The organism is Corynebacterium kozikiae (assembly GCF_024580965.1).
Lineage (GTDB): Bacteria > Actinomycetota > Actinomycetes > Mycobacteriales > Mycobacteriaceae > Corynebacterium > Corynebacterium kozikiae.
The window spans coordinates 1-57671 of sequence record NZ_JANIKJ010000008.1 but is presented as its reverse complement, the minus strand read 5'-3'; the positions used below and the strand labels follow the sequence as shown (position 1 = coordinate 57671).

General features: G+C 59.6%; 49 protein-coding genes, 4 tRNA genes and 1 pseudogene (1 of these 54 running past the window's edge). 17 read left to right on the top strand and 37 right to left on the bottom strand.

Annotated elements, in window-relative coordinates; genetic code table 11:
- Window positions 1–379, top strand: partial view of a class I SAM-dependent methyltransferase gene (locus NQ018_RS06705; RefSeq protein WP_257059811.1) — the end only. Its footprint begins 491 nt before the window's first position; only the last 379 of its 870 coding nucleotides appear in the window; its start codon lies off the left edge, out of view; the stop codon is at window positions 377–379.
- Here the strand turns inward: NQ018_RS06705 and polA are convergent.
- Complete coding sequence (gene polA, locus NQ018_RS06700; protein WP_257059865.1) at window positions 376–3081, bottom strand: DNA polymerase I; 2706 nt, start codon at window positions 3079–3081, stop codon at window positions 376–378. The two genes, NQ018_RS06705 and polA, sit on opposite strands and share 4 nt — an antisense overlap.
- 448 nt (window positions 3082–3529) lie before the next feature.
- Between polA and NQ018_RS06695 the strand changes: the two genes are divergently transcribed.
- The 5 genes from NQ018_RS06695 to NQ018_RS06675 all read left to right on the top strand — a co-directional run bounded on the left by NQ018_RS06695 (window position 3530) and on the right by NQ018_RS06675 (window position 7694).
- Window positions 3530–3603 (top strand) — tRNA-Leu (locus NQ018_RS06695).
- Window positions 3604–3994: 391 nt separating this feature from the next.
- Window positions 3995–4912 carry a DUF368 domain-containing protein gene (locus NQ018_RS06690; RefSeq protein WP_257059863.1) on the top strand — a complete coding sequence of 306 codons (918 nt, stop codon included), beginning with the start codon at window positions 3995–3997 and terminating at the stop codon, window positions 4910–4912.
- 139 nt (window positions 4913–5051) lie between these two features.
- Window positions 5052–5957 carry an ABC transporter substrate-binding protein gene (locus tag NQ018_RS06685; protein WP_257059809.1) on the top strand — a complete coding sequence of 302 codons (906 nt, stop codon included), beginning with the start codon at window positions 5052–5054 and terminating at the stop codon, window positions 5955–5957.
- 36 nt (window positions 5958–5993) lie between these two features.
- Entirely contained in the window at window positions 5994–6920 is a 927-nt protein-coding gene (locus NQ018_RS06680) for an amino acid ABC transporter permease (RefSeq protein WP_257059806.1), read from the top strand.
- A gap of 6 nt (window positions 6921–6926) precedes the next feature.
- Entirely contained in the window at window positions 6927–7694 is a 768-nt protein-coding gene (locus tag NQ018_RS06675) for an amino acid ABC transporter ATP-binding protein (protein ID WP_306428966.1), read from the top strand.
- A gap of 57 nt (window positions 7695–7751) precedes the next feature.
- Here NQ018_RS06675 and NQ018_RS06670 read toward each other — a convergent pair whose 3' ends face one another.
- The 8 genes from NQ018_RS06670 to NQ018_RS06635 all read right to left on the bottom strand — a co-directional run bounded on the left by NQ018_RS06670 (window position 7752) and on the right by NQ018_RS06635 (window position 15854).
- Window positions 7752–8495, bottom strand: coding sequence for a sulfite exporter TauE/SafE family protein (locus tag NQ018_RS06670; protein WP_257059858.1), 744 nt, complete (start codon window positions 8493–8495; stop codon window positions 7752–7754).
- 56 nt (window positions 8496–8551) lie between these two features.
- Window positions 8552–9040 carry a pantetheine-phosphate adenylyltransferase gene (coaD, locus tag NQ018_RS06665; RefSeq protein ID WP_257059804.1) on the bottom strand — a complete coding sequence of 163 codons (489 nt, stop codon included), beginning with the start codon at window positions 9038–9040 and terminating at the stop codon, window positions 8552–8554.
- The gene (gene rsmD, locus NQ018_RS06660; protein WP_257059801.1) at window positions 9037–9672 is read right to left on the bottom strand and encodes a 16S rRNA (guanine(966)-N(2))-methyltransferase RsmD; all 636 of its coding nucleotides are present in this window, start codon (window positions 9670–9672) and stop codon (window positions 9037–9039) included. Before rsmD ends, coaD begins: the two co-directional genes overlap by 4 nt.
- A 3-nt stretch (window positions 9673–9675) precedes the next feature.
- The gene (locus NQ018_RS06655; protein ID WP_257059798.1) at window positions 9676–9888 is read right to left on the bottom strand and encodes an acyl-CoA carboxylase biotin carboxyl carrier protein subunit; all 213 of its coding nucleotides are present in this window, start codon (window positions 9886–9888) and stop codon (window positions 9676–9678) included.
- Window positions 9889–10014: 126 nt separating this feature from the next.
- Complete coding sequence (locus NQ018_RS06650; RefSeq protein WP_257059795.1) at window positions 10015–12321, bottom strand: ATP-dependent DNA helicase RecG; 2307 nt, start codon at window positions 12319–12321, stop codon at window positions 10015–10017.
- Window positions 12322–12329: 8 nt separating this feature from the next.
- Window positions 12330–14102 (bottom strand): DAK2 domain-containing protein, encoded by a 1773-nt coding sequence (locus NQ018_RS06645; protein WP_257059793.1) that lies wholly within the window; start codon window positions 14100–14102, stop codon window positions 12330–12332.
- 10 nt (window positions 14103–14112) lie between these two features.
- On the bottom strand, window positions 14113–14844 hold the full coding sequence (locus tag NQ018_RS06640; protein WP_257059791.1) for a uracil-DNA glycosylase: 732 nt from the start codon (window positions 14842–14844) through the stop codon (window positions 14113–14115).
- 5 nt (window positions 14845–14849) lie between these two features.
- The gene (locus tag NQ018_RS06635; protein WP_257038293.1) at window positions 14850–15854 is read right to left on the bottom strand and encodes a thiamine-phosphate kinase; all 1005 of its coding nucleotides are present in this window, start codon (window positions 15852–15854) and stop codon (window positions 14850–14852) included.
- Window positions 15855–16042: 188 nt separating this feature from the next.
- Here NQ018_RS06635 and NQ018_RS06630 point away from each other — a divergent pair, with 188 nt between their 5' ends.
- Window positions 16043–17089: a DUF3515 domain-containing protein gene (locus tag NQ018_RS06630; protein ID WP_257059789.1), complete on the top strand. Its 1047-nt coding sequence runs from the start codon at window positions 16043–16045 to the stop codon at window positions 17087–17089.
- A 54-nt stretch (window positions 17090–17143) separates the two neighbouring features.
- Here NQ018_RS06630 and NQ018_RS06625 read toward each other — a convergent pair whose 3' ends face one another.
- A complete protein-coding gene (locus tag NQ018_RS06625; protein ID WP_257059856.1) occupies window positions 17144–18241 on the bottom strand; it encodes a D-alanine--D-alanine ligase family protein in 1098 nt (365 codons plus the stop codon).
- A gap of 104 nt (window positions 18242–18345) precedes the next feature.
- Window positions 18346–19341 carry an NAD(P)H-dependent glycerol-3-phosphate dehydrogenase gene (locus tag NQ018_RS06620; protein ID WP_257059786.1) on the bottom strand — a complete coding sequence of 332 codons (996 nt, stop codon included), beginning with the start codon at window positions 19339–19341 and terminating at the stop codon, window positions 18346–18348.
- Between the two features lie 249 nt (window positions 19342–19590).
- Between NQ018_RS06620 and NQ018_RS06615 the strand changes: the two genes are divergently transcribed.
- Window positions 19591–20586, top strand: a complete 996-nt coding sequence (locus NQ018_RS06615) for an NUDIX hydrolase (RefSeq protein WP_257059784.1) — start codon at window positions 19591–19593, stop codon at window positions 20584–20586.
- A 77-nt stretch (window positions 20587–20663) separates the two neighbouring features.
- Here the strand turns inward: NQ018_RS06615 and leuD are convergent, their stop codons facing one another.
- Both leuD and leuC read right to left on the bottom strand, forming a co-directional pair.
- Window positions 20664–21254 (bottom strand): 3-isopropylmalate dehydratase small subunit, encoded by a 591-nt coding sequence (gene leuD, locus NQ018_RS06610; RefSeq protein ID WP_257059782.1) that lies wholly within the window; start codon window positions 21252–21254, stop codon window positions 20664–20666.
- 188 nt (window positions 21255–21442) lie between these two features.
- Entirely contained in the window at window positions 21443–22891 is a 1449-nt protein-coding gene (leuC, locus tag NQ018_RS06605; RefSeq protein ID WP_257059780.1) for a 3-isopropylmalate dehydratase large subunit, read from the bottom strand.
- 140 nt (window positions 22892–23031) lie between these two features.
- On the opposite strand from leuC, the gene NQ018_RS06600 reads away from it, so the two are divergent.
- Entirely contained in the window at window positions 23032–23757 is a 726-nt protein-coding gene (locus tag NQ018_RS06600; protein ID WP_257059778.1) for an IclR family transcriptional regulator, read from the top strand.
- Window positions 23758–23772: 15 nt separating this feature from the next.
- Here the strand turns inward: NQ018_RS06600 and NQ018_RS06595 are convergent, their stop codons facing one another.
- The 9 genes from NQ018_RS06595 to NQ018_RS06555 form a co-directional block, all read right to left on the bottom strand.
- Window positions 23773–24399: a hypothetical protein gene (locus NQ018_RS06595; RefSeq protein ID WP_257059776.1), complete on the bottom strand. Its 627-nt coding sequence runs from the start codon at window positions 24397–24399 to the stop codon at window positions 23773–23775.
- Between the two features lie 15 nt (window positions 24400–24414).
- On the bottom strand, window positions 24415–25299 hold the full coding sequence (locus NQ018_RS06590) for a hypothetical protein (RefSeq protein ID WP_257059774.1): 885 nt from the start codon (window positions 25297–25299) through the stop codon (window positions 24415–24417).
- Complete coding sequence (locus tag NQ018_RS06585) at window positions 25289–25927, bottom strand: HD domain-containing protein (RefSeq protein WP_257059773.1); 639 nt, start codon at window positions 25925–25927, stop codon at window positions 25289–25291. The genes NQ018_RS06590 and NQ018_RS06585 overlap by 11 nt, the downstream gene beginning before the upstream one ends.
- 72 nt (window positions 25928–25999) lie before the next feature.
- Window positions 26000–26632 (bottom strand): NADPH-dependent F420 reductase, encoded by a 633-nt coding sequence (locus NQ018_RS06580; RefSeq protein WP_257059771.1) that lies wholly within the window; start codon window positions 26630–26632, stop codon window positions 26000–26002.
- Window positions 26633–26634: 2 nt separating this feature from the next.
- Complete coding sequence (locus tag NQ018_RS06575) at window positions 26635–27771, bottom strand: LLM class flavin-dependent oxidoreductase (RefSeq protein WP_257059767.1); 1137 nt, start codon at window positions 27769–27771, stop codon at window positions 26635–26637.
- Between the two features lie 293 nt (window positions 27772–28064).
- A complete protein-coding gene (locus NQ018_RS06570) occupies window positions 28065–29735 on the bottom strand; it encodes an ABC-F family ATP-binding cassette domain-containing protein (protein ID WP_257059765.1) in 1671 nt (556 codons plus the stop codon).
- A gap of 284 nt (window positions 29736–30019) precedes the next feature.
- Window positions 30020–30092, bottom strand: a tRNA-Glu gene (locus NQ018_RS06565).
- Between the two features lie 303 nt (window positions 30093–30395).
- Window positions 30396–30560: a hypothetical protein gene (locus tag NQ018_RS06560; protein ID WP_257059764.1), complete on the bottom strand. Its 165-nt coding sequence runs from the start codon at window positions 30558–30560 to the stop codon at window positions 30396–30398.
- Window positions 30561–30950: 390 nt separating this feature from the next.
- Window positions 30951–31892: a sugar-binding transcriptional regulator gene (locus tag NQ018_RS06555; protein WP_257059762.1), complete on the bottom strand. Its 942-nt coding sequence runs from the start codon at window positions 31890–31892 to the stop codon at window positions 30951–30953.
- A gap of 145 nt (window positions 31893–32037) precedes the next feature.
- Between NQ018_RS06555 and NQ018_RS06550 the strand changes: the two genes are divergently transcribed.
- From NQ018_RS06550 to NQ018_RS06520, 7 genes are all read left to right on the top strand, one after another.
- Entirely contained in the window at window positions 32038–33798 is a 1761-nt protein-coding gene (locus tag NQ018_RS06550) for a glycerol-3-phosphate dehydrogenase/oxidase (protein WP_257059760.1), read from the top strand.
- Between the two features lie 433 nt (window positions 33799–34231).
- Complete coding sequence (locus NQ018_RS06545; RefSeq protein WP_257059854.1) at window positions 34232–34951, top strand: MIP/aquaporin family protein; 720 nt, start codon at window positions 34232–34234, stop codon at window positions 34949–34951.
- A 134-nt stretch (window positions 34952–35085) separates the two neighbouring features.
- Window positions 35086–36639, top strand: a complete 1554-nt coding sequence (glpK, locus tag NQ018_RS06540; RefSeq protein ID WP_257059759.1) for a glycerol kinase GlpK — start codon at window positions 35086–35088, stop codon at window positions 36637–36639.
- Between the two features lie 170 nt (window positions 36640–36809).
- Window positions 36810–37670 carry an NAD(P)-dependent oxidoreductase gene (locus NQ018_RS06535; protein ID WP_257059757.1) on the top strand — a complete coding sequence of 287 codons (861 nt, stop codon included), beginning with the start codon at window positions 36810–36812 and terminating at the stop codon, window positions 37668–37670.
- A gap of 274 nt (window positions 37671–37944) precedes the next feature.
- Window positions 37945–38436, top strand: a complete 492-nt coding sequence (locus NQ018_RS06530) for a hypothetical protein (protein ID WP_257038277.1) — start codon at window positions 37945–37947, stop codon at window positions 38434–38436.
- Window positions 38437–38590: 154 nt separating this feature from the next.
- A complete protein-coding gene (locus NQ018_RS06525) occupies window positions 38591–38800 on the top strand; it encodes a hypothetical protein (RefSeq protein ID WP_257059755.1) in 210 nt (69 codons plus the stop codon).
- A 70-nt stretch (window positions 38801–38870) separates the two neighbouring features.
- A complete protein-coding gene (locus NQ018_RS06520; RefSeq protein WP_257038276.1) occupies window positions 38871–39164 on the top strand; it encodes a hypothetical protein in 294 nt (97 codons plus the stop codon).
- Window positions 39165–39699: 535 nt separating this feature from the next.
- On the opposite strand, the gene NQ018_RS06515 is transcribed toward NQ018_RS06520, so the two are convergent.
- The 4 genes from NQ018_RS06515 to gltX form a co-directional block, all read right to left on the bottom strand.
- Window positions 39700–39772 (bottom strand) — tRNA-Glu (locus NQ018_RS06515).
- Window positions 39773–39806: 34 nt separating this feature from the next.
- Window positions 39807–39878, bottom strand: a tRNA-Gln gene (locus NQ018_RS06510).
- A gap of 168 nt (window positions 39879–40046) precedes the next feature.
- Window positions 40047–41081 (bottom strand): CE1 family esterase, encoded by a 1035-nt coding sequence (locus NQ018_RS06505; protein ID WP_257059752.1) that lies wholly within the window; start codon window positions 41079–41081, stop codon window positions 40047–40049.
- Between the two features lie 3 nt (window positions 41082–41084).
- Window positions 41085–42560: a glutamate--tRNA ligase gene (gltX, locus tag NQ018_RS06500; RefSeq protein ID WP_257059749.1), complete on the bottom strand. Its 1476-nt coding sequence runs from the start codon at window positions 42558–42560 to the stop codon at window positions 41085–41087.
- Between the two features lie 38 nt (window positions 42561–42598).
- Here gltX and NQ018_RS06495 point away from each other — a divergent pair, with 38 nt between their 5' ends.
- Window positions 42599–43723, top strand: a complete 1125-nt coding sequence (locus NQ018_RS06495; protein ID WP_257059747.1) for an isochorismate synthase — start codon at window positions 42599–42601, stop codon at window positions 43721–43723.
- Here NQ018_RS06495 and NQ018_RS06490 read toward each other — a convergent pair.
- The 11 genes and pseudogenes from NQ018_RS06490 to NQ018_RS06440 form a co-directional block, all read right to left on the bottom strand.
- Entirely contained in the window at window positions 43720–44430 is a 711-nt protein-coding gene (locus NQ018_RS06490) for a class I SAM-dependent methyltransferase (RefSeq protein ID WP_257059745.1), read from the bottom strand. The genes NQ018_RS06495 and NQ018_RS06490 overlap by 4 nt on opposite strands.
- A gap of 51 nt (window positions 44431–44481) precedes the next feature.
- Window positions 44482–45279 carry a fumarylacetoacetate hydrolase family protein gene (locus NQ018_RS06485; protein WP_257059743.1) on the bottom strand — a complete coding sequence of 266 codons (798 nt, stop codon included), beginning with the start codon at window positions 45277–45279 and terminating at the stop codon, window positions 44482–44484.
- Window positions 45280–45343: 64 nt separating this feature from the next.
- A complete protein-coding gene (locus NQ018_RS06480) occupies window positions 45344–46012 on the bottom strand; it encodes an exonuclease domain-containing protein (protein ID WP_257059741.1) in 669 nt (222 codons plus the stop codon).
- Window positions 46012–47865 (bottom strand): DUF294 nucleotidyltransferase-like domain-containing protein, encoded by a 1854-nt coding sequence (locus NQ018_RS06475; protein WP_257059739.1) that lies wholly within the window; start codon window positions 47863–47865, stop codon window positions 46012–46014. Before NQ018_RS06475 ends, NQ018_RS06480 begins: the two co-directional genes overlap by 1 nt.
- A gap of 123 nt (window positions 47866–47988) precedes the next feature.
- The gene (locus NQ018_RS06470) at window positions 47989–49008 is read right to left on the bottom strand and encodes a 3-isopropylmalate dehydrogenase (protein WP_257059737.1); all 1020 of its coding nucleotides are present in this window, start codon (window positions 49006–49008) and stop codon (window positions 47989–47991) included.
- A gap of 203 nt (window positions 49009–49211) precedes the next feature.
- Window positions 49212–50804 (bottom strand): phosphoglycerate dehydrogenase, encoded by a 1593-nt coding sequence (gene serA, locus NQ018_RS06465; protein ID WP_257059735.1) that lies wholly within the window; start codon window positions 50802–50804, stop codon window positions 49212–49214.
- A 271-nt stretch (window positions 50805–51075) separates the two neighbouring features.
- Window positions 51076–52902 (bottom strand): GmrSD restriction endonuclease domain-containing protein, encoded by a 1827-nt coding sequence (locus NQ018_RS06460; RefSeq protein WP_257059733.1) that lies wholly within the window; start codon window positions 52900–52902, stop codon window positions 51076–51078.
- A gap of 18 nt (window positions 52903–52920) precedes the next feature.
- Entirely contained in the window at window positions 52921–53877 is a 957-nt protein-coding gene (locus tag NQ018_RS06455; RefSeq protein WP_257059731.1) for a cation diffusion facilitator family transporter, read from the bottom strand.
- Window positions 53878–54007: 130 nt separating this feature from the next.
- Window positions 54008–55024, bottom strand: coding sequence for a ketol-acid reductoisomerase (gene ilvC, locus NQ018_RS06450; RefSeq protein WP_257038265.1), 1017 nt, complete (start codon window positions 55022–55024; stop codon window positions 54008–54010).
- A 203-nt stretch (window positions 55025–55227) separates the two neighbouring features.
- Window positions 55228–55761 (bottom strand): acetolactate synthase small subunit, encoded by a 534-nt coding sequence (gene ilvN, locus NQ018_RS06445; RefSeq protein ID WP_257038264.1) that lies wholly within the window; start codon window positions 55759–55761, stop codon window positions 55228–55230.
- An 18-nt stretch (window positions 55762–55779) separates the two neighbouring features.
- A pseudogene (locus NQ018_RS06440) lies at window positions 55780–57657 on the bottom strand (acetolactate synthase large subunit); the annotation flags it as partial.
- Between the last annotated feature and the right edge of the window lie 14 nt (window positions 57658–57671).

The following is a 57671-nucleotide window of genomic DNA, read 5'->3' as shown; positions in this document are numbered from 1 at the left end:
TGGCGCATTGCCTTTTGTCCCGGATGTGCAGGCTGTAATGGCAGATATTCACCGGGTCTTGGTGCCGGGCGGCCGGTGGGTGTTCTCCGTGACACACCCTATGCGCTGGGTGTTTCCCGACGACCCCACCGCTCTCACCGCAAGCTATTCCTACTTTGATACCGAGTACGTGGAAACCAGCGAGTCCGGAGAGATTCTGTATGCCGAGTATCACCGCACGTTCGGAGAGTGGATCAGGACAATCCGCGATTCCGGGTTCGAATTGATGAATGTCCTGGAACCCACTTGGCCGAATGACCTGACAGAGACCTGGGGCCAGTGGTCCCCGCAGCGTGGTGCCCTGTTCCCCGGTACGGCGATTTTTTGCTGCCAGGCCTAGTGAGCCGCTTCGTCCCAGTTCACTCCGGCACCCGCGGACACCTCCAGCGGAACATCAAGGCTGATGGCTTGATCCATTTCGCGTTCCAGGATTTCCTGGGTCCGCTCGAGCTCACCAGGGGCAACTTCAACCACGAGTTCGTCGTGAACTTGCAGCAGCACCCTGGACTGCAGCTTGGCCTCGGTGAATGCTTGGTCCACCCGAATCATGGCCACCTTAATTATGTCTGCAGCGGTCCCCTGAATCGGCGCGTTGAGTGCTGCCCGCTCGGCGTTTTCGCGAGCTACGCGGTTGTCAGAGTTGAGTTCCGGCAGGTACCTGCGGCGCCCGAAGAGGGTTTGGGTGTATCCGTCCTTGCGGGCTTGTTCTACTACTTCATCGAGGTAGCGTTTCACTCCGCCGAATCGCTCAAAGTAGTTTTCCATGATCTGCTTGGCTTCACCTGCTGGGATTCCCAGTTGTTGGGAGAGGCCAAACGCGGAGAGGCCATACACAAGCCCGTAGCTCATGGCCTTTACTCGGCGGCGTAATTCCGGCGTCACTTGGTCCACCGGTACGTCAAAGACTTTGGATCCAACGTAGTTGTGCAGGTCTTCACCTTCCCGATATGCCTCCACCAAGCCTTGATCGGCGGAAAGGTGCGCCATGACGCGCATTTCAATCTGCGAGTAGTCCGCGGTGAGCAGCGTTTCGTAGCCTTGACCCACTTCAAATGCGGAACGAATCTTGCGGCCCGCTTCCGTTCGCACGGGGATGTTTTGCAGGTTCGGGTCAGTGGAGCTCAAGCGCCCGGTAGATGCAACCGTCTGGTTGAAGGTGGTGTGGATTCGGCCGTCGGGACCGATTGCCTTCAAAAGGCCTTCCAGGGTGGTTTTCATCTTTTGGTACTCGCGGTGAGCGAGCAAATGATCCAAGAAAGGATGGGGGTGCTTTTCCGCAAGCACCTCGATTTCCTTGGCGGCGGTGGAATAACCGGTCTTAGTTTTCTTGGTTTTGGGCAGCGCGAGCGTGTCAAAGAGCACGGTCTGGAGCTGCTTGGGGCTAGACAGGTTGAGGCTTTCATCCCCCACCAGTGCCCGCGCTTCAGCTTCCGCCTGTGCGACCTGCGCCTTAAACGTTTCGAGCTGCTCCTCAAGCGTTGCCGCATTCACCTGAATGCCCACGTGTTCCATGCGAGCGAGGATCCCCACGAGCGGCAATTCCAAATCCTGGTACAGCGCAAAGGAGTCAATCGCCTGCAACTGTTCCGTCAGCGCTTCCGCAAGGTCCATGACCGCGGCGGCTTCGTCGATCATTGCCGCGAGCTCATCCGCGCCCAGCCCTGCACCCTCGTGCCCAGCAATGTCGAGCAAACTCAACTGCTCTGCTTTTTCCCCAGAACCGCTGGTATCCCCTGCTTGCGCGGCTCCCTGACCTGGAAGTGGGCGCTGCAGGTGACGCTGGTAGACGTCCTTAAGCTCGTAGGTGCGTTGCCCGGGGCGAAGCAAGTACGCGGCAATCGAGGTATCTTGCGCGAGCCCACCCAACGCAAATCCCCTGCCCAGAAGCATATGGATCGTGGGCTTTGCATGGTGGAAGAACTTTGGAGCGGCACTTGCAAGCCACTGCGCGAGCGCCTGCTCCTCCTCCGGAGTGATCTCCCCCAGATCCACGGCCTTTGCGTGGCGTTCGGAATCCAGCAGCGCCACCGCTTGCGCGTCGCCCTGAGCAGGCGTTCCGACGCCCCGCACAACCACAGCAACCCCGTTCTCACCGCGGCCCGCTAGCCACTTGTCCAAGGGCTCTGAATCCACCGTGATCTGGACTTCAGCCTGGATTTCCACCGGCGTTTCGGCTTGTGCCCCCACGGCCGCGATGACGCGTTCGCGCAGGTTCACACCAAATTCCAGGCGGTCAAATTGCTCTGTCACACCCTGCAGGTCCGCAGGGCGCAGCTCGAGTTGATCAGGGGAATAGGGCAGCTCCAGGTCTTTGATCATCTCTGTGAGCTTGCGGTTCATCCGCACCTGTTCAATGCGCTCACGAAGGGAAATGCCAACCTTGCCCTTGATTTCCTCCGCATGCTCAAGCAGGGCCTCCAAGGTTCCATATTGGACAATCCACTTGGTGGCGGTCTTCTCCCCCACGCCAGGGACGCTTGGGAGGTTATCGGATGGGTCGCCACGCAGCGCTGCAAATTCGGGGTACTGCGCTGGGGTAAGGCCGTATTTTTCTTCCACTGCTTCCGGGGTGAAGCGGTGCAAGACAGATACTCCGCGCATCGGGTAGAGCACGGTGGTGGAATCATTGACCAACTGGAAAGAATCGCGGTCTCCGGTGACGATCAACGTTTCAAAGCCGAGCGGTTTTGCTTGGGTGGCCAGGGTTGCGATGATGTCATCGGCCTCGAAGTTTTCTTTTTCCAAGGTCACAATGCCCAATTGCTCGAGCACTTCCTTGATTAAGCCAACCTGGCCCTTAAACTCGGGCGGAGTTGCCTCACGTTGGGCCTTATAGTCAGGGAACATTTCCGAGCGGAAGGTTTGCCGCCCCACGTCAAACGCCACCGCAACATGGCTTGGCTGCTCATCTACCAGCAACGTTGCGAGCATTGATAGGAATCCATACACCGCATTGGTGGACTGGCCACCCGAGGTAGAAAAGTTTTCTGCCGGCAGAGCGAAGAACGCGCGGAAGGCCATGGAGTGGCCGTCGATGAGCATGAGACGATTGCTATTGGAAGTGCTGTTGGAAGTCACGCGCACCAGTGTAGCTGTCGGCCCGAACGTTGATTGAACGGGTTTGGGAGGACTTTAGGGCCGTCCGGTGTTACGCTGCTGGCGCAATACGCTCCGTGCGCGCTGGCGCGTTGGTCGATAGGACGCGTTGGTCGATAGATAAAAGTCGATAGGACCCGATTTTCCCCAAAACCCGGGGTCCTATGGACCAACGCCACGGGCTATCGACTTTCGGCTATCGACCAACGCCCAAAACAACACCCGAACCTGGCCCCCTCGCATCTAGCGGAGCTAGCCAGCCCGAGTATGCCGCGAGAGATAGTGCGCAACCTCAGCCAAGCGCACCGTTCCCAAGGAGCCAGACACCACTCGCATCGCAGGTGAGCGCAGGATTAGGAAACCAGGAATACCTTGCGCTAGACTTTGCGCCAGCGCCCCTGTAGCCCAATTGGCAGAGGCAACGGATTCAAAACCCGTCCAGTGTGAGTTCGAGTCTCACCAGGGGCACATTTTCAACCCCTTCTACTTGCAAACATGCAGGTGGGAGGGGTTTTGTTTTTCAAGAAACCGTAGCACCGAGACCAGAACAATCAAGCAGGTCGTGCAATTGTCGTGGAATAGCCGCCGCGGAACTTTAACCAGCATGCCCGCCAATAAAGCGTCCAAGACAATAGCTGGCCCAACACCCGCCACCTATCCGGGTTCCCCCAAGCTCATGGAGTACACTGCACCTTTGAGTTTTCTGGCGCCGCACTCGGGCGCCCCGTCGGAATTGGCTGCAATACACGGCGTACACAACGCAGGCGCCAATTCCCTAAGCAGAAGTTTGGACTTTATGACTGCAACCTCCCCAACCTCCCCAACCTCCGCTGCACCAAAGCAGCACAAAAACCCACTGATGAACCTGCTATACGTCGTGTTCGGCGGCCTAATTGGCTTGGCTGAGCTGGTTCCGGGTGTGTCCGGCGGCACCGTCGCTTTGGTGGTAGGTATCTACGAGCGTGCTATCCACAACGGCAACGCACTGCTTCGCACGGTGAAGTTCGCGCTCACCGACCGTTCCAAGGTGAAAAAGGCTGCAGGCCACGTCGAATGGCTCTTCCTCGCCTGCGTGGGCGTTGGCATGGTATTGACCGTGTTCACCTTCTCCTCCGTGATGCACTCATTTGTGGAGAACAGCCCGGAAACTGCCCGCGCGCTCTTCCTCGGCATGGTGGCTATTTCCATCTTGGTACCGCTGCGCATGATTGACCCGGCGGACTTCCAGAAGCACAAGGTTATGGCAATTCTGCTATTCATTGGGTTTGCACTGCTCACCTTCTTTGGCACTGGCTTTACCTCTGCAGAAAAGACGGACCCTTCGCTCGTTGTCATCTACTTCGCCGCTGCCATCGCCGTCTGTGCGCTGGTGCTGCCAGGCGTTTCTGGCTCCTTCCTGCTCCTCGCCCTGGGTCTCTACGCCCCCATCATGCAGGCGGTTTCTGAGCGTAACGTGCCGGTAATTATTGTGTTCGTGCTTGGTGCTGCAACCGGTATCGCACTGTTCATCAAAGTGTTGGATCACATGATGACCAAGCACCGTACCCTTACCCTGGCAACGATGGCGGGCCTCATGCTCGGTTCCCTGCGCGCACTGTGGCCGTGGCAAGACGGGAACGCAAACCTGCTTTCCCCAGGTGACAACCTCGGCTGGATCATCATGATCGTGCTTCTCGGTGCTGCAATCGTCGGTGTCGTGATGCTCGCAGAGGCACTGACCAAGAAGCGCAACCACAGCGAGGCAGCCGCCCCAGCAAACCACACGCTGCAGGATTAAGGCGGCACACAGTCCCCTCACCCACGTCCCCCAAAACACCGGCCTGCTTCTGAAGCAGGCCGGTGCTCTGCATAGGCAGATCCGGCCCCACAGCCTGTCGGTTACTCAATGCTCTTGAGCAGCTTGTATGGTACTTAGCATGAGATTTGCACAAAAGGCGTGCTCTGCGCTGCTCGCGGCCACGCTGGCGGTGGGTTTGTCCGCATGCGTCACCAATGAAGAGCAGGGCCATCCGGATGGTTGGGTGGAAATCTCGCCGGCGGCTGTGCCGGAGATCGCGGCAATGGTCCCTGAGTCGATTGCTCAGCGTGGAGTGATCAGCGGCGGCACCAACCCTCCGTTTGCGCCATTCGAGTTCAAGAGCTCAGACGGCGCGATCATTGGCGCCGAGATGGATCTCGCCCGCGCGTTGGCGTCGGTAATGGGACTGGAGTTTACACCCCTGGAGCAGGACTTTTCCTTGATCCTTCCCGCGCTTTCCGGCGGCACCGTTGATATGGGTGTGTCCGGTTTTACGGACAACGAGGAACGCCGGAAGAACTACGACTTCATCAACACCCTCTACGCGGGCATCCAGTGGGGGCAGCGCGTAGAGGATCCTCCTGTGAGCCGGGAGGATGCGTGTGGCCTTACTGTCGCGGTGCAGCGCACCACGGTGTCTGAAACTGACGACGTCCGCCCACTCAGCCAAGAGTGCATAGATCAGGGCAAGGAACCAATCGAGGTCCTCTCCTACGAAACCTCGGACCAAGCAGCCACGGCCCTCGTGCTCGGCCGCGCCGATGCTTTCTCCGCGGACTCCCCGGTCCTCGGCTATGCCATTGAGCGTGCCGACGGCAAGCTCACCACCACCGGCGAAATTTTTGATGCCGCACCGTATGGGATTGCGGTTCCCAAGGACTCCCCGCTCGGCCCTGCCCTTGCGGCTGCGATGCAGCACCTTATTGAGACCGGTGACTATGCCCGCATCATGGACCAATGGGGCATCACTGAGGGGCTACTGGATCAAGCGCTCATCAATGAAGTCCCCTACAACCAGCGTTAAGCGCAACCGCAAAGACCACACCATAAAGGATTCAACATGACACAACCCAAGCCAATCGAGGCGAAGCCCCTGCGCCACCCAGGCAGGGTGCTTTCCGCGGCGATTATCCTCGCGCTGTCTGCGTGGTTCGTGATTTCTGCTGCAACTAACGAGGCCTATGGCTGGGATACCTACCGCCAATACCTCTTTGACACCCGCATCGCTACCGCCGCCATGCACACTCTGGCCTTGACTGTCCTGGCAATGGTGATTGGTGTGGTGCTTGGGTGCGTCGTTTCTGTGATGCGCATGTCCCCCAACCCCGTGCTGCGCAGTGTTTCCTGGGTCTACCTGTGGGTATTCCGCGGTACCCCGGTGTATGTGCAGTTGGTGTTCTGGGGCCTGCTCGGCTCCATTTATCAGACCATCAACGTGGGCTTCGCGGAGTTTTCTGTTGAGGACCTGCTTTCCAACATGTTCTTCCTGGCCGTGATCGGTTTGGGCCTCAACGAAGCCGCGTACATGGCTGAGATCGTGCGCTCCGGCATCCAGGCGGTGCCAGAGGGACAAACGGAGGCCTCAAAGGCACTGGGCATGAGCTGGTGGATGACCATGCGCCGCACAGTGTTGCCGCAGGCCATGCGTATTATTGTGCCGCCTACCGGTAACGAGTTCATCTCCATGTTGAAGACCACCTCCCTTGTTGTGGCGATTCCCTACACCGCCGAGCTCTATGGCCGTTCTATGGACATTGCCGCCGCGCTCTTTGACCCCGTACCGCTGTTGTTGGTGGCGGCAACGTGGTACTTGGCAATTACTTCCCTGCTTATGGTTGGTCAGCACTACCTGGAAAAATACTTTGAAAAAGGTGCCACTAGGGAGCTCACGGCCCGCCAGCTCGCGGCATTGGCTGACGCTGAGGGAGCTTTGCCGAAAAACGTCCAGGTTGTCCCGGAACCTCCTCGCCCAGGAAAGGATGCGTAACGCACCATGAGCAATCATTTGATGATTGACGCCCAGCAAGTCTGCAAGAGTTTTGGCCAACTTGAGGTTCTCAAAGGCATCGACCTCCAGGTGCCAAAGGGCAGCGTCACCTGCTTGATTGGCCCTTCCGGTTCCGGCAAATCCACCCTGCTGCGCTGCGTCAACCACTTGGAGAAGGTCACTGCTGGTCGCTTGTACGTGGACGGCGAGCTGATCGGCTATCGTGAGCGCGACGGCGTCCTCTATGAAATCTCGGAGAAGGAAGCCTCCCGCCAGCGCTCGGACATTGGCATGGTGTTCCAAAACTTCAACCTCTTCCCACACCGCACTGCCTTGGAAAACATTATTGAGGCGCCGGTGCATGTGAAGAAGGTCCCGGAGGCGCAGGCGCGCGCACGAGCCGAGCAGCTCCTTGCCCAGGTGGGGCTCGCGCACAAGGCGGAGGCGTACCCGGCGCAGCTTTCCGGCGGTCAGCAACAGCGCGTGGCAATCGCGCGTGCGGTTGCTATGGATCCCAAGCTCATGCTTTTCGACGAGCCGACCTCCGCACTTGACCCAGAACTCGTCTCTGAGGTGCTGCGCGTGATGCGTGAACTCGCCCAGGAAGGCATGACCATGCTGGTGGTCACCCACGAAATCGGCTTCGCCCGAGAGGTAGCAGACAAAGTGGTGTTCATGGACGGCGGCGTGGTAGTTGAGGAAGGCACCCCGGCGCAAGTGATTGATAATCCGCGCCACGAGCGCACCAAGGCGTTCCTTTCCAGCTTGCTGTAGCACGTTCGTTCCCGCTGCGAGGGTGGGGCACACACCGCCCCTCCAAGCGCGCAGCAGTTAGAAAATCCCGAGAATCCCGCGCACTGTAACGGTGGCGCCACCAGCAAAGGCACAAGCCAGTGCGGCTTTGCGAGCGGACTCTCGGGATATTTTTGTGGCCAGTTTGCCGCCGAGTGCAATCCCGATCATCATTGCTGCAATCCCTGCGGCCCACACCCAAGCGCTGGTGTTTGCTACCCCGCCAGAGCCGCCGAGCAGCTTAGCGCAGAATGAAACCAGACCGGCAACCACAAAGATGGGCTGTAAGGTGGCCGCGAAGCTGCGCTGTTCCCAACCGCTTGCTTGGGCGTAGACCGTGATCGCTGGCCCCGCCACTCCAGCGAGCGTGTTCATAAACCCGCCCACGGTTCCAGCTGCAAGCATCGGAATGGTTCCACGAATGGCGGGCAGGTGCCGTGCCCCAAACACCACCCCACCGAGGGCGATGAGCAAAAGCGCCCCCACGATTAACTGCAGCCACGCCCCCGGCATGTGATTGATTAGCAGTACCGCCGGGAGAGCGCCGAGCCAGAGCACCGAGGCTATTGCGCCAAATGCCTTCCAATCAACGTAGTGTTTCACCGTGAACGTGGTGAGCACGGCGTTGATGGTGGCCAACAGATTTACCACCATCACACCCTCAACAGGGCCCATGAGCATTGCTAATACGGGTGCGGCGAGCAGACCCAGGCCCATGCCGGATACCCTTTGCATGCAGGATCCAACGGCAACAGCACAGAACACCACGAGGATTTCCAGCATCGTCACGCCTCCTGCCGCTAACTGGTCAACCCAGGCAGCCCAGTCCACCACCCCAACTATCCAGCTTGTTCAGCCTGTTTCTTCGCGAGCATCCGGTTCACTGAATCCGGCACCATCCCGGTCACGTCTCCGCCGTACTTCACCACTTCTTTCCACAGTGTGGAGGAAAGGTAGCCAAAGCGCGGGTCAGTGAGCAAGAAGATGGTGTCAATGCCGGAAAGGCGGTTGTTCATTTGCGCCATTGGCAGCTCGTATTCGTAGTCCAAGGACGAGCGCAGGCCCTTCACAATCGCATCAATGCTATGCGCGGTGGTGTAATCCACCAACAAACCGTGCCAATTGTCCACCTTGACGTTACTTAGGTGAGCGGTCGCCTCGGTGATCATCTGTACTCGCTCGTCCAGGGTAAACATGCCGGTGTGCTTGTTTGGATTGGCGGTAACCAACACCGTCACCTCATCATATTGCGCGGCTGCACGTTCAAAAATGTTCAGGTGCCCCATGGTCACTGGGTCAAAGGACCCCGGGCAGATTGCGCGTTTCATCCCTCTTCACCTTCTTCAACACCATCGCTACCCTGGACGCCGGAGTTTTGGGCATCCCACAAATCCTTGTGGAATACGGCCATGTCCATCCGTGCGATACCGAAGGTGCGCTTCTTGAGCTTCTGGGTTGTGGGTACCAGGCATTCGGGCCACGCTGTTTCGGCGCTGTCTCGGTGGCGTTCGATGACCACGGCGGCGCCGTCGGCAAGCGTTGGCAGCAGCGCCCGCACCATTTCTGCTACCGCCTCATCCGCGAGTTCATAAGGTGGGTCCGCAAGCACCATGTCAAAGTATTCTTTGGGCGCGGTTGCCAGGTAGGTGGAGGCCTTCATCTCCTCGATTCGCACGTCGGGGTGGCCAACTACCTGCGCGTTGTGCCGGATCACCGCCACTGCTTTGGGGTTGTTTTCCACCAGCACCACGGTTGCAGCCCCGCGGCTCGCGGCCTCAAGCCCCAGCGCACCCGACCCTGCGAAGAGGTCCAAGACGCGGAAATCCTGGAACCCAAAGCGTACAGCGAGCGAAGAAAACAGGCCCTCTTTCGCCCGATCCGAGGTAGGCCTGGTGCCGTGTTCGGGCACCTTTAGTTTGCGGCCGCGGGCTTCACCAGAAATCACACGAGTTTGCCCCATGGTTTAGACCTCCCTGAGTGTGATCAGAGCGTCGCCGCCGATCACGTCCGAAAAATCGGCCACATGCAGCTCGTCCACCACCCCCGGTCCTGGCGCCAGCAGCGGGGCTTCAAGCTTAATTGCCTCTACAGATGCGAGCTCCTGGCCGGTCTCAACCCTGTCTCCGGCGGCAACTTTGTAGTGCACAATGCCTGCAAAAGGGGCGCAAATTTTCATGGGTCTACCTTAGCGCAAGCAGCGCGTGCGAGGGCACGCCCCACCCATTACCGACGCCGCCAGCACGCCCACCCATCACCGCCGCACGCGGGAAGCTGCGCAGGGACTTGTCGCGAGGTTTTGTCGCTAGGATTTATCCAAGTACTCCTGCAGATGCAGCTCGATGCCCTCCACCAGCGCAGCGGCGAGCCCCGGGTCCTGCGAGGCAAGCCGATCCGCATCCTGGTGCGCTCGCTCCACCAGCTCCCGATCTTGGGTGAGCTTGAGGAAGCGCGTGGTACGAGCAACCCCAGATTGGCTGACACCCAAGACGTTGCCCTCTTGGCGCACACTGAGGTCCAATTCCGCGAGGGCAAAGCCATCATTCGTCTCCGCCACCGCCTGCAAGCGGCTAAAGCTCGGCTCCTCCACGCTGCGATCGGTGTAAAGAAAGCACAGTGAAGCATTGCCGCCGCGGCCCACGCGCCCTCGGAGCTGGTGGAGCTGGGAGATGCCAAACTGTTCGGGTTCGGTAATGATCATCACTGTGGCGTTCGGGACGTCAATGCCCACCTCAATCACGGTGGTGGAAACCAGCACGTCAATCATGCCGGCTGCGAACTGGGCCATGATGGCGTCTTTGTCCTCTGGATGCATGCCGCCGTGCAACATCGCCACCTTGAGGCCTTTGAGCTCACCGTGTTGAAGCTGGAGCTTGGTCTCCTCCACCCCTCCTTCGCCCTGGATCCTGGGGCAGACCACATAGGCTTGGCGGCCTTGCTGGATTTCCTCGCGGGTGCGTTCCCACATGCGCTGCACCCACTTGGTATTCCCCGCTTGGATCACATGAGTTTGGATCGGTTTCCTGCCGCCCGGCAGTTCGCTGAGGATGGAAACGGTGAGGTCGCCAAAAGCCGTGATGGCAATGGTGCGTGGAATCGGGGTGGCCGTCATCACCAACAGGTGCGGGGTCAGCCCATTGGGCCCCATGTTGCGCAGGTGGTCACGCTGTTCCACACCGAAGCGGTGTTGCTCATCCACCACGCAGAAACCCAGGCGGAAAAACTCCACTCCCTCTTGCAACAGCGCATGAGTGCCCACCACAATGTGCGCTTCACCGGACACAATATCCAACAGCGCTTGACGCTTTGCAACCACAGGCAAACTCCCGGTGAGAACCGTGACCTTTGCCTGCACCCCCGCCTGGTCCAGCAGAGCGCGGATGCTATGGCCATGCTGCTGGGCCAGCACCTCAGTGGGTGCAAGCAGTGCGCATTGGTATCCGGCATCCACCGCCTGCAACATAGCAAGCACACTCACCACGGTCTTACCGGAACCAACTTCACCTTGCAGCAGACGCTGCATGGGGTGCTCACAACTCAGGTCAGCGGTAATCTCCGCTAACACCCTCTGCTGACCTGCAGTGAGGGCATACGGCAAGGCAGCGGCGAGCTTCCCATACCTCGACTCCCCACCCGCCGACTCCACGCCCGACGAAGCCCCATCTGCCGCTCCTGCCGCAACCGCCAAGATGGGCGCCGAGCGGGTTTGCGCCTGGGCACGTCGTAACGCCATGACCAAGTTCAGGGTGAGGGCCTCGTTGTATTTCAGCCGCTGCACCGCATGGAACGCGCCGGGTTCCTGAGCGAGGTGGAGCTGGCGCACGGCGGTATCAAAATCGGGCAGGCCTTGCGGGATGTGCGTGCCGATCGGGTCTGGCAAGGTGTCGGTATTTTGGAGCACCTGGTAGATGGCCGCGAATATCCGCCAGGAGGGCATGCCCTTTTTCGCCGGGTACACGGGAATGTAGGGCAAGTTGGCCAGGACGTTCGCGAGTTCCTCGCTGGGCAGCTCGTTTGCCATGTGAGAAAGGCCAGAGGAGCCTTTTGCCCGTGTCACCTTACCGGTAGATTCATCAACGCTGGGAAACACCAGGTAGTCGGGGTGTTGGAGTTGCACTTGCCGGCCAAAGAGTTTCACCTTGCCGGTGAACATTCCCCTTGAACCTTGCGGCAACATGGAGGGAATCCAATGCGCATTGAAGAAGGTGGCGCTGAACTGCGCCGATCCATCAAAAATGGTGACCTCGTAGAGCTTCATCGGACGCCCCGATTGCTTTCCATGGCGCGCGGTCACAGTGCGCTGGTTCGTGTGTACCACCTCCCCGATGATGGTGATCACCTCCCCCTCCGTGATCATCCCGGCGGCGTGGACCTGGCCTTGGGCAACGTAGGCCCGCGGCGCGTGCATAAGCAACTCGCCCACGGTGGTGTACCCGAACTCCTTGGCAAAGGCCTTCGCCTCTTTTTCGGGCAGCACCTCACGCAACGGCGTGGCGTTTTCCCAGGGACCTGCGGGCGGCGGAGGTGGCGTCAGCTTGCTCCGGGCTCCTTTTACGGAGGGTGTCTTGGGCGTCTTGCCTGTTTGGGCGAGTTTTCCGCGAGTGCTGCTCATGGTAAAAGCTACTCCACGCCAATCTCTGCCAGGTTTGCCATGTTGTGCGCAGGGTACACAGCGACCTCCGCACCAAACTTTGCAAGGTCTTGTTCAAGCGCACGCTGCAACGCGTCCCCGGTCAGCATTGCACGAGCGCCCGCATCCTGCTCTTGCTGCGCCGCGTTAGCGTGAAGTAGCACAGTCAGGCGCTCTCCACCTTGGGCGAACATGTTCTTGGCGGTCTCACGGATGGCGGTTGGGAGGTCATCGTACACGCCCAGGACGTTGGTCCCGGAGGTGGCCAGGACGTCATGCTTCGCGCACGCACCGGCTGGGGTGAGCCGCGCTTTTTCCGCCCTGCTGAACTCACAAATCCGCATTCCAGCCACAGCCTCCGACATGTCGTAGGAGTCCACCGCCAGCGGCAGCGTCGGATCGTGCACTGCAAGCGCCGCAAGGCCTCGCACCACAGCTCCCGAAAGCACAATGTTGATGTTCTGCTGGAATCCCCTGCTCGCACGAACCACCGCCGCCAGCTCCAGCTTGGTGAGCAGGCCATTTGGCAGCAAAAGCACCTCCTTGGCCTGACTGTGCTGGATGGTCGCCGCGATCTCCGCCACCAGTTCCTGGCGCACCACGTCCTGGCGGTCCCGGTCCCGGCCTTTCCCCGCCTCTGCCTCCACAACAAGGGCCCCAGCCTGGGCAAAAAGATCCGCGAGTTCCCCAGCAGGGCTGAGCACAACAACGACGCGCCCAGGTGCCCCAGCTTCCCCATGCCTTTGGGCCGCGGTAGGAAGCAATTCGATGCGCAGGTCACTCACCTTTGCCAGGGCGTATGCAGCGGTGATTACCTCCGCAGCGCGCTCGGTGTGGATGTGGACGGTGCACTCGGAATCACTGGCTGGGGCAATAACGAGGGAATCGCCCAAAGGTTCCAATGCTTCAGCAAGCTGGGTGCGGTCCACCTCAGCGGCGTAAAACATGACCTCAAGGTAACCGGAATCGGGATGGGTTCCGGAACCTGAATTGGGGGCAACTTCACCGTGGCTACAGGCGGATGTGGGCTGAGAGCTGTGTCGCAATGACGCCACGGGTGATGGAGCGGACGTGGCCTGGCCAAACACCTCCGAAAGGTCGATAGCCGGGTTCCCCAGTTGCTGGCTCAGCACATCCAACACCAGTACCAATCCTGCTCCGCCGGCATCCACCACTCCGGCCTCTCGGAGTTCGGGCAGTTGGCTGGGGGTTTCCTTGAGGGCGTCGAGCCCAACCAATGTGACTGAGTGAAGGAGTGTTGGCAGGTCGGCAAACGGGTGGGCGTCGGTACGCTCCCCCGCCTGCGCTACCTCACGCAGCACAGTGATGATCGTGCCCTCCACGGGTGCGGCGATTGCCCCCTCCACGAAACGCAATCCCTGGCGCAGTGCCTCCTGGAACCCGGGTGCGTCCAGGGGTCCGCGTTCGCACGCCTGCGCCACGCCGCGAAGCACCTGGCTGAGCACTACTCCGGAGTTTCCGCGCGCGCCCTTGACCGCTCCCTTTGCCAAAGCTGCGGCTATTTCCAACACATCCCACTGAGCGCGCCCAGCGGAATCCTCCTCTGCTTGAGCAAAGTACGCTGCGTGGTCCACCGCCGCGCGCATGGTGAAAGCCATGTTTGAGCCGGTGTCTGAATCCGGAACCGGGAACACGTTGAGTGCGTTGATCTGCCCGCGATGCACCTCCAATGCATCGGCGGCGGCGTGGGCCCACTGATAAAGCCCGTGGCCGTCGAGTGCATGCGAAGGCGGAGTTGTCATGCAAAATATCCTACAAGCGCCAGTCCACAGGTTGTGCGCCCGCGGCCACAAGATGCTTGTTTACCTGGCTAAACGGCGCAGAACCGAAGAATCCGCGGCGGGCGGACAGCGGCGAAGGGTGCGCACTTTGCACTGTCGGATGCGCGCCGAATAGCGGGGCTGTTGCTTTGGCGTCGTTGCCCCACAGCACTCCCACCAAGGGGGCTTGACGTTCGGCGAGAGCGGTAATGATCGCCGCAGTGAAAGCCTCCCAGCCAATTCCCCTGTGTGAGCCAGCAGCACCAGGCGCCACCGAGAGGACCCTGTTGAGCAGCATGACGCCCTGTGCAAGCCACGGGCGAAGATCACCATTTGCCGGCTTGGGCACCCCTTGATCGTTTACGAGTTCTTGGAAAATGTTGTTCAAGCTGCGCGGCAAGGGGGCCACTTCTGGTGCAACGGCAAAACTCAACCCGATTGCGTGCCCCGGCGTGGGATATGGATCCTGGCCAAGGATCACTACCTTGACGGCGGGAAACGGGATGCTCAAAGCCGCGAGCAAATTCTGCCGCTGGGGTAGAAAGTCTGGTTGCTTGCGCAGGATGGCATCAATCTCCCAGAGCGTAGCCGCTTGGCTTTGGAGAAGCGGCAGCCAGCTTGGGTGAACGATCCCAGCGGTCTCATCGGAACCAGCAGCTCCGTTGGGACGCGCCCACTGAGGCAGTTCGGTCTGCGGCAGATCAGGGGCATTTTCCGTGGTCATGGAGCTCACTCTGCTTTCGCTTCCGTACGAACCCCGGGAAATGAATTCCAACCCTCGAATTGATCAACGCAGGTGCCGTCAAGAAGCACATGCTGTTGGTGATGCTGATGATGCTGCGCTTTGCGCACCACCCCGATCTGGCGGAACCCCGTGGGTGCGGCATGCGCGGTGGTTCCCAGTAGCGTGTGGTCCTCGCCGCCGGAAAGTACCCACTGCCACGGATCTTGGTCAAGTACCTTGCCGGCGAGGCGCATGAGAGGGCTGGGTTCCAGCGCAGTTGCCTGCAGGTCCATGATCACCCCGGAGCGGCGGGCCATGGTACCAAGGTCTGCAACGAGGCCATCTGAGTTGTCGGTCATGGCTGACACACCGGCAGAACGAGCCACGAATCCGCGCCCTGGTGGAACGTGTGCCTGGCAGTGCGAGCGAAGCAACGGCAAGAACTCCGTGGGCATCTCTTCCCTGCCAAACCTGCGGAGTAGCGCAAGCCCCGCCGCAGATGCACCGATCTCGCCTGAAGCGATGATGATGTGCCCCGGCTTAGCCGCGTCCAGCGTCAGTGCCGGAATGGAACCCCCAAGCTGGCCGATTGCGGTGACAGAAAGGACGATTTGTTCACCGTCAGTGATGTCCCCGCCCACGAGTTCCGCGTGGTAGTCCTTCACCCGCTGCGAGATACCTCGCGCCAGCTCGGAGATGAATTCAAGCCGAGTGTAGCTCGGCGCGGAGATGGCCAGGAGCGCAGCCACAGGCCTGGCGCCCATTGCCTCAATGTCTGCAAAGTTCTGGGTGATGGCTTTGCGCCCAATTTCCGCGGGGGTGGACCAGTCCAGCGTGAAGTGGCGGTTTTCCACCAGCATGTCCGTAGTCACTACGGTGCGCGAATTTGGCGCTGCGTGGCTGAGCACGGCGGCATCGTCGCCGTTTCGGCTGCTCGGAGCGTGCGCAATGATGGTGTTAATCGCTTTGCGCTCGCCTACCTCCGCGAGTGTGGGGTTAATCCGTTTCAATTTCGGCTCCTCATCCTTCGCACCAACAATAGCCCGCAGAAGGACGGCGGATGGAGGCGGCGCGCGGTTCGCGGGGGCTTCAAGGGATGAAAGTGAGTAGTCTCGGGTCTCAGCTCTAGGGCCCGGGGCTCTCGGGCCTTGGGGCTGGGAGCTGGGCCTCCTAGGGCGGCATTGTAGAATTGTTCCCTATGAGTTCGCCCAGCCAGTCCACTCCCACCTCCAAACAGCAATTTTGGCGCGGCAACTGGCCGATGCTCCTCGCTCTCTTCCTCGCATTAGCCCTGGTTGTGGCTGTGCTGGTGGGCGCCAAATTGGTGTATGAGAAAGCGGCTAAGCAACCCGTGGCAATGAGCGTACTGGACACCCCCGATGCCAACTCCGCAGAGTGCGCAGACTTCGTAGCCACCCTCCCCGAGGAACTCCTAGGCCTCGACCGCGCCGAGCTGGTTGAGCCCGCACCCAACGGCGCCGCCGCGTGGCAGCAGGATTCCCAAACCCGCATCACCTTGCGCTGTGGCGTGGATTTGCCTTTGCAGTACAACGCGCTGTCGCTGATCTCCGAACAGTCCGGCACACACTGGCTCGAGGTCGCGGACACCACCCCGCAATCCACCATGCGCACTTGGTACTCAGTGAACCGTTGGCCGGTTGTGGCAATCACTGCCGACGACGCCAGCGCCCCACACACCGCGCCCACAGGCGAACTCAGCGCAGCCATGGACTCGCTGGAAGTCCGTCAAGCGGCGTTCAATCCGACCCCGCTCGCGCAGCTCACAACCGCAATCGAGGCCGGTGGAACATCCGGTGGCTCAGAAGGTGCTGATTTAGCGCAACGCTGCGAGGACCTTTTGGCCTCTCTGCCTGAAACCTTTGGCACCGGCCCCACCTACACCGCGATTGACGCGATCGACACGACTGAAAATGGCCCCAAAGCCCAGGCTTTGGAAGGCTACTCCCGGGCGTGGGTAGCACCCGGCCATGAGGCCGTGGTGATTCGTTGCGCGGTTGACTTCCCCCAGTCCTACGAGGCCGGCGCGCAGTTACAACAGATCAATGAGATCGCCTGGTTCGAAGACACCACCCTAGGAAACGGCACCACCGCCTCGGTTTGGTATGGCCTTGGGCGTGACATCATCCTGGCCGTCAGCACCCCACAGGCTGCAGTGGATTCCGTGCTTGTTCCGGCTGGCGAGGCGTTGGTTGAGCACTCCTCACCGCAAGAAGGCGAGCTCTAAGCCCGCACCACAAGCAACACCCTCAAGCAATTCCGTTCAGGCTGGATGCGCAATTTAGCGCGCAGGAAGCTCGCGCTCGATCAGAATGGCTAGCAGGTCCGCATACGCAATGCCGGAGGCCTCCATCACCTTGGGGTACATGGAGATGGGAGTAAACCCTGGCATGGTGTTCACCTCATTGAGCACTGGGCCGTTGGCGGTGACAAAGAAATCCACGCGCGCCAGGCCATGGCAGTTCAGTGCACGGAAAGCATCTGCAGCGAGCAGTTGCACCTGCTTGGTGGTTTCCGCATCGAGCGGTGCCGGGATATGCGCGGTGACCACGCTGTCCAGGTACTTCGTGTCAAAGCCGTAGAAACCCTCAGCTCCGCCGTGGGTATCGGCAAGCTGGGCGAGCACAGAGGACACGATGGTGCCGTCGGCTTTCTCCAGCACACCACACTCAACTTCCTCACCGACGATTTCCGATTCCACAATCACCTTGTGGTCATACTCACGTGCATACGCCATTGCCGCAGGCAGTTCCTCCCAAGAGGTCACTCGAGAGATACCAATCGAGGATCCACCGCGGGCTGGCTTGACGTACACGGGCAGTCCAAGCAGGTCTTTGTCCGCCTGGGTGAGTTCTTGGTTGCCACGTAGAATCACTTCTTTGCCCACAGGAAGCCCCTCAGCGGCGAGGAGCTTCTTGGTGAACTCTTTGTCCATGCCACATGCGGAGCTCAATACGCCGGTGCCAACATATGGCACGCCGGAGAGTTCAAAAAGGCCTTGTACGGTGCCGTCTTCACCGTAGGGCCCGTGGAGCACCGGGAAGATCACGTCCACCTTGGCGTAGAGTTCGCCGTCGGTAAAGCGGAACTCACCGGCCCTATTTGGGTTGAGGGATAGCGTGACTTCGCGGACCATCTCCACCTGGGGCATCACGCGATCTACGGTGCGAAGTTTTTCAGGGTCAAATTCCCCTACCGTCCAAACGCCGTCCTTAGTGATACCCACTGGCACGCACTCAAAACGCTCCGGGTCCAAGTGGCTCAGGATAGCCCCTGCGGAGACGCAAGAAACCTCGTGTTCAGAGCTGCGCCCGCCGTACACGATGGCCACCTTGATCTTCCCAGGTGCCTCGTGTCCAAGTGCTGAATCAACTGCCAGATCAGTTGCCGAGTTGGTGGATGCTTGATTGATGTCACTCACGAGCACTCACTCTACCCTTTCCATGCCTTGCAACCGCGGCGCGCACACGCTCACAACGGCGATCATTCAGGTTTTTTGGACCTCCCCATGAGGGCTGCCACGGTATCACCTACGTCTACTCCCTTGTGGCACACCGCGTACACGGCGGTGGTGATGGGCATTTCCACACCTTGCAGTTTGGCCAGCTCGTGGATGGACTGTGAGCTCGTCACTCCCTCTGCAACCTGGCCGTGTGTGGCCTCGCGGGCGTCGTCAAGCGTGCCACCCTTGCCCAGCCGCTCGCCGAAACTGCGATTGCGTGAAAGCGGCGAGGTGCAGGTGGCAACGAGGTCGCCGAGGCCTGCCAAGCCTGCGAAGGTGCGTGGGTCGGCGCCCATGGCTTCACCGAGCCTCGTGATTTCTGCGAGGCCACGGGTGATGAGCATGGCCACGGTGTTCTCCCCCATCCCGCGGCCCACAGACATGCCGCAGGCCAAGGCGATTACATTCTTGCAGGCACCGCCGATTTCCGCACCGACGACGTCCGTATTGGTGTACGGGCGGAAATAGGGAGCAGACAAGGCCGCCTGAACCAACTGCGCGCGATTGTGGTCCTCGCAGGCAATCACGGTTGCCGCAGGCTGTTCCAACGCGATTTCGCGGGCAAGGTTTGGACCCGACAGCACCGCAATCCGCTCAGGGGCGGCGCCGGAAACCTCCGCGATCACCTGACTCATGCGCTTAAAAGTGCCCTTTTCCACACCCTTTGCCAAAGACACCAACGTGGCATTGTTGGAGATCATCGGGGCCCATTCGTTCAGATTTGACCGAAGGGTTTGGCTTGGCACGCCCAACACCACAATTTCAGCGCCGTCCAGCGCCTCAGCGGCGTCAGCGGTGGCCTCCAGCGCTTCGGGGAGCTGCACTTGTTCAAGGTAGCGGGAGTTGGTGCGTTGCTCATTGATTTCCTGGGCCACTTCTGCGCGTCGGGCCCACAGCGTGGTGCGGCAACCGGCATCCGCGAATACCTTGGCCAGCGTGGTTCCCCACGAACCTGCACCCATTACCGCAACCTTCATGCGCACCGCCTTCTTTCCTGCTACTCGCTTGAGCCTGCTTCTCTCTTGCGCCTCCCACCGGGATGCCGGAATCAGTTGATCCGCGCCGGACCGATCAGAGGCACTGCCAAATCTCTAGTGTACGTCCAAAGTCTGCGGGCACAGTCAATTTGCCGAGCTGTGGCAAAGCTGCCGTGGGAGTAATGTTTCATCCAGTGAGTTCCGCCGGAGAACCACCCTCGGCTTGCATTATCGATAACAGGGAGCACCATGGCCAGCATGCACGAACAAGACAAAGATCAACGCTCTGCGCTGCACATTACAGGCCGCTACCAGGTGATTCGGAATAACGCCGCCAAAGAGTTCCGCCGCTCAACGCTGGCTGCGGGGGCAGTGTTGTGGAGAGAAAATCCCAGCACTCCAGAAGGTGTGGAGGTGGCAATAATTCACCGCCCGCATTATGACGATTGGTCGCTACCCAAGGGCAAGGTGGACCCCGGAGAGTCTTTGGTGGTTACGGCAGCACGGGAAATCCTGGAGGAAACCGGCTACTCAGTAGTAATGGGCAAACTGCTGGGCAAGGTGACCTACCCAGTTGGTGACCGCACGAAGGTGGTCTACTACTGGACGGCCAAGGCGCAATCCGGCGACTTCCACCCGAACAACGAGGTTGGTGAACTTGTGTGGCTCGACTTCACCTCCGCCCGCCAACACCTGAGCTACGAGGTGGATCGGCAGATTCTGGACAAGGCACAGAAACGCCTTGCGGTTCCCTCTGATTGCCGCATCCTGTTCGTGCGCCACGGCCGGGCACACCACCGGGAGAATTGGAGTGGCAATGACTACCTTCGCCCGTTGGACAAAAAGGGCCGCAGGCAAGCGGACTACCTCGCACCCCTCTTGCAGGCTTACGCCCCGGACAGGCTGATCTCTGCGGAACCCGAGCGCTGCCAACACACCGCCGCCCCTACAGCTCAAGCCCTGGGCCTTGACGTGCTGGTGGATAACTCCTTCGGCGACGACGGCTGGATCAGCAACATGAACCAATCCAAACGAAAGATCGAGGAGTTGATTTACCAGGGCGGCACGTCGGTCGTTTTTGCACAGGGATTCATCATTCCCGACGCCATCGCGTGGCTAGCCTCCCGCGGGCGCTTGCCGCTTGACGAGGTGAAAGCCAAGAAGGGCTCAATATGGGTGTTGAGCTTTCATGAAGGAGAGCTCACAGGAGCGGATTATATTGAAGGGCCACTTCCGGTGAAGTAGGCATACTAAAAGGCGCAGCGTATGGGATGCTGCGCCTTTTGTTCCCGTTGGGCTATGCCTGCGCTGTTCGGGGATGTTTACTGGGTCTTTGGCTTGAAGCTTGGACGCTTTGCCTCGAACTCCTGAATCTCCTCTTCTTTGCGCAGGGTGAGCCCGATGTCATCGAGGCCTTCCATGAGGCGCCAGCGAGTGTAGTCATCTACGTCAAAGGAGTAGACGTTGCCCTCGCAAGTTGCGGTGCGTGCATCGAGGTCCACGGTGATTTCCGCACCAGGGTTTTGTTCGAGCTGCTTCCACAGCAACTCGATGTCCTGCTGCTCCATCTGCGCTGCCAGCAGTCCTGCTTTTCCTGAGTTTCCGCGGAAAATGTCTGCGAATCGTGAGGAGAACACCACACGGAAGCCGTAGTCCATGAGTGCCCACACGGCGTGCTCGCGGGAGGAACCGGTGCCAAAGTCTGGGCCGGCAACCAGCACGGAGCCCTCCTTGTAGGCATCTTGGTTCAGCACAAAGTCCGGCTCATTATTGCGCCAGTTACTAAACAGTCCGTCCTCAAATCCGCTGCGGGTCACGCGCTTGAGGTACACCGCGGGGATGATCTGGTCAGTGTCCACGTTGGAGCGCGTCAGGGGCACGCCAACGCCTGTGTGGGTGACAAACTTTTCCATTTTCAAAGCTCCTTTTTGTTGCCTGCGTTGCCATATGCCATTTGCCGTTGGTGAGGGGTTCAACCTCCCCAAACCTCACGTCACGATTCCGGTTCCGATTCCAATTCTGGTGCCGATTCCGGTCTCGGCTTCGGTCTCGGTCTCGGCCTCGGTCTCGGTCTCGGCTTCGGCGGCAGGCGTTCGGCTAGTTAGGCAGTTGGCAGATCCGCTGGGGAGGCGAGGGTTCCAAGGATTGCGGTGGCTGCAGCAACCTCTGGGGACACCAAGTGAGTCCGTCCACCAGGGCCTTGGCGGCCTTCAAAGTTGCGGTTCGAGGTGGATGCGGAACGTTCGCCAGGCTTGAGCTGGTCTGGGTTCATGCCGAGGCACATGGAGCAACCAGCGGTACGCCATTCAGCGCCGGCCTCGATGAACACCTGGTCCAGGCCTTCTTCCTCTGCTTGAGCTTTCACCATTGCGGAGGAGGGCACCACCATCATGCGCACGGAGTCCGCCACCTTGCGCCCCTTGACCACCTCGGCTGCGGCGCGCAGGTCTTCAATGCGGGCGTTCGTGCAGGAGCCCAGGAACACGGTGTCGATCTTGATGTCGCGCAGTGGGGTACCTGGGGTGAGGTCCATGTACTTCAGTGCCTTCTCGGCTGCGGCGCGCTCATTATCATCACCAAAATCCTCAGGGTTTGGCACGCTTGCACCCAGTGGCAGGCCCTGGCCTGGGTTGGTACCCCAGGTGACAAATGGGGTGAGCGCGGAGCCGTCGATCTCCACTACGGTGTCAAATTCTGCACCTTCGTCGGTGGGCAGGGTCTTCCAGTAGGCTACGGCCTCGTCCCAGTCCTTGCCGGTTGGCGCCATCTCGCGGCCCTTCACATAGGCAAAAGTGGTCTCATCTGGGGCGATCATGCCCGCGCGAGCACCTGCCTCGATGGACATGTTGCAGATGGTCATGCGCGCTTCCATGGAAAGCTTTTCAATGGCTTCGCCGCGGTACTCGATCACGTGGCCCTGGCCACCGCCGGTACCAATCTTGGCGATGATTGCAAGAATGAGGTCTTTCGCAGACACACCTGGCTGCAGCTCACCGCTGACGTTGATCGCCATGGTTTTGAAAGGCTTCAGCGAGAGCGTCTGAGTTGCCATCACATGCTCCACCTCAGAAGTGCCGATGCCGAAAGCCATCGCGCCGAAGGCACCGTGGGTAGAAGTATGGGAGTCGCCGCACACGATGGTCATGCCTGGCTGGGTCACGCCGAGCTGCGGCCCAACTTGGTGGACAATGCCCTGGTTGATGTCACCCATCGGGTGTAGGCGCACGCCAAATTCCTCGCAGTTCTTGCGCAGGGTTTCCACCTGGGTGCGGGAGGTCTGGTCCTTGATTTCCAGCAAGCTACCGGCAACGATACCCTCGGTGGGCACGTTGTGATCCTCGGTAGCAAGGTGTAGCTCAGGGTGGCGCAGCTTGCGGCCAGCCATGCGCAGTCCGTCAAACGCCTGGGGGCTCGTGACCTCGTGGAGCAATTGGAGGTCAATGAAGATGAGATCCGGCTCACCGTTTTCACCCTGGGAAACTACGTGGTCACGCCACACTTTTTCGGCCAGAGTGAGCTTTTCTTTCTTCGAATCCACTGGGCTGGTCATGGTCCGAATCACCTCTTTCCTGCTTCCACCCATCCCGTATTATTGGTGGGATGGGCACACCCTCCACGCAGTGAAACTGCTAGGAAACGCCTGTTGGCACCTCGTAGCTGTCTCACTACATGGAATGCTAATATCATGTCATGGGAAAGATTAACACAGATTCCTCGCCAACGAGCGGCATTAAGGTCCTTGACCGCGCCGTAGCAATCCTGCTCACCGTTGCCGAGCATCCTGTGAGCCTCACCGAGCTCTGCGCAGCCACGGAACTCCCCCGCGCCACCGCCCACCGTTTGGCGAGTGCACTGGAAATCCACCATCTCCTCGCCCGCACCCCGGAGGGCAAATGGACCATCGGCGCGGTCACGCATTCCCTGAGTTCCGGCACTGCCAACCAGCTCATCGACGCCGCCAATCCCATCATGACCCAGCTCGTCACCCGCACAGGCGAATCGGTGCAGCTCTACCAGCTCGCTGGGGAGCAGCGCGTGTGCATCGCAGCCCAAGAACCGGCAATTGGGCTGCAAAACACGGTCCCCGTGGGCACGAGGCTCCCCCTTTCTGCAGGGAGCGCAGCCAAGGTGTTCTTGGCTCACTCTTCTCCAGCGTTACGACGTCAAGTGCTGGCCCACAGCCATAGTTTCACCGAAGAAGAGCTGTTGGCGGTTCGCACCAAGGGGTGGGCTGAGTCTATTTCCGAGCGCGAAGTGGGCCTGGCCAGCATCTCTGCCCCGGTGTTTGACCACGAAGGCCTTTTCACCGCTGTGCTTTCCATCTCTGGGCCAGTGGAACGCCTCCGCCCCACTCCGAGCGCCCGTTGGGAGCAGGACATCGTGCGCGCGGCTGCCCAGATTTCCGCTGCGGTGTAGCCAACGCGCGCTCAGCTACTCCGCAGGTTTCTCCCCTACTACATCGATGCCGCGCACTTCTATTGGTGAACTTGCACTCAGCTCAATTTCCGCCACTGGGATTTCCTGCAGTTCCTCCGGGAGCGCAAACTCAATGGTGGCAGGAATATACTGCCCCGAGCTCACGTCCGTTTCCCGATTCTTCAGCGCGGGGTGGGAGCCATCTGCTGCAAGTTCCAGCGACTGACCATCAGCAAAGCGCAGGGTGAGCTTTAATACTGTGGAACTGCCATCGGGGCTGCTCCCAAAAGGCGCGGCATGCACCGCAATCTTGCGGGCCGTTTGCTTGTATTGCAAAACGTCCACAGAGGCAGTGGTGATATGGGAGACCTCGCTAATCGCCATCATCACCCCTGCGTCCGGTTCCGGGCACATGGGCGTGGTTTGTGCAGAATCACCAAGGCCACGGCTGCACACCGACCCGATATCTTTCGGCGCAATTCGCACTACGGTCTCCTGCGCGGATTGAGCAACTTGTGCGACGAGCATCGGCGGATTCATGGCAGCCAAGGCCGCAGGCACAGCAGGCATTTGGGCCGAGAAGCGGGGATCACTTGGCGCGCTGTTGTTGCCCAAGGTTTGTCCGAACCAATCAAGCGCCACGTCTCGTACCAGGGCTTAGTGCTCCTCCACCGAGGCACAAGGCTGGAGGTCACACGCAACGCGGTCGTCTTTTCCGGCGCTCGCGAGCGTTTGGTTGATCAGTGTGTGCCCATATCCGTTCAGCGTGGCTACGTAGGCTGGCTCGGTTCGATCCTTGGTGATGTGCTGTGTCATCCAGATCGCTGCCGCAGGCCCTACGTCTTGGTCATCAAAACTGTCAATGGCCAAATAGGGGACGTCAGGCGCCGGTGGGCTGAATTCCTGCTGGTCAAAGGTGTCATAGAACGGCCCATAGGCGAACACGCTATCCACCCCGAATTGCTGCGCGCCAAGGTTCACCAGTCCCGCGGCGCGTGAGTGGACGACCATGCCCACCTCCTGCGGAGCGTACCCCGGCGCGTTTTTCTCTAAAGCTGCGGCCACCACCGCTTGCCACACTGCGGGTTGATCGTAGGGGCTTTGCAGGAGTCCACCTTCCCACACCGCCCCGAGATCCGGGATGAGCACCGCGTACCCTTCATGCGCCAAGGCTTCGCCGAGGTAGCGCATGCCTTCGTCGTAGCGGTATTCCCCACCTGGACAGGAATGAGCAAAGGTGTCATCGGTGCAGTTTGGGTAGCGCAGGTGATTCACGATCACAAGCGGCGCATCCTCAAGGCTTCGGCCTTCAGGAACATAAAATTGCCCGCGAACAGGCCATTGCTGCCCTTGTGCGGAGACCACACCTAACTCGTATGCCGTACCCAACGGAGCCTGCTCGGTTGCAGCCTCCCCACTTTGCGGCTGTGCAGCGCACGCACTCAACGCCACCAAAAGGACAGACGCCATCATTGCCGCGATGACCTTGAACCAAGAGGCCGCGCCGGCCTTTGGGCTTGCGGATTGAACACTAGCCCTCACCGGTAATCACCTCCAATTGTGCGCAAAGCACAGGGTATTGGCTTGCTTCCAAGGCCTTGGGTATCCGGCGTTCAAAGAGTTCAAGGTTGGCCCGGTACCACCATGCCACGCCCTGTTTCCCCGTTTTGAACCGTTCCCAGAGGGCCTCACCAACCTGCGCGTAGTCCTGCAGGATTGACTGCAGATTGTGTGTCTTGTCCGCGAGGGCCACGAGTACTGCCCCTGGATCGGTCTTCGCAGCATTCAGCACGCCGAGGTATGCCCGGTTGCGCTCCCACCAGTTGCTGATGGAGGCGTCTTTGGTAACAGCGCGAACCATACCCGCCACTTTCGGCCCGAATTCAACTTCCATCTGGACAAAGCTGTAGCGCTCAGGCGCATCCTCCACTACGTCATGAAGCAGCGCCGCGATGCGCACATCTTCACGCTCGGTGAGGGCACACGTTATTGCATACACCCCGAAGACGTGAGAGATATAGGGCAAGCGCGTGCCCTTTCGGAGTTGCCCCTCATGGCACAGGGCCGCCACGTTTATAGCGCGCAACACCTTCGTGCTGGGCATGGCAGCGCCACGGGGCTTGAGGAAATCACCCGGTGAATGCTGCAACATCTGATCATTGTGCGTCACAACAATCATTATGCAACGCGCACCCCCAGGGACCACCTGTCCGAAGTGGGGCCCTTGGGGGCGTCGTTAATGCTAGCCAACCACCCCCAGCAACTCCTGCAGCCGGTCCTTTGGCAGCGCCGCCCCGAAACCGGGCTGCCCCGGCTCGAGCACCTTGCCCTGGTGCAGGCTCCCAAGCGGGACGGGGTCAAAGCCGAAGGAATCCACCAGCTCGGCTACGGCGCGCACGTCCTTGGGCGAATCACCAGCAACTGCCATGGCGAGGCGCGCAGGGGCGCCCGGAGGCAGGCTGTGGTCGGCGAGGTCATGGTAGCCCATGTGATTGAAGGCCTTGACCACGCGCTTGAGCCCCAGCTCGCGCTGGACGAACTCGCTGGAACTCGGCAGGAGCTCCTCAGGGTTCAGGCTGCGTCCGTCCACCTCCCACCAGTAGTTCATGGCGTCAATCACCAGCGTGTCCTTCAGCATTTCCGCAGGCAGATTGCGGAACTTTCCCAACGGTAGGGCCAGTATCACCGCGTCCGCATCGGGAATCACTTCCTCCGCGCGTCCGACCTTGCTGCCCGGTGCCAGCACGCTCATGGTCAGCTCGATCTTACTTGGATCACCGGAGCCTGCTACCTTCACGGTATAGCCGGCCTCCAGCCCGAGCTGCGCGAGGACAACACCAAGCTTCCCTGCGCCCAAAATCGCAATCGTGTTCATGATTAGCCCTGTTCAGCGACGGTCTTTTCGGAGGATCCAGCGGATTCTGCGCGCCCGGTCTGTCCGGACCGCTCGGCCCGCTCGGCGAGAAGTTCGCGGACGCGTGGGATCACTTCCTCTCCGTACAACTGGATGGAAAGCTCGCGGTCCTCTACCGGCTGCTGCCCGTGACCATAAATGAGGTCAAATCGGTCCAGGTGGAGGGCTTCCGCGGTGTCTGCAATCTTGCGCGCCACAGTCTCTGGCGAACCGACGTACAACGCACCCTGCTCAATCTCGAATTCAAACTGCTGCCGCGTGAACTCTCCCCAGCCACGCTCGCGCCCGATCCGGTCACGGTTCCGCTTGAACGTTGGGAACAGCCGCTCGCGGGCTTCTTCATCGGTCCGCGCGATGAAGCCAGGCGAATGCACACCCACCAAACCGGGTGTGGTGCCAAGCTGCTCAGCGGCACGGAAGTATAGGTCGACGTACGGAGCAAAACGACGCGCACTGCCGCCAATGATGGCGAGCATCAAGTTGAAGCCGTAGCGCGCGGTGCGAACCACCGACTCCGGAGAGCCACCCACACCGATCCACGTTTCCATGCTGCCCGCCTCCGTCTTAGGGAATACATCGGCGTTGCGCAGCGCTGCTCGCGTTTGCCCCTCCCAGGTCACAGGCTTTTCCTTAAGCAATTCCGCAAACAGCTCCGTCTTCTCCTCAAAGAGGGCATCATAATCGCGCAGGTCGTAGCCGAATAATGGGAAGGATTCCGTGAAGGACCCTCGGCCTAGCATTACCGACGCCCTACCGTTTGACAAAGCATCCACCGTGGCAAATCGCTCAAAAACGCGGACTGGATCATCGGAGCTCAATACCGTCACACCGGTGCCGAGCTTGATGTTTTCCGTCACGCTTGCGATTGCAGCCAGAACGGTCTCTGGGCTCGAAATTGCGAAGTCATCCCTGTGGTGCTCGCCAAGCGCAATGTATTCAATGCCCAACTTGTCTGCGAGCTGTGCCTCCTTCACCACTTGGCGGATGGCTTCTGCATATGTGACCAATTCTCCGTTGCGAGTTGGGATGTCACCAAACGTATCCAAACCAAACTGCAATGGCTTTGGGGAATTATTGGTGCGTGCGTTTTCAGTGCTCATGGCGGGTTCCGTTCCTTTACTTCCAAGGTTTGTTGTCATGTCTACTAAATGGAACACTAGCAGACGGCAACTCATTCCCGCTCGCGTTTGCGGCCTTCGGGGCTGAGGCAGGAAACGCGAAAAACCGGAAGCCGCCCTTTGGGGCTTCCGGCTTACAGCATTCCCACGCGATCAATCAGTCAGGGAGCTTGGCTGAGCCATTTGCTCAGTGCTGCTCAGTGCTGCTCGGTGTTGCTAGTTGTTGCGAGATTTCCTCCATACGAGGCCCGCACCTAATCACATCTCAATGCCGGCTACCGCACAGGCTCGAGGTGAAGGCGCCGCCCATGCCAGTGGTCAATCAACCAACGGTCATGGCTGGCAATGATGAGCGTTCCCTGCCAGTTGCGGAAGGCCTCCTCGAGGGCGTTCATCGTCTCCAGGTCCAGGTAGTTCGTCGGCTCATCAACCACAAGCACAGAAGGGCGTGCTGCCAAAGCAGCAGCAAGCTGCGCACGGCGTTGATTCCCCGCGGACAAATCCTTAATCGGAGTACTCCACAACGAGGGATGCAGAATCCCCTTCCCGGCCTCCCCAATGCCACTTCGCATCGTTGCTGCATCAAAATCAGAGGCGGCTTCGTCGGGGAGCCTCTGCAAAACAGTTCCGACGGATTCATCTCTGCTGATCACACCACTGCTCACAAACCCCTCCGGTGGGCTCCCTGCGACGATCCAGTTCAATAGGGTTGACTTACCAGCACCGTTTTCCCCTGTCACCAACAGGTGTTCACCGTGCGCCAAATCAAAGGTGACAGGTGCGAGCCTGCCGTCCACCGTCGCGTCCCTCGCCGAGACAGCTAAGCCGCTGCGAGGTGTCAGTTCGTAAGATGGAAACTCGAGGTTATAGTGGCGCGGTTTGCGGACCTCCTTTTGGGAGAGGCGCTCCAGGCGAACATCGTCTTTGCGCGTCCTTTTCACCGATGTGGCTGCTGCACGATCGGTAAAGAACTTCTTTACATTTCGATCCGCAGTTTTCACCCGAACTCCGCCGCGCGCGATCTTCATGCTTTCCTGCCGGTGCTCCTGGAGATCTCGTTTCTCTGCCTGCTGCGCAGAATGGATTTGCTGATGCTTCGTGCGGGCCGTCGCTTTTGCAGCGAGATAGTCCGTGTAGTTGCCCGCGTTCCGGTACACCCCTGCAATGGTTTCGCCGTCAAGCTTGGCGAGTTCTTGCCACACAGTGATGTCCATGTCGTAAATCACGGTGGCGGTGCTTTCAATGAAGGCTCTGTCGTGGCTAGCCACCAGAACCGGGCCGCCCCAATCCTGGATCACATTTGCAAGGTACTGCACGGCCTCGCTGTCCAAATGATTAGTCGGCTCATCCAGCACCAACACCTCAGGTTGGCTTATCAAAAGAGCGGCCAGCTTGAGGCGCGAACGCTGACCAGGTGAGAGAGTAGACAGCATCCGATCTCGCCCACTCCCTCCTCCGGCTCCTGTCCCAGTTCCGGTCTCTGTCCCTGTTCCTGCAAACGCTGCAAGGCCGAGCCCCGCGAGCGTTTCACTCACGAGTGCATCCAGAGACCACACGTTGAGGGCATTCAACCGGGCAAGGATTTGGTCATATTCGGTTTCCAGGAGCTGGGACTGCTTGCCACTATCCGTAGCCAATGCTTCTGTAACTTCTTCAAAGCGTGAAAGCAGCTCCCTGAACGGCGTGAGTACCGCGTCGAGGTATTGTGCAACACTGCCTTGGAAGGATTCAGGATCTGGAAGGGTCTGCGGGTCAAACACAGTGACAACTCGGCCCGAATCGGGCGTGAGCTCACCAGTGAGCAGCCTCAGCAGCGTGGATTTTCCCGCCCCATTCGGGCCAATGAGGAAAGCCCGCTCACCGGCTGAAACGTGCAAATTTACTCGGTCAAGAATCTGGCGGGAGCCAAAGGAAAAGGATACGTTTTCAACAATAATTTCAGGCATAGCGAATCCCAACAGGTAGAAGTAACTTCGGTATCTCCTCAGTGAAACTGAGCGGAAATTACATCTTCAACGGATTCACACGCTCCTTACTCAACATCAATGGCATCGCCCACCACCCGCCAAAAGCGTTTCGCAATGCAGTGGCCTCAGAACCGCTTAGTTCTGGGTAGTTCTGGGTAGTTAAGCTCCACCCTAGCAAATAGCCCGAAACGAAACGAGGCAGCCAATGAAGATTCACTGGCTACATCGCTGTTTCCTACGCGTTTTAAGAAATCGCGCATTTGTACCCCGTACGGGATTTGAACCCGTGTTACCGGCGTGAGAGGCCGGCGTCCTAGGCCGCTAGACGAACGGGGCTTTGTTCGAACTGCTCGAAAGCGGTCTTGCAGAAGTGTATATGCAAGGCAAGGAAACTCACAAATCAGCAGCTCAAGCAGCTAATTTCACAACCCGCTCACAGTCCGCTTACATGAGCAGCCCAGCTCTCCGTGGCAGCTATAAAAGGCCGCCCAAAGAACTGGGGTGAGTGTTTCAAATGCCTTGCCCGCTTCGCTCATCGAAGCCTTTGGGCCGTGTGTGCGGAAGTTTCAGTGGCTGCATCTTCTTTCACGGCGCCACGTCCGCGGCCTCCTGCGGGGAGGTAGGTGCCAAGGCGTTCAGCTACCAGGCAAGGACTTGATGCTGGGGCGTTCCCGCATTGCCTCCAAGGGATGGCTCCTGATTCGCGCATCCTTTGCGCTTGGAAGTCTGGATCATGGCGTTGCCGGGGCTCGCTCGGCAAGCAATGCGGTACGCGTGCTGCTCTTCAGATTCACTTACTGCCATAGAACCTCCTTGCAAATGCTCGGAAACATTGCCACTCCAGCTCCTACACCACTTCCTGGCCACCCGCCTATTGCCAGTGGCTCAAAAACCGCGGTTACTCGTTCAACATTTTCCGTATTACTTTTTGCCGAACCACTAGGACCACTAGGACCACTAGAACCACCGCCCTCCAAAGCACCAGCCCGCGGGCCAACCTTTCAAGATTCATCGCCAAGAATTCGGCCGAACTCCAAAGTGCGGAAGCCGGACCTATACAACCAAGCGAGAGTTCCCATTAAGGATTGGCCCACACCATAAGAGGTGAACCGTCGGTAAGCGTCTGCAGTTGTTGGATAAGCCTCAGCATAGCGCTGTGATGCAGGCTTGGGAAGACCTTTTGTGAAATCTAGGTCACACAATGAGTTCTGCAAGCCTACTGCTCACAACCAAGTCGGTAATCGCACCCGTTCGCAACGCTCCTCGCAGCGCCGCCGCACGGTGTGCACCGGATGCCACGCACACGCGTCGGTCAATCTTTTTCAGATCTCTCGGCGTTGGCCCCGTTGCACGCTTGTTCACGGCAAGGTCTTCCCAGGAGCCGTCCTCGCGCAACATCACGGTGCACATGTCCCCCACTACCCCTGCCACTCGGGCTTGCGCCTGCTGAACCTTGTCAAAGTAGCCACCGGCGTACACGTGGGAGGGAATCTTGCCACCGAACGCACCCACACCGAACACCGCCACCTGCGCCTCCCGCTGCACCGAAAGCACGTTGCGGATGCTGCGCTCGCGCCACATCGCCTCCTTGGTTTCGGCGTGATCAAAAAAGGCGGGGACGGGAAAGTGAACCATGTGAGCGTCGTAGGCGGAGGCGATCTGTCCCAAAATCGAACCGGAATAAGCGATTCCTGTGTTCCATGCATTGCCCGCGCCGTTGAGTTGGACCACCGTAACGTCTTCCAAGAGCCTTCGGGGGAGGTATTGAGCCACCTCGCTCACCGTGGACCCCCATGCCACCCCCAGCGTTGTGCCTGAATCCACCAAACTGTCTACGAGTTTTGCCCCCGCGGAGGCTACTGATCGCATCCAGCGGAGCTCAGAATAGGAACTCGGCGCACGCACAACGTGCGCATTCACGTGATATTTTTCCGCGACGAGCTGCTCTAATGGGTCTTGCGGACGCATCTCTTCATGGATCTGGATGGTCACCACCCCCGTTTGCCGCGCCTCAGCAATCAACCGGGAAACAGTGGGCCTAGAGACGCCCAGACGCTCCGCCACCCGCTCCATCGTAAGGTTTTCACCGTAGTAGAGCTGAGCGGCCTCGTACACCACGTTTTTCCTTTTGTTCATCAGTGCTCAACTATAGATGAAACTTTGTTCATCGGGCTTGAGCGGTGGAGGTCACAGGCGTCAAATGGGCAATAGAACGGTTCCGTAAAGGAAACGCATAAGGAAACGAAATCAGTTTCACGTCAGATACTTGGAAGGCAAGGCAATGACTGCCACTTTTACTCACAAGTCCTACCTCTCAGCCGAACAGCGCCAAGCTGCGCTGGAGGCCATGTCCGATGATCAGGGTGTAGACATCTTGGTCATCGGCGGCGGTGTCACTGGAGCCGGTATTGCCCTGGATGCAGCAACCCGCGGCCTGCGCACGGCTGTCGTGGAGGCTGGCGACTGGGCGGCTGGTACCTCCGCATGGTCCACCAAGCTGGTGCACGGCGGCTTGCGCTACCTCTACAACCTGGACTTTAAGCTGGTTGCTGAGGCTCTGCGCGAGCGAGGCCTGCTCCTGGAGCGCACCGCCCCACACCTGGTGAAGGCTCAGCCATTCCTGTGGCCATTGAAGATGCCAGTCATCGAGCGCGCATACTCTGCTGTTGGTATTGGCATGTATGACACGATGGCGTTTGCTGGCGCCGGCGGCCACCGCACAGTTCCAGCTCAGCACCACTTCACAAAGTCCGGTACCAAGAAGATTTTCCCGAGCATCAAAGACAACGTCTTCACTGGTTCAATCCAGTTCTACGACGCCCGCGTGGATGATGCCCGCCTGGTTATTGACCTGGTTCGCACCGCCGCAGGCTACGGCGCCCTCGCTGCTTCGCGCACGCAGGTCGTCGGCATTGAAAAGAACAGCTCCGGCCGGGTTGTTGGCGCGAAGATTGTGGACCTGGAGACCGGCGAAGAGCGTACGGTTAAGGCACACCACATCATTAATGCCACTGGCGTGTGGACCGAAGAGTCCGAGTCTATGGCCACCAAGGATGCCGGCCTCAAGGTGCTCGCATCCAAGGGCATCCACTTGATTGTCCCCCGTGATCGAATCAAGGCTACCAGCGGTATCTTTACCCAGACTGAGAAGTCCGTGCTCTTCTTCATTCCGTGGCAGCGCTACTGGATCATCGGTACTACGGACACGCCTTACCACGAGGACATCGAACGCCCAGTGGCCACCAAGAAGGACATCCAATACGTCCTGGACCAGGCAAACAAGCTCGTAGATGATGCCCTCACGGAAGATGACATCATCAGCACCTACGCCGGTCTGCGCCCACTTCTGCAGCCAACCCTGAAGGAAGGTTCTGAGAAGGCTTCCACCAAGGTATCCCGCGAGCACACTGTCACCGAGGTTGCCCCAGGCATGAGCGTGATCGCCGGCGGCAAGCTCACTACCTACCGAGTGATGGCTGAAGACGCCGTGGACTTTGCCCTCGGCGAGCGCGCCAAGGCTCTGCCATCTGTGACCACCAACATCAAGCTCGTAGGCGCTGAGGGCTACGAGGTACTCGCTGCCCGCGCTGAGGCACTGGCCACCGAACAGGGCTGGACCTCCCAGCAAACCGAGCACCTCCTGGAACGCTACGGCGCCGAGCTCATCGACGTCATCAGTGCAATCGAGGAAGATCCTTCCCTTGGCGAGCCGCTGAAGGAGGCCCCACAGTTCCTGCGTGCCGACGTGCTCCGCGCCGTGCGCACCGAGGGTGCACTGCACCTAGAGGATGTGCTGGTGCGCAGGGTTCGCCTTGATCTGGAAGCCAAGGACCGCGGCCTTTCCGCCGCAGAAGAGGTCCTGGACATCATGGCTGAGGAACTCGGCTGGGATGACGCCACCCGCACCAAGGAGCTCGACGCTTACAAGGAGCGCGTGGAGGCAATCGCCACCGCTGAGACCCATGACACCGATGCCGAGGCGGCAGCCGAGGTTGTTGGTGCAACCCACATCGCTCCACGCCAGCCAATCCAAAAGGCCTAGCTGGCCATGGTTGAGGTTTGCACCTACAAGTAAGCAAACCTCAACCACCTGCGTGGGAATCACCATTCCTGCTCCCCTGCCTGAGTTGCCAGTACACCAAAATGCACAAACCACTGGCGGTTGAGGAGGGAGCAGGCAGGCGGTTCCCTAGCAACAACAGACATTCACTGTATTTCTCTTATCCAAATGCAATGGGATGCCGAGCATGCTGTTAATCGCAATCACGCCTCCGAACAGTACAAATCACGACCACCGCGATAAAGCAGCAAACCCACAAGTTTTGCCTCATCCGGCTTCCCGGCCTGACATTTCCTTTCCCCAGTGTTCCGCTGCGTACCGCGCAGGGGTTATTGGGGAACCCAAATGAAAGAGGTTTTCCGTGAGTACTCTCCTCGCTTCTGGCCTAGTGAACGCTGACGGCACCGCCACCATCATGGGTGCGTTCGCTTCAGAGGTACTAGGTACCGCAATGCTCATTCTTCTTGGCGCAGGTGTCTGCGCCGCTGTCACCCTTCCTAATTCCGCTGCGCGGAATACCGACTGGCTCACTATCGCCTTCGGTTGGGGTTTCGCCGTGTTTGCTGCGGTATATGTTTCCGGCCCCTCTGGTGCGCACCTCAACCCAGCTGTTTCCATCGGCCAACTCGTTGCAGGTAATGATTTCGCCCCTGGCATCGCTCCAACATTCACCAACTTCCTGATCTATGTAGCTGCACAGTTGATCGGCGCATTCATCGGCGCCTGGGTTGCCTACCTTGCATACAAGAAGCACTTTGATATTGCGGAGCCTGGTACCACCAAGGGAATCTTCTCCACTGGTCCCGCTGTCCGTTCCTACGGCTGGAACTTTGTCTCTGAGGCCATCGGTACCTTCGTTCTCGTGGGCTTCGTTGTGGCATCCGGCCAGACTCCTTCCGGCCTCGGACCACTGGCTGTGGCTCTCATCGTTGTTGCTATCGGCTTGTCCCTTGGTACTCCCACCGGGTACGCCATCAACCCAGCACGCGACCTCGGTCCCCGTATCGCACACGCATTGATGCCAATCAAGGGCAAGCCCTCCAGCGACTGGGCCTACGCATGGGTTCCAATTGCCGGGCCACTGGTCGGTGCAACCCTCGCGGCTCTGATCGTCCCCGCGGTTCTGGCAATCTAATCCGCCTAAATCCTCGGCGAACTCCTTAAACACTCCTTAAACTCAGCAATCCCCCACCTCCATAACGTTTCGCACCTTCGGTGCAGCAGCCGCGGACTGCGACTGAGGTGGACTACAGAAAGGCAACATCCATAATGTCTTCCCTCCCAGAGCGTAAGAAGTACATCCTCTCCATTGACCAGGGCACCACCAGCTCCCGCGCAATCCTGTTCACCAAGCAGGGTGAAATCAAGAGCGTAGGCCAGCACGAGCACGAGCAGATTTTCCCAAAGGCCGGCTGGGTTGAGCACAACCCACTGGAGATCTGGGAAAACGTCCGCAAGTCTGTGGGTGAGGCTCTCTCCCGCGCAGAGGTGAACCACCATGAGATCGCCGCCGTGGGTATCACTAACCAGCGCGAGACCACCGTGGTGTGGGACAAGAACACTGGCGAGCCTGTATATAACGCCATCGTGTGGCAGGACACCCGCACGCAGAAGATCTGTGATGAACTCGGCGGCGAGGCCGGCCCTGGCAAGTACCATGACATCACCGGACTGAACTTGGCAACCTACTTCTCCGGCCCCAAGATCAAGTGGATCCTGGACAACGTAGAAGGCGCACGCGAGAAGGCGGAGGCTGGCGACCTGCTGTTCGGCAACACCGATACCTGGGTGCTGTGGAACCTCACTGGCGGCAAGGATGGCGGCGTGCACGCCACCGACGTCACCAATGCGTCCCGCACCCTCCTCATGAACATCCGTACCCTTGAATGGGACGAGAACATTGCGGCAGACATGGGCATCCCAATGTCCATGCTCCCACAGATCCGTTCCTCCTCTGAGGTGTACGGTGAAGGCCGCCAAACTGGTCTGCTCGCCGGCACCCCTATCGCCGGCATCCTCGGTGACCAGCAGGCAGCAACCTTCGGCCAGGCTTGCTTTGAAAAAGGCATGGCCAAGAACACCTACGGCACCGGTAACTTCATGCTCATGAACACCGGCAACGAGCCTGTGATCTCTGAAAACGGCCTGCTCACCACCGTGGCTTACAAGATCGGTGACGCTGATCCTGTGTATGCCTTGGAAGGCTCCGTGGCTGTTTCCGGCTCCCTGATCCAGTGGCTGCGTGACAACCTGCGCATGATCGACCATGCTTCTGAGTCCGAGGAGCTGGCAACCAGCGTTGAGGACTCTGGCGGAGCATACGTTGTGCCTGCGTTCTCTGGTCTGTTCGCACCACACTGGCGCCCAGATGCCCGCGGCGTGATCGTGGGTCTGACCCGCTACGTCAACCGCGCACACATCGTTCGCGCTGCTCTGGAGGCAACCGCATTCCAGACCCGCGAGGTTCTGGACGCAATGAATGCCGACGCCGACGCCGCAGGCACCAAGGTTCACCTAGAGGAGCTGCGTGTAGACGGTGGCATGACCGCCAACGAGTTCCTCATGCAGTTCCAGGCAGACCTGCTCGGTGTGCCAGTGATCCGCCCAAAGGTCATTGAGACCACCGCTCTCGGCGCAGCCTACGCAGCAGGTATTGCTGTTGGCTTCTGGGAGGGCGAGCAGGACGTGATTGATAACTGGGCCGAGGACAAGCGCTGGGAGCCAAGCATGGATAAAGAAGAGGTGGAGCGTCAGTACCGCCTCTGGAAGAAGGCCGTGTCCAAGACCTTGGACTGGGTTGATGAAGACGTAGACCACGAGTAATCACCCACTCCCCCTACTCTCCTTTGCCGCAGCGCCCCGCCTCACACACTCAACCTTGTGTGGCGGGGCGCTTGCGTGCGTCGGTAATGCACCCCCACGTGCCGCCCGAGAAATCCTGGCGTAGGTTGTGGAAGTAGCCGGTTTTTCATGGTCGAACAGGAGGCAACACAATGAAGATTGCATTTCTTGGCACGGGGCGCTTGGGCACTGAGCTCGCGCTGCAGTTGCTCAAGGAGGGCCACGAGCTCACGGTGTGGAATCGCAGCAAAGCAAAGACACAGACGCTTGCCGACGCCGGCGCGGGCGTTACAGACACCGCTGAGGAGGCAGTCACGGGCGCTGAGCTGGTGGTGAGCTGCCTGTTTGATGCCAACGCCGTGCAAGAGGTGATCGTGGACCCGGGGCTCATTCCAGATGGGGTGGCGTGGGCAGATGCGTCCACGGTTGCGCCGAAGGACACCGAGGTTTTCGCGGCTGCGGTGCCGAGTTACGTTGCCACGCCAGTTGTGGGCACCCTTGGGCCCGCCCGGAATCGGGCGCTGGGCGTGTATGTGGGCTCGGCAGATGCGGAAGTGCGTCAGCAGGTCTTTGAGGTAGTGAAGGTCTGGGGTGAAACAAACCCCGAGCGCGTGAAGCAGGTGGACTCCCCGAGGCAAGCGGCGGCTGGGAAATTGATCGCGAACCTGGCCCTTGCCGTGACCGCGCAGGGCTTCAAGGAGGCCCTATTGTTTGGGGAGTCCCAGGGCGTGGATGCGCAGACAGTGGTGGAGATGCTGGGGTCCACTGGGCTTGAGTTCATCCGAAACATGAAGAGCCCGTTTGTGCTGGGTGAACGCGACACCGCCCCAGGTGACTTCACCGTTGATGCGATTGCCAAAGATGTTCGCGCGATCCTCACTGAGGCCAACATGCCTCTACCCGCAATTGCCGCAGCGCTGCAGTCCTTCGAGGTGCAGCAAGAGAACGACCGCGGTGATCACGACTTCTCCGAAATCCTGGTGCACCGTGCCGATAGGCCGGACATGCCTTAATGGAGAGCCGGAGGGGCCTCGCGCTGGTGCCGGGATCGGGTTAGGGTTTGGGTTTGGGTTTGGGTTTGGGGTGACTGCTTTGCGAAGCAGCCCCAAGGAGCCGTAACGAAATCTTACAGCGAAACAATTTACCTGGTAGATAGAGTTCGCGGCATTCCTGTGAAAGAAGTATACCCTTCTGTTATTGCAGGGAACCTTTCTATCAAGATCGTAACTGCCTTCCCAGGTGCAAAGTGCCTTAGACACTAGGGAACAATGAGGAGCCGAACAAGCTGTGGATGAGTTTAATACAGCTCTTTTTCAAGTCGTTTCTGAGATGTGTGCAGGGAAGATTCCAGAACCGTTGCAAAGAAATGGGTGGACGTTATTTGATGACTTGAAGTTGGAAGCGGCCTCTCATTACTCGCATAATTTTCAACGATACCGGTACATTCCTTTCCGCCTTGCCGTGAATCATGACAAGTGCAGGTCGGAAATCTCACGAGCACAAAGTGCAGGCCTTGACGAATATGGAGACCCTGTCAGGCAGGGGAAAAAACCTCGCAAGAAGAAGGGCCGCAGCACCTATCATTTCCTGAATTACTGGCTCCTGGAGGCGCTGGGGAAAATGGAGTTTGCTGCCGATATGGCATATTCGATGGAGCGGCTCCACCCCCAAGAGATTGGTTTTGACGTGATTATCCATGGTGAATCAGACTGGGAAATAAGAAAGTGGTACCGGGGGGAAAGGCACATACTGGACGACCTGATCGGAGGGACGTTTTAACTTAAGGGCGCTGTTGAAAACTCCCTATTGTGTAGAAATGATGAAGGTGCACACTTGCGAGGGCTACTCGCTAGCAAATTGTTAGCGAGCCACACCCCTGGTTGCAATCGAAGAGTATCCTCATCGCCATGTTGCGATGGGGATACTTTTGATGGTGCTGCTTCAAACTCCGACGCCTGAGGAATATGTGCGGATTCACCGGCATGGGGATCGGATCGATCGAAACTCCTCGGAGGCGATGAAGGCCACCACAGCTGAGAAGCTGCAGATCCCACTGCGCAAGGCGGGCTACAAGGTCATGGGCGACCTCGTCAAGGGTCAGATGGGCTTCGTAGGCTACTTACCAAGGTGCTCAGCTTATTGACGGCTCCTGGTACTTCCCCGGCATGCCCGCCCACTGGCGCAACGCTAGTACCCTATTCGCCGCTGGCGAGATGGATCGTGACGAGCTTTACGACATTATCGAGCGCCGCCAAGCATTCGCTCTTCAAGTCAAGAAGATAAACGAGGATGGCTCTATCGACTTGTATTCCCCGGCACGCGGCAACCGTGCCAAGCTCAAGGTTGACGGTATCGGTGTTGACAAGTCTCTAGAAGGTGCGACCCTGCGTAAGGTGTTCGCTCGTGACTTGACTAAAGAAGACCGAAACAGTGCCGTCTTCAAGCAGACGCAGATTCGCATCCCTGTGGATGCAGCAGCAAAACACGTTAAGACGGGACCTTTTTAGGGAACGCAAGAATGGGCTGACACTTATCGGCGTGGACGAAACACGATTCAGAGCCGTAACGCCCTTCTCAAGAACGGCCACATGGGATTGGGCGACAAGACTCGCCGTCTCGTACGTGGATTCGCGAACGCGACCCTTGTAACTGCTCTCGGCATCGTAGGTGTCAACATTCACCTGATTCAAAAGTTCCTTCACCGAGTCGTTCTCGACTTGAAAACGAATCCCAGTGATCCGGTTCCAACTCAGCCATGTAAGCGAGTCTCCGATTGGAACACATTTGGCAACGTCGCGCCACAGGCTCCCCCGGCTGCAGCCTAGAGGCCAGCAAAGACCACCGCCCATTCGGGCCGTGGTCTACAGGTCGTGGGCTACTGCCCATTGAGGCTAAACTTCACCCGCTCTCTGTTGCTTTTACGCACCATGAATCGAGCGAGAAAAGCAAAATCCCGATTCTCAATAACGAGAATCGGGACTCCGTTCGGCGATTGTCCGTTTCGTGAAATTCGTAGATCAGAAACTTGAAGCCGTAGCGTTGTACCCCGTACGGGATTTGAACCCGTGTTACCGGCGTGAGAGGCCGGCGTCCTAGGCCGCTAGACGAACGGGGCATAGAACTTTCATTCTGGCGAGCTATGCTCGCTGCTGGCCTACCAGGACTCGAACCTAGAATGACGGTACCAGAAACCGTAGTGTTGCCAATTACACCATAGGCCAATGTTTCCAGCATGCCGTTCCGGCTGTGCTGTGCAACGGGAACTAATATAACCACGTTTTTGTAACTTGCACAAACCTGCAGGAAAACTCGCCTTTTCACACCCCAACAGCTTCACGACCCATCCACAGCCGCGCCTTGGGCCTTGTGCCTTGGGCCTTGGGCTCGGCCTAAGTGTTCTGCTTGAAGAAGTCCCACATGTAGCCACTGGTGCCCTGTTCTTGGCTCCAGGAGTGCCGCATGCCTTGCACCTCTACATAGCGCACGGGTGCCACGCAGCCTTCAAATTGCCGGGCAACGGCAGGCGCGCTGATTGTCCCTGCAGTGGATTCCACCACCTTTTGTTCGCATTGTGCCCGCTGGGCGGCCTCTTGGGCTACGGTCCACGCGCTGGCATACGTCTGGCCATGCCGCTGGCCACCGTCCACGCTGATCACCGGATCGCTCGTACCCTGCATCAGCAAGGTTGGCACGGCAACGCCCTCGCAGTCTTGGTGCATCGCGGGATACATCGATCCCGCCACGGAAACCACCGCCTTAATGGGCGCACCGGCGTGGCAGGCCAGCGAATACGCAAAGGCCCCACCGTTGCTAAAGCCCGCCGCATAGAAGCGTTCAGGGTCCAAGCTGTAGTGTTTGCCTACCTGTGTGAGCACCTGTTGCACATACTGCGCATCTTGCTCAAAGGTGGTTGCAGAATAGGGTGCGCCGGCCCATGCGTCCTGCACGCCCTGCGCAAAGATCACGATTGCCTCATTGCTCATGAGGTTGTTGCCCTGCAGCATGCTCTGGGCGGTTTCCTTCCACCCGTGGAACACAATGAGCACCGGGGTTGGAGTTTCACCGGTGTACTCCGCGGGGACGGACAAGAGGTATTCCCTGTCCCCCACGCGCTGCATCGCAGACGTACCGGGCAGCACTGGATACTCGGCAACCGGAGTAGAGCCAGGGCGGGTTTCAACCGTCCATGCAGCGTGGCGCAGTTTCACTTCTTGCGCATCACCCTCACTGCCCTCGCCGTTCCCGCCGGTGGCTTGATACGAAGGCACGTCAGCTTGCGCGGATGTATCTGCGGAACCAGCACTAATCTCCTGCGCAGAGTGCACCGAGTGCACAGAATGCACAAAGGCCGCGCTGCCGCCGAGCATACAGGCAGCAGCGAACACCGCGATACCGCCAGCCCGGAGAGTCCTGAGAAGCTGCACGAATTACGCCTGGTACGGGGTCTGAGCAAGCGCAGCGCGCAGGCGGTTCAGGGTGGATTCCTTGCCCAGAAGTTCCATGGATTCGAACAGTGGTGGGGATACTGCCTGGCCGGAAATGCCCACACGCAGCGCACCGTAGGCTACTCGTGGTTTGAGCTCAAGCTTTTCAATCAACGCCCCCTGGAGAGCGGCCTCAATGTTGGTGGTGTTCCACTCGTCTACTGCTTCGAGCGCAGCAATGCCTTCCTCAAGCGGCTGCACAGCGGTTTCCTTGAGGTTCTTCTTGGCGGATTTTTCATCCAGTTCCAGGGCGTCGTCCGTGGTCACCAGGAAGCTCAGCAGCCCCCACGCCTCAGACAGGGTCTTGATGCGGGTTTGCACCAGCTCGGCAGCAATCGCGAACTTGTCTTCGGGGTAGTCCGCCGGGAACTCGGTGTACTCGCTCAAGTAAGTGCGCAGGCGCTCGGTGAACTCGCCGAGCGGGAGCAGGCGAATGTGATCGGCGTTGATCGCTTCCAGCTTCTTTTGGTCAAAGCGCGCGGGGTTGCCCAGGACGTCGGCAACGTCGAAGTTGGCCACCAACTCATCCACGCTGAAAATATCTTTGTCTGCAGAAAGCGACCATCCCAAAAGCGCCAGGTAGTTCAGCATGCCCTCGCGGATAATACCGTTATCGCGGTGGTTAAACAGGTTGGACTCTGGGTCACGCTTGGAGAGTTTCTTGTTGCCCTCACCCATCACGAACGGCAGGTGAGCGAACACTGGGGTTTGCTTGGCCACGCCGATTTCCTTCAACGCCTCGTACAGCGCGAGCTGACGAGGGGTGGAAGGAAGCAGGTCCTCGCCGCGCAGGACGTGGGTGATACCCATGAGGGCATCATCCACTGGATTCACCAGGGTGTACAGTGGCGCGCCGTTGGAGCGGGCCACCACGTAGTCCGGCTGCGTGGAGGCCTTGAACTCAATTTCCCCTCGCACCAGGTCATTCCACTTCCAGTCATGGTCCGGCATACGCAAGCGCCAGACGGGCTCGCGGCCTTCTGCCTGGAATGCGGCGATTTGCTCCTCGGTGAGGTCGCGGTCAAAGTTGTCATAGCCAAGCTGCGGGTCACGGCCAGCGGCGATGTGGCGCTCGCGCACTTCATCTGCGGTGGAGTAAGCAGGGTACACCCAGCCGGCGGCCTTGAGCTTTTCCAGAACATCCGCGTAAATGTCCATGCGCTGGCTCTGGCGGTACGGCTCGTGCGGGCCTCCAGTTTCTACGCCCTCATCCCAGTCCAGTCCCAGCCAGCGCAGGGACTCCACGATGGCCTGGTAGGAATCTTCTGAATCGCGCGCCGCGTCCGTATCTTCAATACGGAACACCAGCTTGCCGCCGGTGTGGCGAGCATAGGCCCAGTTGAACAGTGCGGTGCGAACCATTCCCACGTGTGGGGTTCCGGTTGGCGATGGACAGAATCGAACGCGTACATCAGACATGGTTTCTCATCTTAGCCCGTTTGCTAGGCTGATACCTTATGAGCTCAGCCCCGGCCACCGCACCAGATTTCCTCCTCTCCAGGGCACATGGATCGGTTCGCACGCAGGGGGCCCGCCGGACATTCAATAGCATCGCCGCAGCCAAACAGGCACTTTCGCAGGGCGCGGACATGGTGGTGGGTGCGATCCCCTTCAACCCTGAGCACCCCTGCGCCCTGACCGAGCCTGAGCGCATCATCCGGGAGGATGGCCCCCTGGAGCCGCACGCGTACTACCGGCATGGGGAGGGTGCGGCGCTGCACGCGTCGTTAATTGCCCTCGATCCACCGCTTGAGGAGCATGAGCGGCGGGTGGCTGCGGCTGTCGCGACGATTAAGAAGACAGCGCTGCAGAAGGTGGTGCTGGCGCGGAGCGTGAAGATTGCATTTGATCCGCCGGTGGATCCCCGCCTGATTGCTGCGCGGCTGATTGACCTTTCCATTGATCGTGACGGCTTCATCGCCGACCTCACCCCCGCGGGCCCCGCCTACCAGGGGCATTGGCTCGTGGGATCCTCGCCGGAAGTGCTGGTGAAGAAACAGGGCTCCACGGTGAGTGCGTATCCGCTGGCGGGGTCGCTGCCCAGGGTAAACGACCCAGTACAGGACCGCATCAATGCCGAGGAGCTGCGCCGTAGCACCAAGAACCTCGCCGAACACGCCTTTGTGACCGCGCACCTGCGCAATCTGCTCCAACCGCTATGCTCCAGCCTTTCCATCCCCTCCTACCCAGAGCTCACCCGCACCAACGAGATGTGGCACCTCGCAACACCCATCAGCGGCACACTCAGCCCCGAATACGCGCAGCTCACGGCCCTTGATTTGGCGCAGCGCTGCCACCCCACCCCGGCGATCTGCGGAACGCCTACCGACGCGGCCCGGTGCGTCATCGAGGAAGCGGAGGCTCCGCGGGGATTCTATGCAGGGGCAGTGGGCTGGTGTGACAGTTCCGGTGACGGCGAGTTCATGGTTGCTATCCGCTGCGCGGAGGTCAGCGCCGGTGGGCACAGTGCTGTGGCTTGGGCGGGCGGCGGCATTGTGGCGCACTCTGATCCCGCGGAGGAGGTTGCAGAAACCAGCGCGAAGCTGCGCACCATCATGAACGCGCTGGGCTTGCGCAGCTAGCGCTTGCGGGCGAGCAAGACCTCATCATCGGCATGATGAGCGGACTTGGAGTTGGGGTTGGAAGTGGAATTGGGGCGGACCTCGGCCAAAAGTACCTCCCATTCCTGCTCAGACAGGTACTCAGCGAGCTGGAGCGGCCACACATAGCCTTCGGGCTGCGTGTGGGAGTGCTGCTCCGTAGTGGCAAAGCTGTGGTGCACCACCAAGAGATAGCCACCTCGCGCTACCGCCTGGAGCAACTGCTCGATGCTGGATGGATCACCATGGATCGGCGCGAACATGGCGCTCACGAGCTGGAAACCACCGCCAGCTTGCAGGAGCTGGGTGGCCTCGGTGAGCGCAGCGGGAGCATAGCCCTGGATGATGGCGGTGCTCTCCGCAATGCCAGTATCGGAATGGGCATCGGCACCGGTAGCTGCGGACTGGATGGCCGCCCGCGCACGCCTGACCGCGTGGGGTGAAGGCTCGATCCCCACCACTTTGCCGGCACCACGCTGCGCCAGCCACACCATGTCTGCGCCTTCACCTGCGCCCAGATCGAGCACGGCGCCGGATGTTATGGCAGCGTCAAGCCCGAACTCCTCCACCACTTGGGTAAGGATGCCGTTCGGGTTCCCGGACCAGCACGCATGCTCTGGATCGTAGATTTCCGCCTCCGGGTTGGTGTGCCAGCCAGGTTGAGCATCCTCGTGGGAGTGGTGTGCCATGGGATTGATGTTCCGGTTCCTGCGGGGTGGTTGGGGTGGTTTCACACCGGCTTAGGCGCGCTCGACTGGGTTGCCCAGCTTGCCGATGCCTGGGATTTCAATCTCGATGAAGTCACCTGGGAACATTGCTGCGGTGCCGGCTGGGGAGCCGGTGCAGATGACATCGCCAGGAAGCAGGGTCATGGAGGCGGTGATGAACTCGATGATTTCACCGATGTTCATGATCATCTGATTGGAGTTGGAATCCTGCTTGGTCTCCGTCACGCCCTCATGGGTGAGGTGCGCCTTGATTGGCAGGTTCTCGGTGTTGATGGAATCCAGGTCCGTTTCAATCCAGGGGCCCAGGGGCGCGAAGGTGTCAATGCCCTTGGCGCGGGCCCACTGGCCGTCGGCGAATTGGAGGTCGCGGGAGGAGACGTCATTGATGATGGTGAAGCCCAGCACCACGTCCTTCCAGTCCTGAGCCTTGACGTTCTTGCAAGGTTTTGCAATGACCAGCGCCAGCTCACCCTCAAATTCCACCTTGGTGGCAAACTCTGGAATCTTGATGGCCGCACCTGGGCCGACCACGGCCGTTGGTGGCTTCAGGAACAACGTTGGTGGCAAGTGCTCCGCAGACTTTTGGAAAACCTCCGCAACGTGGTCTGCATAATTGCGGCCGATTGCCACAATTTTGCTTGGCAGCATTGGGGCGAGAAGCTTCACTTCATCATGCTTCCATTCTTTACCCGTGTGCTTCGGTGCAGTAAAAGGCGTGCCCTCAATCTCCTTGAACACAACCTCTGGCTGTTCACCTTCAACGGTGCAGAAACTCATTCCTTCTGGGGTAGCAATTCGTCCAAAACGCATAACGGTCATCCTACTATGTTTGGACTCCGGCCCTGCCACCACTACCCCTAAAGGGAACAGCCAGCTACACCTGCATTGCCTTCAGCGTTTTGCCCGTACCTGCAACCACCTGCGCCAAATACAGCTCCGCGCAGGCCAATGCGTCCACCAATGCGTTGTGGGAACCGTACTGGGGCAACCCGTATCGGGAACGTACCCTCGGCAGGCGCAGATCTTCACCGCGGGGGTAAGTGCCCATGCGTTCCATGTGGCGGCGCTCCACCGCGAAGGTGTCCACCACCTCCACGTCTAACCCCGCACCGAAATGGCGCCTACACGCGGCATCCAAAAAGCTGGTTTCCAAGGCGCTGAAGTGAGCAAGTAGGACCCGCCCCTTGAGCGCATCGAGCAGCTTGGCGACGGCCTCCTTCTCCTCAATCCCCTCCTCCAGCATGGTGTCTGTGATGGAGTGGATGGTTGCAGACTCTCCCACGCTCTGTCCGGGAGTTGCAGACTTGACCAGGGCATAGCCGGCGTCGCCGAGTGTGATCTGGGCGGCGTCGATAGGCACCCAACCGATGGACAAGATGCGGTGCTCCTGCGCCTTGAGCCCCGTGGTCTCCATGTCAACGGCCAGCAGTGGCAGCTCGGAAAGTGGCGTGGAAGGTGCCGGTGCCGGGGTGCGGTAAAACTCGGCCAGCGCCCCGGTTGCTTTTTTGCTGTTGCGCGAACGCCCACCAAACAACCCCAGCATCAGATGTTCCTCACTGGGTACTTCGTGGCCAGGGCGTTTTGCATGGACTTGATGATCTGGAAAGCGTCGCGCAGGTGCTCGCGGTCCATCTTGGAGAGTTTCTGCGGGTCAATGTGGTAGCTCGGGTGCTCGCCGGCATGCACCTGGTCAGCCTGATTCTTCTGGGCAATGGCATTGAGGAAGTCAAAGGCGTCCACCAGATCCTGCGCGCCCTTGGTGCTCACTGCACCGCCCGCCGCCGCCAGCAAGCGTGGCCGGGTGCCCACGGCGTTGATGCCATCGGCAACTGCGAATAGGCGGGCCATCTGCACCACGGCGTGGATGCCGCCCTTTTTCACGTCAAGGGTGTTTGCATACTCCCCCGAGCGCTCCACTACAAAGCCGCGGAAAAAACCCAAGGGTGGTTCGCGCCGTGCGGCAAGGGTTGCCAGATGAGCATGCATGCGGCCTGCGCCATGGGCCATTTGTGTGGCAACCTCGTGAACCTCCCGTGCCAGTTCATGTGCGCCGTGAATGGAGCGGAAGTCAAAGAAGGTTTGAGCGTGCAGGAGGGCGTCTGGGTCCGGGTTGGTGATCCATGTATGGAAGGTGTCAATCCAGGTGGACTTGGTCATGCGCCACGCCGGGTTCATTGCCATCATGTCCCCTGGGCAGAGCACCTGGCCTGCATGGTCCAAGCCCTTACACACGTATTCACCAAGTTGTTGGAAGTACTCGCCGTGCTCGGCTTCATTGAAGCTATCGTCCAGTACTAGACAGTTGTCCTGGTCACTGGCCAGCCCCATCTCACGCCGACCCTGGGACCCTACCACTGCAAAGGAGTACGGCACTGGCGCGGGGCCGAGTTCACGTTCGGCGAGGGTGAGCAGCCTGCGGGCCAGGTTGTCTGCAGCAACGGTGAGCATCCCGGAAACGTCTTCTGCGCTGGCACCCCGTTCGATGAAGCGCACCGCCACGTTTTCCGCAGACTGGAACACGCCGCGCAGCTCTTCTGGGGAGTTCTTCTTAGACATATCTGCGGTGACGTAAATAGGATCATTCTGCAGCAAACGCATGATGTCCGGCGAGGTCACAATACCTACCAGCTTGCCTTCCTCAGTGACCGGCAAGTGGTGGATCCCAAGCTCAGACATGCTGAGCATCGCCTCAAACGCTGGGGTGTCTTTGCTCGCGGTGATCGGGTTGGCGGTCATCACTTCCGTCACGGGCAAGTTCACATCGAGCGCGCCGGCAACTACCTTGTTGCGCATGTCTCGGTCCGTAATAATTCCGTCCGCTCCCCCATCGTGGCTGATAAGCAGGGAGGACACGTTGCGCTCGCGCATCTTCGCCGCAGCCTGCTGAATCGTTGCATCAGGGGCCACGGTGGCGGGGTTGGCAATCATGAAGCTGCCCAAGGTGGTGCGAAGGATTGCCGACGCAGAGTCGTTGCGCAATTGGTTCGCTGCCGCGCTCATGCGCTTGGACTGGCTGGAGAAGAACCGTGCCAGGTCATCATACTTGTTGGCGAGTTCCAAGAATGCGTCGCGGGGCAGGGTGAGCAGCAGCGAGTCCTCCACCGTGATCATCTGGTAGCGCGAGGCATTTTCCCCCATGAGCGTGGAATAGCCGAAGCACCGCCCCGCTTCACGGCGATCCAGCAGCACCCCTTGGTCATCCAAAATATCTACGGCACCGGCTCGGATGATGTAGCACACATCATTTGGCTCACCGACGGCGAGCAGTTCCACCCCTTTGCGCTCGTAGCGCATCTTCATTTTCGCGGGCAGCTCTTGCAGCTCTGCCATGGGAAGCTGGGCAAACGGGGCGTTGGCCGCCAGAAATTCGCGGACCTCATCAAGCTCAACACTCATAGGGGCATAGTACTTGGCACAGGATTGACGCGGGGCACAAACTGCTCCTCAATGTGAGCAGGTGCACCCTCCTTGCGCCAACGCCCCCCTCCGCGCAGCCTGCGCCAAGTCACCGCCGCGGTATTAGCCCTTGAGGGCGGCGGCGATTCTATCGCCCACCTCGGTGGTCACCACCTTGGTGCTGGTGCGGGCTGCCACGTCTGCCTCGACCGCAGCCTCAATGCGTGCGGCGTTGCTTTCATCACCAAGGTGGCGCAGCATCATTGCAGCAGAAAGGATAGCCGCCGTAGGATCGGCTATGCCCTGGCCGGCGATGTCTGGCGCGGATCCGTGCACTGGCTCAAACATGGAAGGGTTGGTACCGGTGGCATCGATGTTGCCCGAGGCAGCCAGGCCAATGCCTCCGGTGACGGCCCCAGCGAGGTCTGTGATGATGTCACCGAAGAGGTTGTCGGTCACGATCACGTCATAACGAGAAGGGTCAGTAACCATGTAAATGGTTGCGGCGTCAATGTGGTTGTAATCCACCTGAACCTCTGGGTACTCCTTGGCCACCTCATCAACGGTGCGCTGCCACAGGGAGCCTGCAAACACCAGCACGTTTGTCTTGTGGACCAGGGTGAGCTTCTTGCGGCGCTTTTGGGCTCGGGCGAAGGCGTCACGCACTACTCGCTCCACGCCGTAACGAGTGTTTTGGGAAACTTCAGAGGCCACCTCATGTTCGGTGCCCTCGCGCAGCACACCGCCCACGCCTGCGTACAGGCCCTCAGTGCCCTCACGAACCACCACGAAGTCGATTTCGCCGGGCTCGCTCAGCGGCGAGGTTGCCGTCGGGTACAGCTTGGAAGGCCGCAGGTTCACGTGGTGGTCCAGGGCAAAACGCATCTTGAGCAGCAAGCCGCGCTCCAGCACCCCTGGAGGCACCTCGCCGGGGGCACCGATCGCGCCGAGCAGGATCGCGTCGTGCTCACGCAGGGAGGCAAGGTCGGCGTCGGTCAGCAGCTCACCGTTGCGCAGGTACCGACGTGCGCCGAGGTCATATTCCGTAGTCTCAATGTCATCGCGAACTGCGCGCAAGACCTTCAACGCCTCTGCGGTAACCTCTGGGCCAATGCCATCTCCACCGATCACTGCCAGTTTCATGCAAGCTTCCTTCCATTGAGCGTTGCCGCTCCTTTAGCTGTCTTTAGCTGTCTTTTCCACAGGTCGCAGTGGATGCCGGGAGCCTGTGTACCCAGCGGATTTTAACACACCCACCGGCCCGAACTTCCGGGCATGGTACGCGAAAGCGCGGGCGCCAACCCTGTAATGGTGGCGCCCGCGCTGTTCAGGAATGTTGGCTTTGACTAGTCCAGCTCAAGCTGGAAAGCCTCGGCGTCAAGATCCTTGGCAATTGCTGCGAGCAGCTCCTCGGAGACTTCCTGCTCCACGCGCAGGATGAGCACTGCACCTGGGCCATCAGATTCCTGGGTAAGGGCGGCAGCAACAATGTTGATGTTTTCTGCGCCCAATGCGGAGCCCACCTTGCCCAGTGCGCCCGGCGCGTCGGCGTAGTTGAAGAAGAGGTTGCGGCCGGTGGCACGCAGATCCAGGCCGCGGCCGTTGATGCGCACGATCTTCTCCAGGCGCTCAAGGCCGGAAAGCGTACCCACCACGGACTCAGAGCTGCCGTCGGCAGCGATCGCACGAACCTCGATTGCGGAGCGGTGCGAAGGAGACTCCGTAGCGGTGGTCACCTTCAGGTCCAGGCCACGCTCCTGTGCAATGCGCGGTGCATTCACAAAGGTCACAGGCTCCTCGATGATGCCGGAGAACAGGCCACGCAATGCAGAAAGGCCAAGCACCTCTACGTCCTCGCTGGAAAGCTCACCGCGAGCCTCCACTTCCAAGGACACTGGGGCTTGCTCAAGCAGCTTTCCGGCGAGCAGGCCGAGCTTGCGGGCAAGATCCAGCCACAGCGCTACTTCCTCACCCACGCGACCACCGGAGACGTTCACGGCGTCCGCCACGAACTCCCCGGCCAGTGCCTTCAACACGGAGTCGGCAACGTCGGTACCTGCCCGATCCTGCGCCTCCTCAGTGGACGCGCCGAGGTGCGGAGTCACCACAACCTGTGGCAGCTCGAAAAGTGGGGACTCGGTGCAAGGCTCGGTCTCAAACACGTCAAAACCGGCGCCACGGATGCGGCCTTCCTTGATGGCGTCTGCAAGTGCCTGCTCATCCACCAAGCCGCCGCGTGCTGCGTTGATGATGATCTGGCCTGGCTTGGACTTTGCAAGCAGCTCTGCATTGAACATGCCCGCGGTTTCTTTGGTCTTTGGCAGGTGGATGGTCACAAAGTCAGCGCGAGCCATCAGCTCTTCCAGCTCTACCAATTCCACACCGAGCTGCGCTGCGCGAGCGGGGTTTGCGTAGGGATCGTACGCGATGATGCTGGTTTCAAAGGCGGCCAGGCGCTGCGCGAAGAGCTGCCCAATGTGGCCAAAGCCCACGATGCCCACGGTCTTGCCAAACACTTCCACTCCGTTGAAGGAAGAACGCTTCCACTCGTGATCGCGCAGCGTCTTATCTGCTGCAGGGATCTGGCGAGCGGTGGAAAGCAGCAGGGTGATTGCGTGCTCGCAAGCGGAGTGGATGTTGGAGGTTGGAGCGTTTGCCACCATCACACCGCGCTCGGTTGCTGCTGGGATATCTACGTTATCCAAACCAACGCCTGCGCGGCCAACAATCTTCAACTTTGGTGCTGCGGCAAGAACTTCCGCATCAACGGTGGTTGCAGATCGCACGAGCAGCGCGTCTGCATCTGCTACTGCCTTGAGCAGTTCGGGGCGGTTTGGTCCATCTACCCAACGGACCTCCACTGCATCGCCCAGGGCGTCTACGGTGGATTGTGCAAGCTTGTCTGCAATGAGGACAACAGGACGGCCAGAAAGGCTCACGTTTTTCTCCTGGATATGATCCGTGATTGCCGCATCTGCCGGTGACACGACCGCGCCCCGGCACATGGGGTCCGCACCAGCTCATCGGCGCGCAACGTGCAATATCCTAACCCGAATTTCCTAGTAATGGATAGATAAGCCCAAAAAAATCGCATTATATGCGCAACAGCACAGCGAACAGCAACGCCCCCAGGCAGCGCCGTGAAATGTGGCACCTGGGGGCGTCGGAATGCCTGCTCCTTGTTGCTCCTTGCTGCTCCTTGCTACCTACTTACTGCTCCTCGACGAACGCGGAGGGGCCTTCCTCACCTGCGGTGAGGTCGCCTTCATTGACGTCTCGCAGTGCCTCGGTACCCATTGCTTCCTCGATCATGGCGAGGAAGCGGCGTCTGCGGTCCTTGAAGAACTCCGCTGCGTTTGCAGAAAGCACCAGCTCAGGGGCAATCAGGTGGGATTCGAGCACGGAATCGAACTCGGCGTCGTCCATGAGGGACTTCGATTGGATACGGTAAAGGTAGCGCGCGGGCGAGCTCGCCTCCACCATCACGTGCGTGCGCCGGCCCATCGGGGTGCGGTTGAGGACGCTGTTTGCTAGCACGGGGTCGATGTTGTGATCTGCGCACCATGCTGGTGGGAAGACTTCGCGGAAATGCACGCCAAGCTCGTGGAAGGTGTGCCTAGAGAAGGTCACGCCGGTGCGCCAGTCGCGGGCGCCGCGGCCCATGAGCAGGGCGTAAATGCCCTTGTAGAGGCCGGAATCCGAGTTGGCACTGAGCAAGCGGGACTCCACAAAGCGGGCGTCACGCACGGACTTCGGGGTGAGATCCCAAGAGGATGCCCCATCCTCCTCCAACTCCGCGGCGCGAACCCACGCGGTGACCTCATCCACGTCTAGGCCAGAACGAATGGCAACTGCCGGGGAACCGTAGAGCTCGCCGAACACGCCGCACCAGAACCAGCGGTTGAGACGATTCCAGGCCTCGCGCTTAGAAAGGGTGCCAGGCTCCTCAGCGAGCAGCGCAATAATCACCGCAAGCGGCACCAACTGCGCCGTGTACGGCACCTGCGAAGTAGTGATTATGCAGCGATGCGCCATGTAGCTCGCCGCCTCATGGAATGCCGCACGCATGGTTTTTGCCGCTGGAATGTAATCCTCAAGGCGCAGCTTCAGAATGGACTCGCGCTGACCGGAGGCGTGGCCCTGCTTGGAAGACACATAAAGCGCCACCGCGGAGAGGAACTCAGTTTGGCCAATGCCGTCAAGCGCAGGGTATTTGCGCAGGACCTGTTCCGTTTCCTCCCAATCCTTCCGAAGCGCATAGTCCGGGTCCTGGGCCGCAAACAGTGCCGTCAGCAACTCAAACACGTCCATCTGCAGACCGGTGGAGTTGGCTTGAGCAAAGATGGAACCAATCCCCTCTTGGGCAGTTTCCCGGTCCAGGCGGGTCATTGGCACCGAATAACGCACCAGAGGCTTGACCACCTGATTGTGGAAACGCTTAATCTGCTCTTGCTGCGCAGGCTCCAGGCCATTGGCAAGGTCAAAGAGCATGTCCGTGCCCTCATCTGCCAACAGTAACCACACGGGCACAACCCCGGCCGCGATCGCGTCTTCCCTATTGCTGATGCGCTGTCCATGGAGAGACGCAAAGTGGGAGCGCACCACGCCATCTTGATCTACCGCTATAACTGCCTCATCGGGCATGACATCCGCGGAGACAGCCTTGACCAGATCCACATAGAAACGCCGGTGCACTCGCTTATTGCGGAAGTCCACGGTGGACACCAGGCCGTCATGCTCCAAGCACTGGTAAAGGGTTGTCAGGCGCTGCTGGCCATCGAGCAGGAGCAGGCCCGGGTCCACCCCCAAGTCTGGAGCCCCATGCAGCGGACGGGGGCGAAAGCGCATTTCCGTGTTGCGGGTATCCAGCGCCAGAAGCGCGCCCATTGGGTAACCGCGCAACACTGTGACCAGGAGATTACGGATCTGGTCCACGTTCCAGCGATAGTCGCGCTGGAAGTCTGGAAGTTGCAGATCACCTCGGTCAATGCGATGGAACAGATCAATCAGATCGTAACTTGGAGTGCTAAAACCCATGCGGCCTATCCTAGTGCGTCACGAATCGTGGTTGCAGACCTGCTCATGCGCCAAGTGGTGTGTTGTTTCCAACTGAATCGTGGAATGACGAATCCCAAACTCTTGCAGCCTCTGCTGCGCCGCATCCAGCACACCACATTCGGCGAGCACGTGGGCGTGCGGTGTATCCACTACAAGGTGACAGGTTGCCAGGATTTCATTGCCGTCCAAAGACCACACGTGCAAATCATGCACCGCGGTCACCTGCGGAATTGTGAGCAGCGAGGCGTTAATGGCTGCGGTGTCCGCCGCTTCCGGGGCCTGCTCAAGCAGCACCCTCACCGCGCGGGCAAACAGCTTCAGCGAACGCGGCAGGATCAAGGCGGCAATGAGGAACGACGCCACCGAGTCCGCCTGCATGAAACCCGTGGTGATCATTATCACCGCTGCAACAATCACGGCCACTGAGCCCAGTAAATCCGTGAGCACATGCAGAAACGCGCCCTCCACGTTCATCGATTCCCCGCGATGCCCATGCAGAATCCCGGCGCCGATGGCGTTTGCCACCAGACCTATAGACCCCACCACCAGCATCATCGTGGTATCCACCTGGCCGGGCTGCCCCAGCCGCACCACGGCCCTCCACACAATCACCACCGCGATCGCACTCACCGCCGCTCCGTTGACCAAAGCAGCGAACACCTCTACACGCTTGTAGCCAAAGGTTGCGCGTGCCGACGCACCCCTCAGCGCCAACACCGCTGCCACTGCTGCAAGCATCAGGCCGGTGGCATCGGAAAGCATGTGCATCGCATCTGAAATCAAGGCCAGCGAGCCGGAAAGAAAACCACCCACGAGTTCCACCAGGAACACAGCGGCCGTGAACAGCAGCACCCACAACAAGGCCTTCGTGCTGCCGGGAAGATGATTATGGTCGCCATGTTGGCTGTGGCTGTGGCTGTGGCTGTGGTGGATCGCGCCGTGATCGTGGCTCATACGCTCACCCTAAACCATTGCAATGGTGATTGGAAAGGAGCTGTGGTTGTTGCCGGGCGGACACATGCAAAAAGCACCTGGTATTCACCCCAGGTGCTTTTGAAAATGCAGTGCCTCAGCAGTTTCGTGCTTAGGCGGTCTCTGCGCGGGCGTCAACCTTGACCCAGCTCATGAGGTCACGCAGCTTCTTGCCGGTTTCCTCGATCTGGTGGTTGTTGTAGGAAGCACGAAGGTCCTCGAGCTCCTTGTTGCCGCCCTCAACGTTGGCAACGAGGCGCTTGGTGAAGGTGCCGTCCTGGATGTCCGCGAGGATGTCCTTCATGCGATTCTTGGTGTCGGCGTCGATCACGCGAGGGCCGGAGAGGTAGCCACCGAACTCTGCGGTGTCAGACACGGAGTAGTTCATGTTGGCAATGCCGCCCTCAAACATGAGGTCCACGATCAGCTTGAGCTCGTGCAGGCACTCGAAGTATGCCATTTCTGGCTCGTAGCCAGCCTCAACCAGCACCTCAAAGCCAACCTTGACCAGTTCCTCGGTGCCACCGCACAGCACGGCCTGCTCGCCGAAGAGGTCGGTCACGGTCTCAGCCTCGAAGGTGGTTGGGATCACGCCTGCGCGTGCCCCACCGATTGCTGCTGCGTAGGAAAGGCAGAGTTCCTTGGTGTTGCCGCTTGGGTCCTGAGCAACTGCGATGAGTGCAGGAACGCCCTTGCCGTCCACGAACTGACGACGCACCAGGTGGCCTGGGCCCTTTGGAGCAACCATGCCGATGTTGATGTTTGCGGCTGGCTTGATGAGCTCGAAGTGGATGTTCAGACCATGGCCGAACAGGAGGGTATCGCCATCGTTAAGGTTTGGCTCGATTTCCTCGGTGTAGACCTTTGCCTGAGTGGTGTCTGGCACGAGGATCATGATGACGTCTGCCCAAGCAGCAGCCTCGGAGTTGGAGAGGACCTCGAAGCCAGCTTCCTTTGCCTTTACAGCAGACTTGGAGCCTTCGCGAAGGCCAACTACAACCTCAACGCCGGACTCGCGCAGGTTCTGTGCGTGAGCGTGGCCCTGGGAGCCGTAGCCGAGCACTGCAACTTTCTTGCCTTGGATCAAGGAGAGGTCTGCGTCTGCGTCATACAGAAGTTCAATAGCCATGGAAGTGTGTTCCCTTTCGGATTGGAGTTCTCTCAATAGTCATACCACACGATGAGACAATTGCCCTGAATTGTCTCACAGTGTGGGAAATGTATTGGCGCCGTCTCAGCTTTCCACTTGCCCCACACACCGTACGTGCCGCAATAACCCTGCGGGATGGGGCGCTTGGGGGCGTCGGAAAGCGGCTGCAGCAGCGCCTAACGTTACCTATTCATCGGGGCAAGCGTTGCCGGAGCCATGGTCTTCGGCCCGCGGTTAAGTGCGATCTGGCCGGAGGAAATGAGCTCGCGGATACCGAACGGCTCGAGGACGTCGAGGAGTGCCTGGAGCTTGCCCTTGGTGCCGGTGGCCTCAATCACTACGGAGTCGGGGGCCACGTCCACCACACGGGCACGGAAGATGTTGGCAGCATCCACAACCTGCGGGCGGTTGGAGGCGTCGGCGGATACCTTCACCAGCATCAATGCGCGGGCAATGGTGCTCTCTTCTTCCAGGCGCACCACCTTGAGCACCGGGATGAGCTTGTTGAGCTGCTTGGTGATCTGCTCGATGTTCACTTCGTCCGCATCCACAACGATGGTGATGCGGTTAATTCCCTTGGTTTCTGTCTTGCCGGACACCAGGGACACCAGGTTGAAGCTGCGGCGGGTGAACATGGCGGAGACGCGGGAGATGATGCCGTCGATGTCTTCCACCAGCACGCTGAGGATGTGGCGAGAAATTTCTTGATTGGTCATGCGTTTCTTCCTTCTCCTCTACTTGCCGGTTTCCTGCTGAGGGTTGTGCTGCTGCATGCCTTCTTCAATGGCCTCGTCAATTTCGGCGGGGTCCACTGCGGCGGATTGATATTCGTCATCCCCCTCGAAAAATGGGCGCAGGCCGCGAGCGTACTGGATTTCAGAGTTCGAGGAACCAGCTGAAACCATGGGCCACACCTGAGCATCCTCGCCCACGATGAAGTCAATCAGCACTGGGCGGTCGTTGATCTCTCGCGCCTTCTGGATGGTGGGGACGATGTCCTCTTCTTTGGTCACACGGAACGCAGCGCAGCCAAGAGCTTCCGCGAGGCCGACGAAGTCTGGAACGTACTCAGTCTGCTCTCGCAGCTTGGTGTGTGAGTAGTGCCCGTCATAGAACAGGGTCTGCCACTGGCGCACCATGCCCAGGTTGCCGTTGTTGATGAGCGCCACCTTGATGGGAAAACCCTCGACCGCGCAGGTGACCAGCTCTTGGTTGGTCATTTGGAAGCAGCCGTCGCCGTCAATTGCCCACACTTCGGTGCCTGGGGCGCCGGCCTTCGCACCCATGGCCGCCGGGATCGAGTAGCCCATAGTGCCGAGGCCACCGGAGTTCAACCAGGTACGTGGCTTTTCAAAGTCCAGGAACTGTGCTGCCCACATTTGGTGCTGGCCCACGCCTGCGCAGTACACCGCGTCTGGGCCAACCTCCTCGGCAAGGGCGCGGATGACGGCCTGGGGGTCAATCAGGCCGTCGTCGGAAGGCTCCCAACCGCGTGGGAAACGCTCCTTGAGATCACGCAGGTAGTCTAGCCATGCGCTGATGGATGGCTTTGCGATGTTCTTGTTTTGGAATGTGGCAAGCAGCGCTTCCAAAACCTCGCGGGCATCGCCCACGATTGGCACGTCTACAGGGCGGATCTTGCCGATCTCCGCGGGGTCGATGTCCGCGTGGATCACCTTGGCGTCTGGGGCGAAGGTGCGGGTATCGCCAGTCACGCGGTCGTCGAAGCGCGCACCGATGGCAATCAAGAGGTCTGAGCGCTGCATTGCACCAACGGCGGGGACGGTGCCGTGCATGCCTGGCATACCCATGTGGAGTTCGTGAGAGTCCGGGAATGCGCCGAGGGCCATCAAGGTGGTAACCACCGGAATGTTGGTGTGCTCCGTGAACGCCTTAAGGGCCTCGGAGGCCTCCGCCTTGATCACGCCGCCGCCGATGTAAAGAACTGGGCGCTTGGCCTCAGAGATCAGCTTTGCGGCCTGCTCCACCGGGCGGGAGTGCGGGGTGGTCACTGGGCGGTAGCCGGGCAGATTGATCTGCGGGGGCCACACGAAATCAAGTTCAGAGGCTTGAATATCCTTTGGAATGTCCACCAGGACTGGGCCAGGGCGGCCAGTGATTGCCAGGTGGAATGCTTCAGCGATTGCTTGCGGGATCTGCTCCGGGCTGGTCACCATGAAGTTGTGCTTGGTCACCGGCATGGTGATGCCGCGGATATCAGCCTCCTGGAAGGCATCCGTTCCCAGCAGTTGGCGGCCAACCTGGCCGGTGATCGCAACCATCGGCACGGAGTCCAGGTAGGCATCTGCGATTGGGGTCACCAAGTTCGTAGCACCCGGGCCGGAGGTGGCGATACACACACCAACGCGGCCGGTCACTTGGGCGTAGCCGGTTGCGGCGTGACCCGCGCCCTGCTCGTGGCGCACCAGGACGTGGCGCAGCTCTTTCGACGCGTACAAGGCGTCATACAGCGGCAGGACAGCGCCGCCAGGCAGGCCGAACACGAGGTCTGCGCCGAGGAGCTCAAGGGAACGAACTACTGCTTGGGCACCGTTCATACGCTCGGGCTTGTGCGACTTGCTCATGGAAGCGAGCGTCGCTGGGGCTGTCTCTTATACACGTCTGA

Bases quoted from the DNA above. Each gene is read 5' to 3' on its own strand.
- polA (WP_257059865.1), bottom strand. From the start codon at position 3,081: ATGCTCATCGACGGCCACTCCATGGCCTTCCGCGCGTTCTTCGCTCTG.
- NQ018_RS06690 (WP_257059863.1), top strand. From the start codon at position 3,995: ATGAACCTGCTATACGTCGTGTTCGGCGGCCTAATTGGCTTGGCTGAG.
- NQ018_RS06685 (WP_257059809.1), top strand. From the start codon at position 5,052: ATGAGATTTGCACAAAAGGCGTGCTCTGCGCTGCTCGCGGCCACGCTG.
- NQ018_RS06680 (WP_257059806.1), top strand. From the start codon at position 5,994: ATGACACAACCCAAGCCAATCGAGGCGAAGCCCCTGCGCCACCCAGGC.
- NQ018_RS06675 (WP_306428966.1), top strand. From the start codon at position 6,927: ATGAGCAATCATTTGATGATTGACGCCCAGCAAGTCTGCAAGAGTTTT.
- NQ018_RS06670 (WP_257059858.1), bottom strand. From the start codon at position 8,495: ATGCTGGAAATCCTCGTGGTGTTCTGTGCTGTTGCCGTTGGATCCTGC.
- coaD (WP_257059804.1), bottom strand. From the start codon at position 9,040: ATGAAACGCGCAATCTGCCCGGGGTCCTTTGACCCAGTGACCATGGGG.
- rsmD (WP_257059801.1), bottom strand. From the start codon at position 9,672: ATGGGGCAAACTCGTGTGATTTCTGGTGAAGCCCGCGGCCGCAAACTA.
- NQ018_RS06655 (WP_257059798.1), bottom strand. From the start codon at position 9,888: ATGAAAATTTGCGCCCCTTTTGCAGGCATTGTGCACTACAAAGTTGCC.
- NQ018_RS06650 (WP_257059795.1), bottom strand. From the start codon at position 12,321: ATGAGCAGCACTCGCGGAAAACTCGCCCAAACAGGCAAGACGCCCAAG.
- NQ018_RS06645 (WP_257059793.1), bottom strand. From the start codon at position 14,102: ATGACAACTCCGCCTTCGCATGCACTCGACGGCCACGGGCTTTATCAG.
- NQ018_RS06640 (WP_257059791.1), bottom strand. From the start codon at position 14,844: ATGACCACGGAAAATGCCCCTGATCTGCCGCAGACCGAACTGCCTCAG.
- NQ018_RS06630 (WP_257059789.1), top strand. From the start codon at position 16,043: ATGAGTTCGCCCAGCCAGTCCACTCCCACCTCCAAACAGCAATTTTGG.
- NQ018_RS06620 (WP_257059786.1), bottom strand. From the start codon at position 19,341: ATGAAGGTTGCGGTAATGGGTGCAGGTTCGTGGGGAACCACGCTGGCC.
- NQ018_RS06615 (WP_257059784.1), top strand. From the start codon at position 19,591: ATGGCCAGCATGCACGAACAAGACAAAGATCAACGCTCTGCGCTGCAC.
- leuD (WP_257059782.1), bottom strand. From the start codon at position 21,254: ATGGAAAAGTTTGTCACCCACACAGGCGTTGGCGTGCCCCTGACGCGC.
- leuC (WP_257059780.1), bottom strand. From the start codon at position 22,891: ATGACCAGCCCAGTGGATTCGAAGAAAGAAAAGCTCACTCTGGCCGAA.
- NQ018_RS06600 (WP_257059778.1), top strand. From the start codon at position 23,032: ATGGGAAAGATTAACACAGATTCCTCGCCAACGAGCGGCATTAAGGTC.
- NQ018_RS06580 (WP_257059771.1), bottom strand. From the start codon at position 26,632: ATGAACACGATTGCGATTTTGGGCGCAGGGAAGCTTGGTGTTGTCCTC.
- NQ018_RS06575 (WP_257059767.1), bottom strand. From the start codon at position 27,771: ATGAGCACTGAAAACGCACGCACCAATAATTCCCCAAAGCCATTGCAG.
- NQ018_RS06570 (WP_257059765.1), bottom strand. From the start codon at position 29,735: ATGCCTGAAATTATTGTTGAAAACGTATCCTTTTCCTTTGGCTCCCGC.
- NQ018_RS06560 (WP_257059764.1), bottom strand. From the start codon at position 30,560: ATGGCAGTAAGTGAATCTGAAGAGCAGCACGCGTACCGCATTGCTTGC.
- NQ018_RS06555 (WP_257059762.1), bottom strand. From the start codon at position 31,892: ATGAACAAAAGGAAAAACGTGGTGTACGAGGCCGCTCAGCTCTACTAC.
- NQ018_RS06550 (WP_257059760.1), top strand. From the start codon at position 32,038: ATGACTGCCACTTTTACTCACAAGTCCTACCTCTCAGCCGAACAGCGC.
- NQ018_RS06545 (WP_257059854.1), top strand. From the start codon at position 34,232: ATGGGTGCGTTCGCTTCAGAGGTACTAGGTACCGCAATGCTCATTCTT.
- glpK (WP_257059759.1), top strand. From the start codon at position 35,086: ATGTCTTCCCTCCCAGAGCGTAAGAAGTACATCCTCTCCATTGACCAG.
- NQ018_RS06535 (WP_257059757.1), top strand. From the start codon at position 36,810: ATGAAGATTGCATTTCTTGGCACGGGGCGCTTGGGCACTGAGCTCGCG.
- NQ018_RS06520 (WP_257038276.1), top strand. From the start codon at position 38,871: ATGGATCGTGACGAGCTTTACGACATTATCGAGCGCCGCCAAGCATTC.
- gltX (WP_257059749.1), bottom strand. From the start codon at position 42,560: ATGTCTGATGTACGCGTTCGATTCTGTCCATCGCCAACCGGAACCCCA.
- NQ018_RS06495 (WP_257059747.1), top strand. From the start codon at position 42,599: ATGAGCTCAGCCCCGGCCACCGCACCAGATTTCCTCCTCTCCAGGGCA.
- NQ018_RS06490 (WP_257059745.1), bottom strand. From the start codon at position 44,430: ATGGCACACCACTCCCACGAGGATGCTCAACCTGGCTGGCACACCAAC.
- NQ018_RS06485 (WP_257059743.1), bottom strand. From the start codon at position 45,279: ATGCGTTTTGGACGAATTGCTACCCCAGAAGGAATGAGTTTCTGCACC.
- NQ018_RS06480 (WP_257059741.1), bottom strand. From the start codon at position 46,012: ATGCTGGGGTTGTTTGGTGGGCGTTCGCGCAACAGCAAAAAAGCAACC.
- NQ018_RS06475 (WP_257059739.1), bottom strand. From the start codon at position 47,865: ATGAGTGTTGAGCTTGATGAGGTCCGCGAATTTCTGGCGGCCAACGCC.
- NQ018_RS06470 (WP_257059737.1), bottom strand. From the start codon at position 49,008: ATGAAACTGGCAGTGATCGGTGGAGATGGCATTGGCCCAGAGGTTACC.
- NQ018_RS06460 (WP_257059733.1), bottom strand. From the start codon at position 52,902: ATGGGTTTTAGCACTCCAAGTTACGATCTGATTGATCTGTTCCATCGC.
- NQ018_RS06455 (WP_257059731.1), bottom strand. From the start codon at position 53,877: ATGAGCCACGATCACGGCGCGATCCACCACAGCCACAGCCACAGCCAC.
- ilvC (WP_257038265.1), bottom strand. From the start codon at position 55,024: ATGGCTATTGAACTTCTGTATGACGCAGACGCAGACCTCTCCTTGATC.
- ilvN (WP_257038264.1), bottom strand. From the start codon at position 55,761: ATGACCAATCAAGAAATTTCTCGCCACATCCTCAGCGTGCTGGTGGAA.